The following is a 57,671-nucleotide window of genomic DNA, read 5'->3' as shown; positions in this document are numbered from 1 at the left end:
CGTACGATTAGCGATGAAGAAATGGCGTGGCATCGTTGGGTCACGCATGGAGATTCAACGTTGCTGCAGCATTTTTCCTCCCACTCCCCGTATTATCGCTTTATTCATTTTTTCATAAAAGGTTCTGTTGTCAACAAAGATAATTTTTTCGATGTCATCAGCGGGTTGTTTTCCGAACATATTATTATCGTTTGGGAACACGACTACCGAGGTGTCATTATTGAAAAAAAACAAAAACCAACCCTAGATCCTTTGCCGTTTGCTGAAATTATTGATACATTATCTACCGATTTTTATATCACCATTCATCTATTTATCGGGCACATCCATCCATATGGTGACCATCTTTATGAATTATTTTGCCACGAAAAACAATGTTTCCAGCTAGCACAAACGTATATGCCAACACAAACGGTATATCAGATGGAAGATGTGATTCCGCTATTGCTTATCCATGGTTCCTCGGAACTTGAAATGATCAAGAAGTCGCTTCCTTTTCTCGAAACATTGGATGACGAGTCACTTCATATCATCAAAACGTTTTTTCAATGCAATCTAAACGTTTCCTTAGCGGCAAAAAAGTTATATATGCACCGCAACAGTTTACAATATCGCATTGATAAATTTATTGAAAAAACAGGAATCGATATTAAACATTTTAAAGGAGCTGTCGCTGTGTATTTAGCAATATTATTACAGCAATATGCGGACAATTGAACTACAGTAAAGCCAGGATCACCATACGAGGCAAGCGCATAGTCCGTCTATTCGTCATCTTGCCTGAAATCTCCCTCTTTTTTTGTGCATGTTGTCCATTTACGAATTCTGCTATTTTCGGTACGCTTAAAGCAGTTGAAAACGTTTTCTAATAGGGGGAGTGAGAATATGGCAGAGCTTCGTTTAGAGCACATTTATAAAATTTACGATAACAACGTAATCGCTGTAAAAGATTTTAACCTACATATTAAAGATAAGGAATTTATCGTCTTTGTCGGTCCATCCGGCTGCGGCAAATCGACAACATTGCGAATGATTGCCGGTCTTGAGGAAATTTCAAAAGGCGACTTATATATTGACGGCAAGCGCATGAATGATGTCGCGCCAAAAGACCGCGATATTGCGATGGTATTCCAAAACTACGCGCTTTATCCGCATATGAGCGTTTACGATAACATGGCGTTTGGCTTAAAATTACGGAAATTCCCAAAAGCAGAAATCGAACGCCGCGTCCGCGAAGCAGCGCGCATTCTTGGCCTTGAGCAATACTTAGATCGCAAGCCAAAAGCGCTTTCTGGCGGCCAACGACAACGGGTGGCATTAGGACGCGCCATCGTCCGCGACGCAAAAGTATTTCTAATGGACGAACCGCTTTCGAACTTGGATGCAAAACTTCGTGTGCAAATGCGTTCCGAAATCGCTAAATTACATCAGCGTTTAGAAACAACAACGATTTACGTCACACATGATCAAACGGAAGCGATGACAATGGCAACACGGCTTGTTGTCATGAAAGATGGTGTCATCCAGCAAGTCGGCACACCGAGGGAAGTATATGAAAAACCAGAAAATATTTTCGTCGGTGGCTTTATCGGCTCTCCAGCGATGAACTTCTTAAAAGGAACATTGCAAGATGGCAAGTTTGTCATTGGTAATATTACTATTAGCGTTCCAGAAGGAAAAATGAAAATGCTTCATGACCAGGGCTATATTGGTAAAGAAGTCATTTTAGGCATTCGCCCAGAAGACATCCATGATGAACCACTCTTCCTTGAAGCATCGCCAAATACGAAAATTACCGCCCGCGTTGAGGTAGCCGAGCTGCTTGGTGCAGAATCGATGATTTATTCCAATATTAATGGACAAGAATTTGTCGCACGCATCGATGCCCGCACAGAAATCAAGCCAGGCCACCAATTAGACCTTGCCTTAGATATGAACAAAGCACACTTTTTCGATATCGAAACGGAAAAACGAATCCGTTCTGCGGATGAAAAATAACGATATCGTTCCCCAAAATATTGCACAGGCTCTAGCGATGATGCTAGAGCCTATTCTGTGCGACGGGCAGTCGTACTTTGTGTAGGGATTCTACACTGAATGAGTCGTTAAAGGCTGGAGCACGATACCTATGGTAAACACGGCTCTGAATAACCTGGAAGACTCATTTTTTCTCGAAGGTGAAAGTCCTTCCACTGGAGTGCTGATACAACCAGTGAAGACTAATCTAGGGCATCATCGTGAGGTGGTGTCTGAAGGAGATGCGGAAAGTCGAGAGACCCGTAGTCGGTTAGGCAGACCCAAATGCATAAGCGTGAAGCACAGCGGCAGGGTAAGTTGACGACCATGCGGAAATAATGGGAAGTCCTCTACTGAGAGTAGTGGTCTCTGTTCGATAAATCAGCTGAATAGAGATGGCTTATCAAGTGATGGTGCTGGGTATGCTTATAAGGAAGGTACGATGACCCCGTGAGGTCTCCATTCTACCTTAGGGACATCCATCTATAAGGGCAATCCGAAATGATGAATGTGAATGGAGAAGTCAGACGTTCCCATAGTACGGAAGTAGTATTTGGACCAAACCAAGTATGAACGGAAGGGGAACGACCTTGTGGCTCTACATCTGTAAAGGTGTGTAATGCGAACAGGAAACGATACTGCGGTAAAAACGAACTGAATGTACACAATGAAAGGTGTGGAATATGCAATGAACCGTGCGTTAACTTTAAAATGGCATAGTATTTATGGACAAATTCTCTTTGACAGGAAATTAAAAGCAGCCTGGGATAAGGTAGAAGCGAACGGTGGGTCTGGCGGTATCGATGGTGAAACGATAGACAGCTATCGATATAACTTAGATGAGAATCTAAACTCACTTTTACAAAAGTTAAGAAGAAAAGAATATAAACCTTCCCCAGTAAGAAGACATTACATTCCAAAGAAGAACGGCAAACTTAGACCTTTAGGAATCCCTAACATTGAAGACCGAATTGTCCAACAAGCTCTAGTAGATGTGCTACAACCGAAATTCGAAAATGGCTTTTTCCATAAATGGTCATGTGGTTATAGACCAAATCTAGGCGCGAAGCGCGTCCTACAAATAATCATGGCTAATATCGAACAAGGATATAACTACATTTATGATGCAGATATCAAAGGCTTCTTCGACAATATTCCGCATAAGAACTTAATGAGAGTGTTAAACAAATACATTGCGGATGGAACGGTATTAGACATGATTTGGAAATGGTTAAAAGCTGGATACATGGAGGAAGGAAAATACCATGCAACAGCTTCAGGAACACCCCAAGGGGGTGTCATTTCTCCACTACTTGCCAATATCTATCTAAATGAGCTTGATTGGATGTGGGCTGAGCACAATTTTCGATTTGTCAGATACGCAGACGATTTCCTGGTGTTTGCTAAAACAGAGGAAGACATCAAGAAAGCTGCAGAAGTCACGAAAGAGAAACTAGCGGAACTCGGTCTTGAACTCTCATCGGAGAAAACGAAATTTGTAGATTTCAATAATGACGATTTTGACTTCATAGGGTTTACATTTGAACATTGGCGAAAACGCAAAAAGGATGGTAAACCATACTATATCGCTAAACCAAAAGATGCAACTTGGAAAGATTTTCGTCAGAAAATAAAAGCAAAGACAAGGAAAACACTCACACTCAGCAAAGAGAAATGGCTTGGGCAGGTTAATCCAATCATTCGAGGCAAGGTAAACTATTTTCTGACGATCTATGAAGCAATTAAGGCAAATGCACAATTTGGATTTAAAAGTTCTTGCTTCTTTCAAGCATTTGGAAAAGAGTTATTAGCGATAGATGGTTACATACGAAAAAGGTTAAGAGTTGCCATGATACACAGTCATCCAAATCAAAGAAAAGGACATCTTATGAAAACAAAATGGAATAATGAATTCTTTGCGAGGATAGGTTTAATACCAGCATATTGGTATTACTATCATAAAATTTATGGATTTACTTTAGAAAATTACATTCAACGTATGAAAGAAAAACAACGAAAAGAACTCGAAAGACGTAAACAAAGAGCGAAAGAAGAGGGTCAAGAGTTTTACACTCCTGACCGTGTCCGTAAAATGCAATATGCGCAAAGGTTAGCGACGTATTAATTGTAACACATTGGTAAGCCGTATGCCTTAATAGGGCACGTACGGTTTGATGAGGGGGTAGCCTTGAAAGAGGTTACCCTACTCTATTTAATAAACCGCACTTCTTCGTGACAGCAATGCAGACAATAAAAAAGAGGCACACATTCGTGCCGAATCAATGTCTTCGGATACCCATCGACCAATTTCATCATATCAATATCCATATACGGGCTGTAATCATCAAAATAATCCGTAATTTTTCCTTGATCCACCATTTGCTTCTGACAGCGCGAACAATGCACTGCCACATTACGTAATCCGTTGCATAGCGGGCAAATGTTCATGATGTTTCCTCCTACTAAAACAATACCTTATTTTACATATTCCCTAATATCCTCAACCATAAAACGTCAAAAATTACCACAAAAAAATCCTGAATCCGTGATGAATTGAAATCGACTTTGATTTTGTTGTAATTTTGATGGATTGATAATCCATAAAACCCCTTTTATGCTTATGACCTATGTCATCTCTATTTCCGAAAATGGAACAAATCTCTTTTTTAGGTATACGAACCAAAAAAATAGACAAAAAAGCACAGGGAGTGACGTTGGACATCAGTGCCCGAACATTCGTTCGTTATCTTGCCTCTCTCCATTTCTGATAGACGTTCAGTAGGGGCTCGCTATAGCCACTCCTTCGCGTCAGTTTCATCCAGATCTGTCGTGATCGACGGACGAGTCGCCCTGCCATCGTGATCACCGTCTGAATAATCGTCTTGATGCGGCGGCGTTTCACTTTGTGGTGCAACGGATGTCTCGGATCGCTTAATAGATCTTGTCCAATCAGACGAAGAAGATTGTAAACGAAGGCTCCCATGACCAACACGAGCGCATTCGTTTTCATCTTCCCAGATGGAAGCCGCTCTAAATCTAAGTCGCTCTTCAGTTCGCTATGAAACTGTTCGCATGTCGCATGGTCATGATACAACGCGAGCACATCGCTCATTCGAACATGCTCGTATCCTTTGAGCCGCACCCAATAGCTTTCCACTTCATAATCAGGAACGAGCATCAGCTGTCCATTGCGTTCCATCGTCCGTTCCGTCACTTGGGTGACTTGAACGTACGTATACGTGTTTCCATCGATCGCTGCCTTCTGTGGAAGGCATAGCTCATAGGTTTGTACTCCTTCGCTTTGTCCATCATCGACACGTTTGCCCTTTTGCGAAGCGATCTGGAACCAAAGCGCTTTCGATTCTCGGCGTAAGTTTCGCTTGATGACAAAGTCCACGTCTTCCTTTAGGCATACGTGCACATTCGCTTCTGCATCGTTTCCTGCATCCATGCGAACAAGCAGACGAGATGAAGTCAGTTGACGAGCTCGACGGATAGCGGTGACTAAAAACGAGGGCATGTTGTCTTGCACATGTTGTTTCCCTGGACGCAACTCGGCATGAACGAGATACCCTTCCTTCCCTGCATACGCAAACAACGGTGTAAAACCGTCAAATCCTTTATACGTTCGACTGACTCCTTCTTTTTTCGTATCGGAGTTGTCAAATGGGGAACCATCTATATCAAGGGGAAGCCATGTCGTCTTTCCTTTGGTCCAACAAGGGGACAAAGTGGCATGTCGTTGAATCAACAGACGTATGGACTCCTCCCAAAGAATCGTTTCGGTCATCGGAAGACAAGCGAGCTGATCGAGTCGTTGTCGCAAGGTTGGAGAGGAAGGCACGTGCTGAATCCCCATCGATGCCGAAAAGATATCGTCCTGACGATACGCTTCGATATGATCGAAATCCGTTTTTCCTGTGGCAAGCAAGCCAATCATCGAGCGAATGACATCGCTATGGGAAATGTGCACTTCTCGACGAACCGTTGGAAGCCGAAGTGCGTTTACCCGTTTATCCAGTTTCGTTCGATGGAGTAAGTAGCCAACGAGAGCAAGCCCAGCACTTGGGGTAATCGCTTCATCTGTCAATACAAACCGAATCGGGAAATCTTTCATCACATCACCTACTTGATGAAGAATCGTCAACGTCGTTTTCCCTTATCGTATCAACGGTTTGCGACCATTGTAAAGATGTTTTGTCACGGATTCAGGTAAGATCTAAATTTTCCAAAAAATTAGGCTGGTTTGGTTCAAAAATGTTCATGCGTCGAACAGCAAACGTTAAAATTTCCGCACCTGACACTTCCACTGCTTGCTTTTGTACTTCCAAGTCTGGATATTTTCCTGTTCCTAGCAACAATCTTGATTGAAATTCATATGGCCCGATTTTTAACATATCAACCGCCTCCTACAAAATGAACGATTTCTACTTTATCGCCGTTGCATAACACCGCTGTTTCATATTGCTGTTTTGGGATAATCGTTAAATTTACTTCGACAATCGCAATTTTATTGTTTAACTGAAAATGGGCAAGCAAATCGCTAACCGTTTTCACTTCATCTGGAACATGAATCGATTCGCCGTTAATAATGAGTTCCATCACTTTCCCACCTTTGCTTGATGTCTTGTAAGTGAAAATGGAGCAAGGTCGACCTCGCTTCCTTTTCCTTCAATGAGATCGGCTAACAATACGCCGGTAATCGGACTTAACAAAATTCCGTTTCGGTAATGACCTGTCGCGATCCATACATTCGGATAGCACGGATGCTCCCCTATGTATGGCAAGCCATCGCTCGTTTGCGGGCGGATGCCGCTCCACGCTTTTTCCCATTCCGCATTTTTCATTTCTGGAAGAAGATGATGCGCACGTTCAAGCAAATTCATGATTCCATGAATCGATACTTTTCGGTCAAATGTGTGCGGTGTCGAAGTTGCCCCTATCAACAGGCGATTTCCTCGTTTTGGAACGATATAACAACCGTTTTTCGCAAATACGGTCGCTTGAATTAACGGTTTTTCTGTTTTTACAAGAAGACATTCCCCTTTGACTGGATACATCGGCAGCGATATGCCCGTTTTGGCAAGAACACGCGAAGACCATGCTCCTGCCGCAATAACCACAACATCGGCTGCGATCGTTCCATGATTGGTGTGAATCATGTATGAATAATCTGCTCGTTGTAAATCGATGACTTCCGTATACTCATGCCACTTTGCTCCATAGACAATCGAGGCATTCGCAAAAGCGATAGCGAAATCAGAAGCGCTCACTTGTCCGTCTGATGGGATGTACATCGCGCCCGCTAAATCACGGGAAACATTCGGCTCTATTTCCGCTGCCTCATCCACCGACAGCCATCGTACTGGATAATCGGTATGCTGCCAAAATTCGTAATGACGGCGAAGGGCGGCTGCTTCTTCCTCCGTTACTGCCACTTTCAACATGCCTTTCTGTACAAGCCCAATGTCGATTCCGGTGAGTTCCTTTAATTCCTCCGCAAGCTTAGGAGTCATGCCCCTGCTTTTGATCGCGAGAGGAATAAGCGGACTTTCTTCGAAAAATTCAGATTGCGCCCCAAGCATTCCTGCCGCCGCGCTTGACGATTGGCTCGCAATCCGCCCTTTTTCGAGCACACCGACGCGAAAATGACGTTTCGCCAACTGAAAAGCAATAGAAGCGCCAATAATTCCGCCGCCAACGATCACAACGTCATAATGATAACGTTCCATTTAAATCCCCTCTTCTCTTTTTCCTAACGATTTCCTCCACATTCATACCATTTTCTTCACAATTTTTGCGAGTTTCTTTGCTTCGCTAACAGGATCGTCGGCAAAAAATACCGCTGACATGACGGCAATCCCTTGCGCACCAGCTTTCAGTACTTGTTCTGCATTATTGGAATGGATGCCGCCAATCGCGATAACAGGTATATTCACGTGATTGACGACACTTCGCAATGATTCTATTCCGCGCGGCGGTACCCCTACTTTGCTTCCAGTAGCAAAAACGTGGCCGTATATACAATAATCAGCACCGCTTTCTTCCGCTTCCATCGCTTCCGCGATCGAATGAACCGAACAACCGATAGACAACGAAGGAAAATGATGTTTTACTTTCCGCACAGACAAACTATGGTGCGCAAGCTGGACTCCTTTTACTCCAAAAACCACCGCCACATCAGATAAGCTGCGCTCCATATTGCTTTGCAATATGTCTAGCGACGATTCCCGTTAAGAATCGTATGAAGCCACTTATGCATAATGGTGGAGCATTATTTACATTATTTTATCGATCATTTTGGATATATCGGCATTATTGTAGTCGTTCATAATGATTTGCCGCATTTGTGCTTCATTGGTTGCAGGTGCTGGTTGGTGTTCCAAACTACGAGAAATATGTAGAACATATGAAAACACATCATCCAGGAGAGCCGATAAAATCAAGAAAAGAGTTTTTCTGCGAAGTGCAGGAAGCGCGCTATAACGGCAAAGGCGGAAAAGTATCACGCTGTTGCTGACATAAAAAGGGGAAACTATTCCCCTTTTTTCCTTTTTCGTATTTATTTCAAGTTAAATGAGGACGAGCTTTTTCGTTTGTGTTTTCCTGTTCATTCACTGTTTTGTCATAAGAAAAATAACTTTCTTTTTGTTTTATAAGGGGGAATAAATATATGCGTATACTTGTAGTCGGTGCAGGCGCGGTTGGCGGTTATTTCGGCGGAAGATTGCTCGAAAAAGGAGTGGACGTGACATTTCTTGTTCGCAAGCGAAGAAAAAAGCAGCTGCAAGAGAAGGGACTAGTGATTCATAGCGTTCACGGCGATGCGGTGCTGTCTCCGAAGCTGCTTGTAACGGGTGAGCAAGCCGAGCCGTTTGATGTCGTCATTTTTTCCAACAAAGCATACCATTTGCCGGAAGCGATTCGCGATGTGAAACCGTATGTTGGAGAAAAAACGATAATTTTACCGCTGTTAAACGGCATGGCGCATATGGAAATACTTTGGAATGAGTTTGGAAAGGAAAACGTGTTAGGAGGGCTTTGTTTTATTGAAACAACGCTGAATGAGCATGGAGAAATCGCGCAAACAAGCGCTTCCCATGATGTTCGATTTGGGGAATGGTCCGGGGAGCGGACGGAGCGCGTTCTTGCGTTGGAACAATTATTTTCCGGCTGCAACGCCCGTTTTCGTTTAAGCGAGCATATTGCGACAGATATGTGGAATAAATATTTATTTATCGCGACAATGTCAGGGGTGACGACGCTGTTTCGAGCGCCGATTGGACCAATTCGTTCTGGAAAGTACGGACAAGAAATTATTTTCGGATTGCTAAAAGAGATTGCGGCCGTGATGCGGGCTCATGGAGCACCAATTGCCGCGATGATATCGAAGAAAAACAACTGGCGCAATTAAACCGAATAGAAGCGACGATGAAATCATCGATGCAGCGGGATATGGAAAAAGGACAACTCATTGAAGCGGATCATTTGCAAGGATATTTGCTTTCATTGGCGGAACAATACGAAATCGAAACGCCACTGTTAAAATTGGCGTACCATAATTTAAAAATTTACGAGGCGAATCGCTCCAAAACAGAGTAAGAATAGAAAAAGCGCAGCTTTCTATGTATACAAAAGAAGGCTGCCTTCTTTTTTGCAAAAAAGATTGTATATTGGCATCATGTAGTGTACAGTTAATAGTGAAAACCTATGCACAAAAAGAGGAGGATACAGCCGTGAAGAAAGCTTGGTGGAAAGAAGGAGTCGCGTATCAAATTTATCCGAGAAGCTTCATGGATTCAAATGGCAATGGAATTGGAGATCTTCGCGGAATTATCGAGAAGCTTGACTATTTAAAAGACCTTGGAATCGATATCATATGGATTTGTCCAATTTACAAGTCGCCAAATGCCGATAACGGATATGATATTAGCGATTATCATGCGATTATGGAAGAATTCGGGACAATGGAAGACTTTGATTTATTGCTCGAGGAAATTCACCGGCGCGGCATGAAAGTGATTTTAGATTTAGTCATTAACCATACAAGCGATGAACACCCATGGTTTATTGAATCGCGTTCATCAAGGGATAATCCGAAACGGGATTGGTACATTTGGCGTGATGGAAAAAATGGCAAAGAGCCGAACAACTGGGAAAGCATCTTTGGTGGATCGGCGTGGGAGTACGATCCGAAAACTGATCAATATTACTTGCACGTATTTGATGTAAAGCAGCCGGATTTAAACTGGGAAAACGAAGAAGTGCGCCAAGCGTTGTATAAAATGATTAATTGGTGGCTGGATAAAAGAATTGATGGATTTCGAGTGGATGCCATTTCACATATTAAGAAAAAGCCGGGATTGCCGGATTTGCCGAATCCGAAAGGGCTAGATTATGTTCCGTCTTTTGCTGGCCATATGAACCAAGAGGGAATTATGGATTATTTAAGAGAGCTCAAAATGCAAACGTTTGCACGCTATGATATTATGACGGTTGGAGAAGCGAATGGCGTTACCGTCGAGGACGCGGAAGAATGGGTCGGTGAGGAAAACGGTATTTTCAATATGATCTTCCAGTTTGAACATTTAGGGTTATGGCAAAAAGGAAGGAATGGCGGAGTGGATGTGCGCCAATTAAAGCGTACGTTGACAAAATGGCAAAAAGGGCTGGAAAACCGCGGCTGGAACGCATTGTTTTTAGAAAACCACGATCAGCCTCGTTCTGTCTCGACATGGGGAAATGATAAGGAGTACCTTACCGAAAGTGCGAAGGCGCTTGGTGCGATGTACTTTTTGATGCAAGGAACACCGTTTATTTATCAAGGACAGGAGATTGGGATGACGAACGTCCAATTTTCGAATATTGAAGACTACAATGATGTTGCTATTAAAAGAATGTATCAAATCGAACGGGAAAAGGGTCGCTCCCATGAAGAAATTATGAAAGTGATTTGGAAAACAGGGCGCGACAATTCGCGAACCCCAATGCAATGGTCCGACGCGCCAAACGCGGGGTTTACGACGGGAACGCCATGGATGAAAGTGAACGAAAACTATAAGACCATTAACGTCGAGGCGCAATTGCGCGACCCGAACTCCGTCCTTCAGTTTTACAAAAAAATGATTCGGCTTCGCAAGGAGAACGAAGTGTTTATTTATGGAACGTACGATTTGATTTTAGAAAAGCATCCGACGATTTATGCGTACACAAGAACGCTTGGAAACGAAAAAGCGGTGGTTATTGTCAATTTAAGCGATAAACCAGCGCTGTATCGATATGATGGCATTCGATTAAGCTCAGAAAATTTGGTGCTGCAAAACTATGATGTAAAACCGCATAAAAACGCAACACGCTTTAAGCTGAAACCGTATGAAGCACGCGTATATTTGCTGAAATAGACAAAAGCTGCCGTTCATTTCTCGGCAGCTTTATTTTGCTTCGGTGAGGAGAGATGGCTTTAGGCTGCCCGTCAGCGTCAAATCCCTCAAGAACCTTAATCTCGGCAATCTCAGAAACATACTTTTTGACTGGATCGTCGAGACTGACTTTTCCTTCCTCGACCAATTGCATCAATACTGTGCCGGTGATGGCTTTAGTGGTCGAGAAAAGAGCAAACACTGTGTCGGTGGTCATCGGCGTTTCCTTTCCGAGTTCGCGCACCCCGGCTGCACCTTCGTAGATGTTGCCCTCGCGATCAGTTATCATTGCAACCACTCCTGGTACGCCTCCAGCCCTGCCTACAGCTTTATCCAAAACTTTGTCAAGAACATCCTTGAGAGCATTCTTGATTGCTTGCCTCGTCATATTTTCGTCATCCCCCTCATAAGCTCTATTAACTTCCGTTCACTACAACGATATGCGTGGCATTTCTCTCCTTTTTTCCTTGTTTTTCTGATTATAGTGTAATCAAAGGAATGGCTTCTTTCACCGGCAAATCGGGGGAGCTGTACATACGAAAGTAGCCGAATCCTCAAAATACAACTAAAGTCTGAGATGTTTTACAGCATAAAGAGCCGCTTGGGTGCGATCCGCAAGATTTAACTTAGCCAGTATATTGGATACATGCGTTTTGACCGTTTTTTCTGTAATCATTAATGCTGCGGCAATCTCTTTATTGCTTTTTCCTTTCGCAATTTCCGCAAGCACTTCTTTTTCCCTCTTCGTCAATACTTCAATAAGTTGTTCCTTACGATCCCCTCCCTTTGACACATGAGTCATTAAATGCGTGGTGACTTTCGGGTGAAGCTGATTTTCGCCTCGGTACACAGATATAATCACTTGTACTAACTGATCTGGTTCTACATCCTTCAATTGATACCCCGACGCGCCGGCACGAATGGCGGGAATAACATGATCCACATCAGAAAAGCTTGTTAAAATGAGAATTTTCGTATGAGGAGACAGCTCCTTTATTTTTTTCGTGGCTTCCACGCCATCCATAACCGGCATGACCAAATTCATTAACACGACATCTGGTTGCAGTTCTTTCACCCGTTCCACCGCTTCTTTTCCATTGGACGCTTCACCGACTACGTTAATTTCTTTTTGCGTGTTGAGGAAAAATGCTAATCCTCGCCGAACAACATGATGATCATCCACAATAAGTACATTGATCCCCATTATCCTCTCCCCTTTTTCAACGGAATGATGACATCAATCGCCGTTCCTTCTCCTGCGGCACTTTTAATATGAATTTCTCCATTTAACGATGCGACCCTCTCTTTCATACTATTTAAGCCGAGAGAAAAAGGATGTCCATCCGTCTTGGAAAATCCGCATCCCTCATCATGTATTTTCATATGGACATAGTGCTTTTGGACGTGGATCGCCATATCAACCTCAGACACTCCCGCGTGTTTTTTGCAGTTATTCAATGCTTCTTGTCCCACGCACCATAAACACTCTTCGACTTCATTAGATAAATCGATCAGTCCGTTAATATCCACGGTTACTTTTAACCCGAGCATATCTCCGTAATGCTAAAAGGCGTTGGCTAGCCCATGTTCTAACCCGTGCTGACGAAGCTGCCAAATAAGCGCCCGCATTTCCTGAAGGGCTTCTTGCGCTAATTGCTGAATGTAGGCGAACGTATCTTTTATTGTTTCGCCTTGAGTCATTTCTTTTGCGCCGCGGGCCGTCAACTGCAGCGAAAATAATAATTGGCTCACCGAATCGTGCAAATCTCGCGCTAAGCGGTTGCGTTCTGCTATTAACGCGAGATTTTGTTCATTTTCGGCGAGCTTGATTCGCTTTATTGCTGTCCCGATTTGATAAGCAACCGCTTCTAATAATGCCAGTTCCTCATTTGTAAAGCTCGTTTTATGCGGAGCAGCTACATTGAGCACTCCAAATTTCTCATCCCCTGCACGAAGAGGAATGCTCGCGTGGTGGGTAACGCCATTGGTATCTCCCCATTGCTCTTCGATTGCCTTTTCAAGCCGCTTGCATTCAATGACATTCGCTGCCCGCTGCAGCCGCCCATCTCTGTACCGTTCCAAACACCAACAGCCTCCTTCGCACATCGGCTTCTTATTTTCCCATGTCAGTGCAGGAGGTAATTGATAGTCAGCAATAAGAGAGTATCCTTCTTTTGGATGAACAAAAAAAATCCAGCCGCATTGCAGTTTCATCACTTGTATTAATTCCTTTAATACCGTCTGCAGCATTTCCTTTAAATCATTGCACTCATTCAATGTTTCGGCAATGGATTTTAATGTAAGCAATTCTTGAATATCCTGCTTGTCCTTGCTCATTTTTCTTCCCCCTTCGCTCCAATCGTATAGAATAGAGTAGGGTAACCTCTTTCAAGGCTACCCCCTCATCAAACCGTACGTGCCCTATTAAGGCATACGGCTTACCAATGTGTTACAATTAATACGTCGCTAACCTTTGCGCATATTGCATTTTACGGACACGGTCAGGAGTGTAAAACTCTTGACCCTCTTCTTTCGCTCTTTGTTTACGTCTTTCGAGTTCTTTTCGTTGTTTTTCTTTCATACGTTGAATGTAATTTTCTAAAGTAAATCCATAAATTTTATGATAGTAATACCAATATGCTGGTATTAAACCTATCCTCGCAAAGAATTCATTATTCCATTTTGTTTTCATAAGATGTCCTTTTCTTTGATTTGGATGACTGTGTATCATGGCAACTCTTAACCTTTTTCGTATGTAACCATCTATCGCTAATAACTCTTTTCCAAATGCTTGAAAGAAGCAAGAACTTTTAAATCCAAATTGTGCATTTGCCTTAATTGCTTCATAGATCGTCAGAAAATAGTTTACCTTGCCTCGAATGATTGGATTAACCTGCCCAAGCCATTTCTCTTTGCTGAGTGTGAGTGTTTTCCTTGTCTTTGCTTTTATTTTCTGACGAAAATCTTTCCAAGTTGCATCTTTTGGTTTAGCGATATAGTATGGTTTACCATCCTTTTTGCGTTTTCGCCAATGTTCAAATGTAAACCCTATGAAGTCAAAATCGTCATTATTGAAATCTACAAATTTCGTTTTCTCCGATGAGAGTTCAAGACCGAGTTCCGCTAGTTTCTCTTTCGTGACTTCTGCAGCTTTCTTGATGTCTTCCTCTGTTTTAGCAAACACCAGGAAATCGTCTGCGTATCTGACAAATCGAAAATTGTGCTCAGCCCACATCCAATCAAGCTCATTTAGATAGATATTGGCAAGTAGTGGAGAAATGACACCCCCTTGGGGTGTTCCTGAAGCTGTTGCATGGTATTTTCCTTCCTCCATGTATCCAGCTTTTAACCATTTCCAAATCATGTCTAATACCGTTCCATCCGCAATGTATTTGTTTAACACTCTCATTAAGTTCTTATGCGGAATATTGTCGAAGAAGCCTTTGATATCTGCATCATAAATGTAGTTATATCCTTGTTCGATATTAGCCATGATTATTTGTAGGACGCGCTTCGCGCCTAGATTTGGTCTATAACCACATGACCATTTATGGAAAAAGCCATTTTCGAATTTCGGTTGTAGCACATCTACTAGAGCTTGTTGGACAATTCGGTCTTCAATGTTAGGGATTCCTAAAGGTCTAAGTTTGCCGTTCTTCTTTGGAATGTAATGTCTTCTTACTGGGGAAGGTTTATATTCTTTTCTTCTTAACTTTTGTAAAAGTGAGTTTAGATTCTCATCTAAGTTATATCGATAGCTGTCTATCGTTTCACCATCGATACCGCCAGACCCACCGTTCGCTTCTACCTTATCCCAGGCTGCTTTTAATTTCCTGTCAAAGAGAATTTGTCCATAAATACTATGCCATTTTAAAGTTAACGCACGGTTCATTGCATATTCCACACCTTTCATTGTGTACATTCAGTTCGTTTTTACCGCAGTATCGTTTCCTGTTCGCATTACACACCTTTACAGATGTAGAGCCACAAGGTCGTTCCCCTTCCGTTCATACTTGGTTTGGTCCAAATACTACTTCCGTACTATGGGAACGTCTGACTTCTCCATTCACATTCATCATTTCGGATTGCCCTTATAGATGGATGTCCCTAAGGTAGAATGGAGACCTCACGGGGTCATCGTACCTTCCTTATAAGCATACCCAGCACCATCACTTGATAAGCCATCTCTATTCAGCTGATTTATCGAACAGAGACCACTACTCTCAGTAGAGGACTTCCCATTATTTCCGCATGGTCGTCAACTTACCCTGCCGCTGTGCTTCACGCTTATGCATTTGGGTCTGCCTAACCGACTACGGGTCTCTCGACTTTCCGCATCTCCTTCAGACACCACCTCACGATGATGCCCTAGATTAGTCTTCACTGGTTGTATCAGCACTCCAGTGGAAGGACTTTCACCTTCGAGAAAAAATGAGTCTTCCAGGTTATTCAGAGCCGTGTTTACCATAGGTATCGTGCTCCAGCCTTTAACGACTCATTCAGTGTAGAATCCCTACACAAAGTACGACTGCCCGTCGCACAGAAAAAGGATGTCTCATAAGTCAGAGACATCCTTCATTTTTTTATCCTTGTGGTTGCGACGGCTCAGAAATGTTTGTCAATGCTTGTCCCGCCGCTTGATCGGACGCGCTGTTTGTCGCGATATCGCCTAAAGCGACAATTCCTTGAATTTGGTTATTTTCGACAATTGGCAAACGACGAATTTGATGTTGCGCCATCACACTTGCCGCCTCTTGAACGCTCATATTAGGCGTACCAGTGACCACGCGATTCGTCATTATTTCCGATACAGGAGTGGAAGCTGGATCTTTTCCTTGCGCCGATGTACGAAGTGTAATATCACGGTCCGTGATCATTCCTTTTACTTGACCGTTTTCCACTACTGGAAGAGCCCCAATATTTTTTTGGCTCATGATTTGCGCAGCTTCTTGAACTGTTTGGTTAGGAGAAACTGTCGCTACATTTTTCGTCATAACGTCTTGAACTTTGTTGTTATTATTCATGTGATCCTCCCCTTTCACCGATTATTATGGGCGGATTGGCGGGAGGATATAGGTAGAAAATAATGTTTGTATCGCTTAGTATTGGCACCGGAAAAAGCAAATGTTTCATGACAAACGGATTTTATATACGCGCGCCTCCCATGGACGCAAGCGAATTTCTTTCAGTTCTTCCGTTTCATCAACATCGTAATTGCTGATAAGCAGTTCTTTTGTTTTGTAGGTGATATCATCCGGAAGCCGGAAAACAGGAGTTTTTTCAGAAAAATTAGTAATAACAATCAGCTTTTCATTTCCCAATGTGCGTGTGTATGCGTAAATATACGGATCGTCTTCCAAAATTAAGTCATATGTTCCATAGACAATAATGTCATGCTGCTTGCGAAGTTGAATTAATTTTTTATAATAATGAAACACCGAATTTGGATCCGCTAAAGCCTCTTTTACGTTGATTTCCTTATAATTTGGATTTACTGGAATCCATGGCGTCCCCGTTGTAAATCCTGCGTTTTCGCTGTCATCCCACTGCATCGGTGTGCGCGCGTTGTCACGCCCTTTATAATAAATTTTCTCCATCACTTTTTGCGGATCTTCACCATATTCTTCCACACGTTCTTTATACATGTTCAATGTTTCAATATCGCGGTAGTATTCAATCGACGGGAAGCGCACATTGGTCATTCCGATCTCTTCACCTTGGTAAATATACGGTGTTCCTTGCATCATATGGAGAAATGTTGCAAGCATTTTCGCCGATTCCACACGATACTTTCCATCATCGCCAAAGCGAGAAACAGCGCGTGGCTGATCATGATTGTTTAAGTAAAGACTGTTCCATCCTTTTCCTTCTAGCTCTTTTTGCCATTTTGTCATCGTTTTTTTCAAATCGGCCAACGACCATGGACGAATATCCCATTTTCCTCCAGGTCCAGAATCTAAACCAACATGCTCGAATTGAAACACCATGTTCAACTCATGACGCGATGGGTCGGTATATAAAATTCCCTCTTTTGGTGTGACTCCCGGCGTTTCTCCGACCGTCATAATGTCGTATTTTGACAATACTTCGCGGTTCATCTCTTGCAAAAACTCATGAACGCGCGGACCGTTCATAAAATATTTGCTTCCTGAAACATATTTTTTTCCTTCCTGCGGTTCACCATCCGGTAATCCTGGTGTTTTCGAAATCATATTAATGACATCCATCCGAAAGCCGTCGACGCCTTTGTCAAGCCAAAACTTCATTATGTCATACACTTCGCGGCGCACTTTTGGATTTTCCCAGTTTAAATCTGGTTGTTTTTTTGAAAAAAGATGCAAATAATATTCTTCCGTCGTTTCGTCATATTCCCACGCTGAACCGCTAAAAATTGACTCCCAATTGTTCGGTTCCTTTCCATCTTTTCCAGGCCGCCATATATAGTAGTCGCGATACGGATTGTCCTTTGACTTTCTTGATTCGATAAACCACGGATGCTCATCTGATGTATGATTGACGACTAAATCCATCACTAGCTTAATCCCGCGTTTGTGCATTTCCTCAAGCATTTCTTCCCAATCTTCCATCGTACCAAATTCATCCATAATCTCCCGATAATCGCTTATATCATATCCGTTGTCATCATTTGGCGATTTATATACCGGAGATAGCCATACCACATCCACACCAAGTTCTTTTAAATAATCAAGTTTCGCGATAATGCCGCGGATATCGCCAATGCCATCCCCGTTGGAATCGTAAAAACTGCGCGGATAAATTTGATACACAACCGCTTCTTTCCACCATGCTCGTTCCAAATTTCTCACCTCTATGTACATATATGAAAACGATTGCACATGAGTATTATACTATAAAACAAAAAGGAGCGGCTATATATATTCAAAATTTTACATTCTCCTTTTCGTCCAATATAATGAAAATGGCAATAAACATGAGAAATAAGGGGACTACAGTATGAATAACAATGCCAAAACATTGGAAAACGCGCTTATCGGCGCTTGGGGAATTTCATTGATCGCGACGCTTGGTAGCCTTTACTTTTCCGAAGTTTTAAAATTTACTCCTTGTGATCTTTGCTGGTTCCAACGAATTTTTATGTATCCACAGGTGATTTTATTAGGGCTTGCGGTCATTCGGAAAGAATATGACATCGCGCGCTATAGCCTTTCATTATCCATCATCGGAGGAACGATCTCACTTTACCATTATTCTCTGCAAAAAATTCCGTTCTTCCAAAACTACGCAATTTCATGCGGCCGCGTCCCTTGCACGGGACAGTACATTAATTGGCTTGGCTTTATTACGATTCCATTTTTAGCGTTAGTTGCATTTTTTCTCATTAGACTCCCATGCCGCAAAAGCGGCACCAGCAGATGATGAAAATAGTTCGTCCATGTATACTTAATCTTAGGCTGGCCAGCGAGGTCGTCTTACCTTGGTGCCATGAGCCCGTTAATTAGACAGACCCCGACGACCTGGTGCACCACAGACTGTTGCTCCCTGGGGAAGCACGCGGGATAGAATGACGTGTATGGTCGTTGCACCGCCAGCCTGTGTTTATTACATGTTAGGCATGGGGGAACGAACATGGACATTATCCATACTCATGTTTGTGGATTAGACGTTCATAAGAAGAACGTCGTCGCTTGTATTATTACTCCGGATCATCAAGAGATCCGCACGTTTTCTACCATGACTGAAGACTTGCTTATGCTTGTAGACTGGATCAAGGCGCATGGCGTCACTCACGTGGCCATGGAAAGTACAGGTTCCTACTGGAAGCCAATTTATAACCTGTTGGAGATGGAAGACATCAAGATTTTAGTGGTCAATGCCAAACATATCAAAAATGTGCCTGGTCGCAAAACAGATGTAAAGGATGCCGAGTGGATCGCTGGACTCTTACGCCATGGATTGCTACAAGGTAGTTACATCCCTGACCGCCAGCAACGGGAGTTGAGGGAACTCATCCGTTATCGTCGCAGCCTGATTGAAGAGCGGGCTCGCGAAATCAACCGCATCCAGAAGGTACTGGAAGGGGCTAACATCAAACTCTCCTCGGTGGCGACCAATGTGCTGGGCAAATCGGGTCGAGCCATGATCGAGGCTTTAATTAATGGTGAAACTGACCCCGATGTGCTATCCGAACTGGCTCAGCACCGTCTCAAACGGAAGAAAGAGGAGTTGAAAAAGGCCCTGAAGGGCCTCATCGGCCCTCATCAACGCCTGATGCTTAAAACCCAGCTTGAGCATATTGATCACTTAGATGCCTTGATTGAAGAACTGGATGCTGAAATCAAGGAGCGGATGCGCCCTTTTGAAGATGACCTGGAGCGGTTAGATACGATCCCCGGCGTTGGTCGGCGCACAGCGGAGCATATTTTGGCTGAGATTGGCCCTGACATGACACAGTTTCCTTCGGCAGCTCACTTGTGTTCATGGGCAGGAGTCGCCCCAGGGAATAACGAAAGTGCCGGAAAACGAAAGTCAGGGAAAACCCGCAAGGGAAACCAGAAGCTTCGTAGCACCCTGGTGGAAGCCGCCCGTGCCGCTGCTAGGTCCAAACACACCTATCTATCCAGCCAGTACCACCGTATTGCTGCACGCCGGGGGGCCAATCGTGCAGCGGTTGCGGTCGCTCATAGCATCCTGACTATTGTCTACCATCTCCTCAAAAAGAAGCAGACTTACATCGAACTTGGTCCACATTACTACGAAGAACGCAAGCGCCATCAAGTCGCCAGACAAGCGATTCGGAAGTTGGAAACACTAGGGTTTAAGGTCATGGTAGAGCCGTCAAATCAAACAGCGTAGTTAACCGAAACAGTAACCATCAGGTGCATAAACATGACTTATTCCAGCAAATACCAATCTGCTGGTGTTAACACCCCCTGGATTTTTTGTGCTTTTTTCATGGACTTAAATTTTCGGGATAGTGTATTAAGCATCTTCATTATTCGTAAAGGGAAAGAAGGGAAAATAAGTTGAAAAAGCTCCTTATCTTCGGATCGATTATTGTAGCGCTGTTTGCGGCGATCTCCTTTATCACATCGTATCAGCAAAAACAAGCTGCCAAAAATAATCCTTATCATAAAGAAGAACTTGACCCTGCAACTGTTGCGCAGCTTGATGATCCAAATTATCAAAACATCATTTTGCCGAACGAATTAGAACAGAAGTTAAAAAACAAAGAAACGGTCACCGTCTATTTTTACAGCCCGACTTGTCCGCACTGTAAAAAAATAACTCCGATCGTCGTCCCTTTGGCAAAACAAATGGGCATTGACTTAAAAATGTTTAATTTGCTTGAATTTGAAGATGGATGGGATAAGTACCATATTGATGGAACACCAACCCTTGTTCATTATGAAAAAGGGAAAGAAGTAAAACGAATCGATGGCTATCATGAAAAAGCAGTTTTCCGTGACTGGTTTTCTTCGATTCAACATAGCAATCGAGTAGGAGGGAGCGATTAACTCCCGTCCTCTCACACCACCGTACGTACGGTTCCGTATACGGCGGTTCAATTAAGATCATTGACGCAAGTCTTTATAACTTCCGTGAATAGCTGTTCTCTTTATGCCAGTGGTCACTCCACCCTCCAAGAGATCTCCCACGGGATTCACCGCTTCCTCCCTCAAGTGAGGTACTACGTTTTCTGTGTTCATCATGACTCACTGAATGCCAAGGGCTATTCTCTCTTAATTGTTCGGTCCTTCTTAGTTGTTCTAGACCAACTAATACTATGACCTCTGCTGACTTCTGACGGTTCAGCTACTTATCACTAAGTAGGTTATGAAGCGTACTTCACATATCCGCCAGACCTCCCCGGGTAAGTACATGCACTTTCACACCATCTATCCGCCTCATTTACTCGATATGACCTTCGACAGAAAGAGCTTTGTTTTGTTATGCAAACTCACTCAATCATACCTAGCCTTATATGAGGTTCGTGTTCCTCGGACCGGTGTTTTGCCTCCAGCTTCCTTCAGATTCCGCGTCACCACGGACACCCTTTCGTTGAGCTAACCTCTACTTCTGTCTTCGGGGTTCGGGACTTACACCCTATAGTTCATGTACATGCCGGGCGCACATAAATAAGGAGCTCGCCCTGTGATGGACGAGCTCCATCTTACATTAACCAATCGCTTTGTGAAGGCAAATACATACTGCATGGGTAATGACGCTTGCTCATAAACTGCTCGATCATAAACGGAAACGTAATACCGTACCGCCTAAGTAATTTGACGTTCCGCTCAAATAGATCACGATACCGTTCGCAATCTCCGCTTTCTCCTACATATTCGATCACAGTAATTAACGATTGAAGTGATGAAATAATTTGAAACGCTTCTTTCATCGTTCCATTGTATGTAACGTATTCCCTTGGTAATGAAAGGATTTTCGAATTTTCAAACTTATTAATTTGTTCATCATCAAAATAATACGGAAAAATGTTTGTGTAAAAATAATTGACTAAATAATTCATATATTCCTCTTGTTCTTTCGTGGCTGCATAAACCATTTTCATGTTCTTACCACCTTTTCGCACTTGCATAACATACTATAAAACGCTACTATGAGTGTATCATATCTGATACATATATTGAGGTAGAAAGTGTTTCCACTGTTTTGAAATTTTGGAGTGAAATAATGATGTGGTCCAAAAAAGGAGACTGGCTTGAATGTGTCATTCCTTCTTTTTGGGAAGGACGTACGATTGAATCGTTGCTAAAAGAAGTATGGTGCGCCTCTAAAAAGTTAGCTCATCAACTGCGAATGGAAAAAGGAATCAAGCTCAACGGAAAAGAAGTATCATGGCAAACGCCATTAAAAGAAAAAGACCGCCTGCAGTTGTATCTTTATAAACCTGAACCTTCCATCATTATTCCTGAATATCGAGAGCTTTCCGTTTTATGGGAGGACGAGCATCTCCTTATTATTAATAAAGGCGCTGGAATCGATATCCATCCTTCTGAACCTTCTCAAATAGGGACTTTAGCGAACGCGGTCGCTTTTTATTTACAATCACAAGGGATTTTGACGAAAGTACGGCATATTCACCGGCTTGATCGTGACACATCGGGAACGATTTTGTTTGCCAAACATACGCTTGCAGGAGCCACGCTTGATCGGATGTTGGAAAGACGGCTCATCAAACGGACGTATGTAGCGCTCGTCCATGGCATCCTAAAAAATAAATCAGGAACGATTTCTGCACCGATTGGACGCGATCGCCATCATCCGACGAGACGCAGAGTTTCGAAAACGGGTGCAAAAGCGGTAACACACTACCGCGTCTTACATACGTTTCCCGATGAACAAACATCGCTCGTAGAGCTTTCCCTCGATACCGGGCGCACGCATCAAATCCGCGTCCATATGAGTTACATCGGTCATCCGTTAGTCGGAGATGTTCTTTATGGCGGAAAAGACACATTTCATCGACAAGCACTTCACGCCGTTAAACTATCATTTTTGCATCCTTTTACGAACGAAATGATTTCATGCATCGCTCACGTTGATGATTTTCCTGTTGATATCGCTCGGTTTTACATGGATCCACCATAAAAGGCAGACGTCCTATAAACGTCTGCCTCATAAATGCAATTCCTCTTTTTCACCGAGTTCATTATCTGCTTCTCTCTCTTCTTTTTCCTGCTTCACGACTTCTAGCGTCTTCACGTGGTGACCATCCATCTCCTTCACCGTAAACAAGTAATTGTCGATTTCGACGCTATCGCCTACTTTAATATCATAATGCTTCGTTAAAATCCATCCTCCAATCGTATCGACATCCTCATCATCAATGGAAAGGCCAAACAAATCGTTCACTTCGCTAATCAGCACTTTCCCGTCGATAATCGTACGTGTTTCATCAATTTTTTGGATCAACGGAATTTCATCTACATCAAATTCATCTTGAATTTCTCCAACAATTTCTTCTAAAATATCCTCGACAGTAACAAGTCCCGACGTACCGCCATATTCATCGACTAAAATGGCCATGTGGATGCGTTCTTTCTGCATTTTCACAAGCAAATCATGGATCGCGATTGATTCAATCACTTGAATGATTGAGCGGATATAATCTTTCATTTGTTTTTCTTCGGATGGATTTGTCACAAGATCCGTAAACACTTCTTTCACATTAATAAGTCCAAGAACGTGATCTTTATCGCCATCAATAACTGGATAACGAGTATATTTTTCCTTTGGCACAGACCACATAAATTTCGTTTTCTTTCTCTTTAGGCAATTGCTCAAGAAATGGATCCACACCGTCAAGAACTTCAAAATAAGGAATATTTACAACTTGTACGTTCTTTCCTTCAATTCTCCAATCAACATACTCCTCTTGATTGCGTACATCGACTATAAACAAGTCTTCCCCGCGAATGATTTTGTTTGCAATTTCTTTTACCGTGATAGTTTTTACCGTCATATTCCCTTCTTCCTCCTATCGAATGTTGTAAATTTGGTTTAAACTAATCATTTTACATATACATGTATGGGTATTTATGGTCTCAATATTACAAAACATTGCTCTAAAAGTCAACGCTTTTTATTTTTAGATGCAATTACTTCCTCCAGTTCGCCGTATTGTTCTATTATAAACGATAAAGGGACTGAAGATGTTTGCTTAAAATAAACGTATGATTCGAACGAGATTAGGAAGGTCGATAAATTGAAACGATCAATGAAGAAGACACTGGATTTTACATATTCGTAATAGAATTCAAGCTTATCCCTTTTTATAAATAGGAGAATTAGGTTTGTCGCTATGATAGGGATTATCTCGTTTCCACCGCCATCGATGCAGCATCGTTTTGCCATAATGGCGAACGGACGAGTTGCTGCAATCATCAATGCAACTTTTTTAACAAGCATTTCCAGCTCGGGACTCTATACTAATATTTCAACCATTTTGGATAACTTAAAAGACACCCTCACGCTTGCACCTTATTTGTGGGCATGGGGCATTGGGGGCGTTATCGGGAGCTTTTCCGTTGGATATTTCATTGACCGGACGGCACGACCGAAAATGCTTATGGCCGGAATTATAGCCATAATGGCTTTAGCTATGTCTGCATACCATTTGCACTCTCTTTCCCGATGCGATCCTTTTTACCTTTTATTCTATAGGGGCGATGGGCTGGGCTTCGCAAGCCCGCAACAACATGAACGGCTTCGTTACCAGCCTGAGCATGACGCTGCTGTTGTAGCTTTAAACAGTTCCGCTAATTATTTAGGAAGTGCAGCAGGTTCTTCTCTTGAAGGGATTGTATTGCTTGCAGGATTGGTGCCTTCCTCCCTTCCGTTTGCTTCCAGTTGTCTAGTGTTGGCGGCTTTACTAGTACAATGTTTGATTATGTTCAGTAAAAAAAGTAAGCGCATATCAGAACTTAAGAAATAAACTTATCTATGAAAAACAATTCTTTCTATAATTCGTATACCGAGAAGCATGACGCACTCAGGCTCTCACAAAGCGATTGTTTGGCTCGCGATGCTTGAAAACTCATAAATGGTATAACAAGAATCATATAATAATTATTTTCTCTAGAAAAATATAAATTCAAACAAACAGGGTGCCGTTATCGGCTTAACCAGAATAAAATTTGATACGTGAATTTATTGGCAGGCGGAACCTGAATCTCATCGTTCCACGAAATATATTGAGGAACTTATCGTGTTTTTGGGAAAGGTATTAATAACTGTTCATTTTGTTCGCCTGCAAGATTTCGGTTCTGTCTCTTATGATGTTTTGATTTAGTTGCGAAAAAACAATTTTTCTTATGTCTATTTAAACCATCCCCTTTCTTTAGATTGTTTAATCGCTTCGATCCGGTTCGTTACCTCAAGCTTATCCAAAATCGTTGAAATATAGTTTCGGACCGTTCCGGTTTTTAGTTTCAGTTCGTCCGCGATTTTTTTTGTGTTTTTTCCATCGGCAATGAGTTCTAATATTTCCTTCTCCCTTTCCGTGAGAGGATTTTCTTCACTGTAAACATCATCCATCAGCTCGGGAGCATAGATTCGCCGGCCTGCCATGATGCTGCGGATCGAGCTTGCCAGCTCCTCGCTGGGGCTGTCTTTCAATAAATAGCCGCTGACACGAGCTTTTAAAGCCCGTTGGAAATAACCAGTACGGGCAAACGTTGTTAAAATGATCACTTTACATTCCAGGTCTTTCAGCTCTTCAGCTGCCTCGAGGCCACTTTTTTTGGGCATTTCGATATCCATGATGCAAACATCAGGCTGATATTGCTTCACAAGTGAAACAGCTTCTTCTCCGTTGCTCGCCTTCCCCACCACTTCCATATCCTCTTCCAAATTAAGCAAAGTCCCTAAAGCGCCCAGCATCATACGCTGGTCTTCAGCTATGACGATTCGAATCATGATTTGAGTCCCTCCTTAACGGCCTGTTTTACTACATTAGGTATTTTCATGTTTAATATAGTCCCTTTATCCGAACAAATTTCCAGACTGCCGTTCACAAACTCCAGACGTTCTTTAATTCCGATCAGTCCGTTTCCTTTTGCAAGATCCCGTTCCTCCTCCATGCCGATTCCGTCATCTTGCACCGTAATACATATTTCGTTCCAAGATTGCTGAATGGCAATCCGACAAGTAAACGCCTTACTATGTTTTACGACATTTGTTACTGCTTCCTTCAAACACATACTTAAAATGTTCTCAATAAACGGGGATACGTTTGATAGTGTGAATTCTTCTTCATTACTTACCAACTTGATTTCAGCAGCTTGGAGTAGTTGTTTTATATGTATGATTTCCTCTTTCAATCGAACCCCGCGCATTTGTGAAACTATTTTCCTTACTTCATTCAATGCAGTTCTGGCCGTTTGCTGAACATCTTTTAATTCGCTGCGGGCTTGTTCAGGGTCTTTGTAAATTAATTTTCTAGCCAAATCGCTTTTTAGACCGATAAGGGACAGCTTCTGGCCTAACGCATCATGAAGATCGCGGGCAATTCGCTGGCGCTCCTCCTGTTTCACGAGCTCGGAAATTCTTTTGTTGGCATCTTGGAGCTGTTCTTCGAGCTGCCCTTGCTTTTTTCGATTATAAATGTTGAATGGAAGAAGGATGACGCTAATCCAAATGATGATGACAAATGGCAATTGCTTTAAGAATAACTTTTCCTGTAGAACCACGTTATAGTTGATCGAGATGGTCGTTGCAGCTAAGTGAATGATGTACAATATTAAAAAAGCAATGCGGTTTTTGATATGACCGTTATAGTAAGCAATATAAAAAGCAAAATAGATAAATTGGAAAAGGATCGTCATCGTGATAGAAATCCCAATTAAAATTGATGTCCACAAGTAGACAGGCCACTTTTTTGAAATAAAAGCTAAACGATATACAAAGAAAAATATAAGTGTCAGCACGATCCCTGCAATGATTTCCTTAGTGGAGGAAGATTGAAAAATAAAATAAAACGGCAATATGATAAAAACGCTCCATATATAAGGAGTAATTCCCGAGAATTTCTCTAAGATCATATACTTTTTTTGCATGGTCAAATCCTCTAAAAATTCAATTTGTTTTACATGTTATCTTATCATAAAAAGTACACTGCGTCTTAAAAACTTTGCCCAATTTTCTAAAGATTTTACAATTCAGATTCAATATAGACTTTCGAGTTTTTTTCCTTCTTTTTCGATAAGTCTTTAAACCCGACAAACTTTTTCGCTTGCTCATCCCATAAGCGGAATTGGAGAGATTTTAAGCTTGTCGCTAGAGTGATGGTTGGTACATTCTGTAAAAGATACGTTTGATTGTGTGCCTCTTCCAGCTTATAATTAGGTATCCTTGGGCTCAAATGATGGACGTGGTGAAAACCGATATTTCCAGTAAGCCATTGCAGCGGTTTTGGAAGCTTATAGTATGAACTCCCTTCAACAGCTGCTTTCACATACTCCCAGTTTTCATCTTCTTCAAAATAAGAATCTTCAAATGTGTGCTGTACGTAAAAAAGCCAAATGCCTAAAGAGCCTGAAATGAAAAAGATTGTGCCTTGAATGATAAGAAACGGCTCCCATCCGATCGTCCAACCAAGCAGTCCAACTAAGGCAACGATTGATATGTTTGTTATATATGTGTTGATGCGTTCCTTGAACCTCGCATTTTTTCTGTTAAACCGATTTTTAATAAGGAAAACGTAAATCGGTCCTAGCCCAAACATCACGAACGGATTTCGATACACCCTATAGGCGAATTTAGTTAAAGGCGGTGCTGACAAATATTCATCAACTGTCAAAACCCATATATCCCCTGTTCCGCGCTTATCTAAATTTGAGCTGGTTGCATGGTGGACTGAATGGTTGTGCTGCCATTTGCTGTACGGAAACAACGTTAAAATACCAGCTATTGTTCCAAAAATTTTATTGGCAAGGCGGTTTTTAAAAAAGGAATAGTGACAACAATCATGGAAAATGATGAAAAGTCGAACTAAAAATCCACCTGCGATCATGCAAATAGCGAAAGTAAGAACATAAGAAATGGATAAGCTTTGATAAGCTAAAAACCATAACAGAAAAAACGGCACAGTCGTATTGACCAACTGCCAAACACTATTCATCGTGTTAGGTTTTTCATAAGGAGCCATTTGCTTTCTTAATTTTTTTTGCATTTGTTTCATCATGTTTCGATTCCCTTCTTTATTTGATATTTCTAATCATAAATGAGGGAAATCGATCTGTGTAGTCATATATGTCATATTCAAAATATGATAAATGTCATATATCGTTTTCTATCATATTCGCTTTTGCTGACGGACATGCACACTTGGAAATGAATATTCCTTAACAAAATGCATATTTTCTCAAAGCTTAATGCAGTGAGGGAGCCAACGTGCAAAAGATGAATAGAAAAAGATAACGGCATTTGCGGAATTTTGTGGATATTTTCTGAAGAGACTTTTGCAACGAGGAAAAGGCCGGACATTGAGTTTGAATGAAAACTTGAAGTATTCTCCATTTCATGTCTACTCGACATAATGCCGTTAGTTAACGGGTTCTTTTTAAAAGCTCCTTAAAAAATATGAAACCACAGAACTCTTCAATGAATTTCTGTGGTTTTTTACAGTAATAGGAGCATTTCCCTTCCATCTTTAGGAAGTTGTGAGCCTTGCCGTTTTAGATAAAACACAATATCGCTTTTTCCAGAATCTTAGCGAAAAACGGCTGAAGCACCGATGCCTTTAATATAACTGAACACTCCTTCTGCCTAGACTTTGAGTTTGTTCCCTTTTGTCTCACATAAGGCCCTTTTTATTTCTTTATAAAAGGGATTATAGCGTAAATGGGGTTGTCCATTGCATTTGTAATAGCCAGCCCAAACAATTGAACAATTTTCAAATTCATGAAGTCACTCGTATTTACGTGTGAATAAGTGCATATTAGGCATTTTTCACGATCCATCTCCTGTCATTCGATCAAAACGTACATAACTATTTACTAAATGAACAGTACCACCATTTCTTGGCTTTTAGTCATATGCTTTATGTAATTTCATTTATTAGAATAATACGTTCTGTATTATCATCTTGTTGAAAGTAGTGATTTAAATTGACAGTTAAAAATATTCATGGATGCATACTCTAGTTTATTTTAATTATTTTGTAGATATATCTTTTTTCATCCAATATTTATAAAATTCACTGTTATGTAAAAAATGAAGAATTTCATCAGCTGTTAATCCGAGTTTTTTAGCTTCTAATATAAGCTCAACCCATTCTATATCCAATATTTGTTGTTCTTCCAATTCTTTATTGTTCATGTTTATACCCATTCCTTTCGCTTCGCTCAAGGCACAAAACGTAATGAAACAATTGTGCCACCGGCGTTATTTTTATTATTCTAAAGTCATAGGGATAACAGTCAACTACAAATCACGCGGAGGTGAGTGGGCCACTCTGGTTGCAGGGTGACCGCATGTTTATATGTGTAGATTGCCTTTCCAAGCACAAATAAGTGTGACTTCGAGCACGCAGACTTATCTTTGTATAAACAACTACTCGTTTATTGCTGGGCAATCAGTCAATGCTGTCTATCCCTTTAATAACGTGAAAGGAGTTATCCCTATGGGATTAAAGATTGTTTATCCAATATGCTGTGGGATTGATGTCCACAAAACCTTTGTTGTTGCCTGTATTGCTTCTACCAACAAAGGTGTCACTACTTACAAACGCCATCGCTTTTCTACCTATACAAAAGGATTGAAAGAGCTGTCACAATGGCTTTGTGAAAATAACTGTAAGGATGTTTGTATGGAATCTACCGGGAAATACTGGATTCCCGTGTTTAATGTTCTAGAGGATTCCTGTAACATTACTCTTGCACATCCAAAATATGTTAAGGCTATCCGTGGTAAAAAAACTGATAAAAAAGATGCCAAATGGATTGCCGATTTATTTAAGCATGATCTAGTAGCTGGAAGCTTTATGCCACCGCTGGCTATCAGACAGCTTCGTGACCTTATGCGTTATCGTTTTAAATTGACTAATTTTATGTCGAGTGAGAAGAATCGTCTTCAGAACTGTTTAACTGTATCTAATATTCAACTTGGAAATGTTGTTTCGGATACCTTCGGTAAAAGCTCCATGAACATTATTGACAAGATTTTAGGGAATCCCTTGGATACCACTTTTGACATAGAACCTTTAATTCACGGTTCCATGAAGAAGAAACTTTCTGATTTGGAACTCGCCATAGACGGATATATTACACCGGAACAGGCTGATAAATTAAAGGTCATTAAACAGCACTATGAAGATCTTCAATCTCGTAAAGCAGATCTTGAAAAAATTATCCTTTCTCTTGCCGAGTCCTACACAGAAGAAATCAACTTAATCTTAACTGTTCCGTCCTTTAAGAACATTTTTTCCGCCATTGCCGTGGTTTCGGAAATAGGTGTTAATATGGACGTGTTTCCGACAGCTAAGCATTTATGTTCCTGGGCAGGACTAACACCCACGAATAACGAGAGTGCCGGCAAGAAAAAGTCAGTAAGAATTTCGAGAGCTGGCTGCTACATCAAGCCTCTTTTGGTACAGTGTGCAACTGCTGTGGTCAAAAGTGAAAAGCATCCCGAAATTCGAAACCGCTACTTAAAACTTAAAAAACGTCGTGGTCACAAACGAGCAATTATTGCCATTGCACGTATGCTGTTAACAGCTATATACAACATTCTCAAAAAGAAAGAGCCGTATAATCCAGAATTATATAAAAAATCAGACGTTCTTCCAGTAAACCGTGAGATCACGGTAGAACAAGCGATTTTATTAGCTAAAAGTCAAGGTTTTCGAGTGACGGCAGTTACAACTTGATGATCAATCAACCAAATATTTCCAATAAAGTCATCGATGGATGGCTTGTTTTGCTATGCCTATTTTTATTACTTGGAACCCAAAGTATTTATTTCAGACTTCCATCCTCCTTTCCATCTGTCACTGAAAACACAATACATTGATTTCTTGAAATTGTCATATATCAAAAGTTATAGATGGGCAAATTTCGCAAAAAAAAATGAGCCACTTTTGCTCATTTCTTACAACAAGTTTAACTCCTTTGCTTGGACCACTGCTTTTGTTCTGCGATTTACTTGCAATTTGCTGAAAATATTGTTTAAGTGGACTTTTACCGTTCCGACAGCCAAACCAAGTCTTTCTGCAATTTCTTTATTCGTTAAGCCGATTGAAACAAGGTTTAACACTTCCAATTCGCGTTCTGTCAACGGATCAACCAACTCATTCTTGATCGTCTCTGCTTTTTTCTCGACTGCGATTTTTGTTTCTTTTCCAAATGAATACAGCAGTTCAAGTACATAGACAGCCTGTGATGCGATGGTTGTCAACACTTCCATATTCTCGGATTCAAAGGCGTTTTTTAACTGATTATTTTCTAAATAAAAGATCCCCTTGACCGTTTTTTGTTGGACGACAGGAAAACATAACACTGACCTGACTTTGTTTTTTTGAATATAGTGATCTTTTGAAAAAGTAAAATCATTTACTGCATCCTGGAGCTTTATCGTTTCTTTTATACGGTGCACATACTGGATAACAGAAATCGGAATGTTTTCGCCAACGTTTTGATCCATTTCGTTTGTTTCGCCATGTGTGGAAATGACTTTTTCAATCGAAAAAACGGTTTCTTTTCCATTTGGCCTGATGAAGCATACCTTTTCAGCCCCTTTAAATCTGGCAATGAGCATTAATAATTTCCCGAGCAATTGCTCTAAGTTCATGTCCTCAGACAAAGAGGCTGCTGCTTGAATGATGGCGGACAAGCCCCGTTCCTCACCTTTTGTTCGTTTGGTCCCTTCCCACGTTATCATGCTTTTATGATCGTTTTTTGTTTGATTTGTTTCCTCAATCAAAGTAAATTCAGGATAATCGTGCTGCAGCAGTTCCGCTTTGTTGTGCGCCCCCCACAGCCGATAACATCGATGCGCTTCACGTAAGTATGTTTGCGCAATGCGATGCATGCCTTTTTTGGCATAGAAGTCCCCTGCCAATTCATTAGCGAGTGCTTCAATCTGAATGTCAGAAGAAGTTTTTGCGGAATGAATTGCCTCATCATACCATTTCATGGCTTCTGTCTCTTTTTTTTGCAATCTGTCCCATTCCGCCAAAAGTAATTGCTGTTTATGTCGAAAATTGTCAGGGCAATGCTCAGACCATTTTTTAAATTGATTCAAAGCCCGTTTCAGCTGTTTTTTAACTATTTTCATGTTTTTCCTGTCTTTCTGTTCGCAACGCCTGATTAACAATAAACTATGATAAAAGTAAAATTCAGGCGAAATGATCAATACGAGAGATTTTGTGACCAATTTTTCAAGACGGACCGCCAGTTGATATGCCAGCTCGTCTTCTTTTAACAAAAATGCGATTTTCAATTGAATGGTATCATAAACGATAATCGATGATTCATCTAGATTTTCTCTTTCTTCATACATAGTAAATTTCGCATGAGGATGAACGAGACATTGCAGCCAAGTTTTCACCGCTTTTAAAAACATAATGGAATGTTCCATTTTAATTTGCAAAACAAACTCTAGCTGCTTCTCAATTTCTACTAACAACTGATTGAGCGGTTCCCCCTTAATCAACATTGTAATGACCAGAAATGAGCTCGATTCCCCGGCCAAATGAAGGTTGCCGGATTCAACGCAATGTTTTTGTGAACGTTTTATATAAAAAAGATTGTCCTCAATCGTTTTTTTCCAGTGGTTCACAAATGTGCCAAAAACGAAATCGACCCGCCCCATTAGGTGTTTTGATTGAAATCGAGAAGCTGTGTGTAAAGCAAGCTGTCCAAATTGAAAGCTTCCCTCATAATCTTGAAAACCGGCGCTTAAAAATAGTGCATAATTGTTGTAAACAAGTGCGGACACATCAGTCGTTCCATGTCGTAATGTAAGCCGGAGCGCCCGGAGTATGAGAATGCTGACAAGATTTTGATCATACTGGTAGCTGGCTCTGTTCAAATTAATTAAAATCTCCATTAGTAAACGTTTGTTCCTGTCTGTCATCGTCGGCAAAGTTGTGAGTTCATTTGCGGAACGAGTTCCGACCGCTTTTTTCGTTCGGATCATCTCGAGAATCACTTTAAACTTACTCGGATGACGCGGCAGCTTCCATCCGAATAATCGAAGGCCTTTTAACCCTGCCTCAACCGCTTTTTCAAACTGCTGTTGATGAGAAAACAACAAAGTTTTCATATTGTAGACTTTTAATTGGTCTTCCCTTGTTTTGGCATAGATTAATATTTCATTAAATGTCCTTTCCGAATCAAGAAAAAGTCCATTTAAATATTCGCTTTCCCCTTTTCCTAGAAAAAGCTTGTAACTTAATTCATAACTGACTTCCCAATAATTTTCGGGAAGCAATTCAATCCCCGTTTTAAAATAATTCAATGCTTGATCAAATAATGCTGCGTTTTTCGCTTTTTCACCCGCCGACCAATTGAGCTCAGCCAAATCTGCTTTTCTTTCGGGATGTTGAATGAACCTCCGGCCCAAGTTAAGATGGTTGATCATTTCAAAAAACTTTTCATGTTCTTCTTTACTTGTTCTTTTGAAAAGAAATTGACCTGCTTTATAATGAATTTCTTGTTTTTTCCTGTGATCAAGCAATGAATAGGCAGCTTGCTGGACACGGTCATGAATGAACTGATACCTTCCTTGATCTGAAACCTGGATTATCATCCCTTCCTGGACTGCTTCGGACAATGCGTCGGTCATTTTCTCCGTATTGATTCCATCATGAAGAAAAGACAAAAACTGAAAATCGAAGCGATGTCCAAGACAGGAAGCTGTCAAGATAAGTTTTCGGGTTAACGGCGACAGTTTTTCAATTTTGCTGACAATGAATCCGATCATTTCATCGTATTCGGGCTGCTCCTTCACTTTGTTGAGATTCCATTCCCATTTTCCTCTTTTTAAGTTGCACCATAGAAACTTTTCATCGTATATTGTTTGGAAAAGCTGTTTAAAAAATAATGGGTTTCCCGCTGTTTTCTCATATAGTACAATGGCAAGCTCGCGAACATCGTCCGGGCTGCATCCCAACGTTTCCGCAATGATTTGGTTAATATGATCAACATTCAGCATGCCGAGTGGAAATTCCCTAATATTTTCTTTGCTTCTTTTCATTTCTTTTAATTTCGTTAAGAAAGGATGTCCTTCTTTCATTTCATCATCGCGATAAGCCCCAATGATGAGCAAACTTTCAAACTCTGGATCGTTCAGTATGGATTGCAGCAATTCTAGCGATGCTGTATCACACCATTGAAGATCATCTAAAAAGAATAACAATGGATGGCTTTTTTTCGCAAATGTTTGCATAAAACGCCTGAATGCCCAATGAAAACGAAGCTTCGATTGGGAAGAAGGCAATAAAGGTACAGCGTCTTGTTTGCCGATCAACAGTTCCAGTTCAGGAATGACCTCCGTGATAACCGCCGCTCCTGAACCTAAATGTTCAAGAAGCTCTCTTTTCCAACGTTGAAGTTCTTCTCTGCTTTCCGCCAATAATTGATTAATCAGCTGACGAAATCCGCGAATAAACGGTTCATATGGAATATCCCGCTGAAATTGATCAAATTTTGCGGAAACAAAATAACCATTTTCTTTTGCGCATAACTTTTCAATTTCATTCACAAGCGCTGTTTTTCCTGTTCCGGCGCTTCCTGAAATAAGCACCATTTTCGTCAAACCAAATCGAACCATTTTCAGTTCTTCCATTAAGCTTTGTATTTCTTTCTCCCTTCCGTATAACTTGCTTGTAATTTGAAATTGTGAAGAAAAGTCGTATCGGGCAATCTGAAATGATTGGACTGTTCCGTTTTGTTCCAGCATCTTTAAGCAATGGAAAATATCTTCTTTCAGTCCGAAAACCGACTGATAACGATCTTCAGGTGCTTTTGCAAGCATTTTCAAAACGATGTCGGAAACCACATTCGGCACATCTTGACGTCTTTCAGACGGATGAATGACCTTTTTTGTCATATGAGCATGCATCCATTCAAAATCAGAGTCAACGTCAAAAGGCAGACGGCCAGTTAATAGTTCATAGAAAATGATACCAAGCGAATAAATATCGCTGAGATGGCTGGAGGATGGATTGATTTGTGCGCTCTGTTCCGGCGAATGATAAATATCGTAAATTTCATCATCCTCTTCGGCTCCTCCAATATCAAAAAATTGCACATCTAGTTTTTCAGGATGAATGAAAATGTGAGCTGGACTTAGTATAGTGATGGAAATGTTTTGTTCGTGAAGGACGATTAATTTTTCTGCAAGTTGTAAAGAAATTTGAAGAAATTCGCTAATTCGTGGACGATGAATTTTGATATATTCTTTTAATAACATTCCCCCAGGATCTCGGTAAACAAGTGCATACGTGTTCCCCAATTGCTCAACTTCTATAGGCGTCACAATTTCCTTCATCTTCAGCTGCGAGTAGAAGTCATATTGGTGCAAAAAAGATGCATGATCAATTATCGATGGGGATTGTGATGTTAAAACTTTCAGCAAAACGCATTGATGATCACGATCGCGTATCCCCCGATAAACAGAAGCTTTTTTTCCTTTTCTCAGCAATGATATATAACTGTAGCCTGAAATATCTGACATTGACTTTTTCCCTCTTGGCAAATGCCGTAATATTTCGTTTTCCTTCTCCATACAGACAGGCACATCCTTTCATAAAAAAATTTCTCTTCCAGTATTCGCAAAATTTTCCGAAAACCCTTCTTTTTTCATTGAAAGAAGCGGTATTTCGTCTATAACTGCAACTTTTCCCTTCAATATTCTCGTATATAAGATGACATATGAAAAGAGGAATGATTCTGCTTGAATACAAATGGAGTTCGGTGTTTTTCAGGAAAACTGAAGAAAAATTATGAGGAAATAATCAGGATTTACTAAATAATGGGTGGCGGTTACAGACATTTGCACCGTTCTCTTCCGACGCCTTTGTGCAGCCGCAATCCATTCAGATTATTTTTAAAAAAGTTCTGAAGAAATCATACACGTATGACAAAGAAGCAAAGCTTTTATCTTTTGGAATTTTCTTTGTAACGATGATGGGAGAAGCTGTTTCTTTTCCAAATACAACTCATCCCCCGCTTATTTGTGGAGCTGCTAAAAAAAGGGTCTTATTGTCTTTACAATATCGCTTCCGTTTAGTTTTACAAATGTTCGTTAATTCATATAAAACGCTTGGCGCCGTTTCGAAATCTTCATTACTTCTGAGATGACGGTGTTTAAAATGATGTAAAAAGTCTTGTAGAAAAAAATTACAGGACACTTACTCGGTCTAAAAGTACATTCGAGCCATTTTTCCGATTTTCAAATTCATTTCCTCAACTTTCTAATTCATTCCAAATGATAAATAATTTAATAGACTAAAACCATTCCTTACACATGCGGTTCAAAAACTTTTTGTGATAGGATAACCGGAACTTGCTCGATCATTGAATCGGTGCCGTAAAAAGGGCAAATGGCAGTCTTTTCATCATCGCACCATTTTAGAAGGATGAAATATTTTTAAACAATAAAAACAACCGCAAATTTCATCGTTTTTCAATTCTTTTCGATTAAAACTGATGAATCGGTGTGCTGTTCTGCACAGACTTCCCTTCAATTTATCGCCTTCCTAATTTTTGCAAAAAAATTCTCTTGCTATAATATCTGAACGGCCATACCAAGGGGTAAAATCTTCTATTGTATACAAATGCATCATACATGCTATTATTGAACAAAATTCTCATCAGCTCCACTTCATTCACAAGAACAACCTGTACCTTCTTTTCGTTATTTTTTTCACGTCATAAATTGCCTTTCTTATAATGTATTTTTTTAAAAGTGGTTATCCAGAAAGTCAAATCCCTATCGAAAACAAAAAATCATAAACGTCGATATATCAACGTCTCTAAAACATTAAGGGGCGTCTATAAGCCGGAAAATCGACTTATTAGACAGCCCCTGTCCATCACTTTTTATTGTGCTATTTTTTTAGGATGATCTGGCAATTCATTGACTGAAACAACTTGGTCTGTTTTCTTTTTTGGTTTTTTCCAATACTTTTCGTTGCCAGGCAGATCATCAAACCATGTTGCATCATCAGGGCAATCAAGCACCATAAATTGTCCATAATTGCCATCTCTAGATTGGTGATATTTCAAATACGCTTTTCCGTTTTCGATAGCTAAAATCTCGATTTTCCCAGAGGTATGGCTCATTGACAGGCGGACGCGCTTGCCTAGACCTGACGTTCTTGCTTTTGCTTGTTCAACGATATCGTAAACTTCTTTCAATGTTAATACAAAGTCACTGTTGCCAGCAACAGGTCGATTCACAAAGAAATAATAAGGTGTTACTCCCGCCCATGATAACTTATCTAATAATTCGCCTAAAACAACAGGATCGTCATTAATTCCTTTTAATACTGGAGTTTGGTTGACCACTATTGCTCCGGCGTCATGGAGCGCTTCAAAAGCTTTTTTTGCTTCTTTCGTAATTTCTCTCGGATGGTTGACGTGAGCCATAATGTAGATTCGTTTTTCAGGAGAGGAAAACTCTCTAATGAGTTGGAGTAAAGATTCATCTTCATAAATTCTCATAGGGTTAAAGACAGGCATTTTGGAGCCGATGCGGATAATTTTTACATGCTCGATTTCTCGTAAGCTTTCAATGATCATGCGCAATTTTTTCGTAGCAAGGATTAAAGGATCCCCTCCAGTTAGAAGAACATTGTTGATTTCAGGAGTTTTGCGAATATAGTCAATACCAGGCTGTACGTCTGCCATCGCTTCTTTTACATCACTTCTAAATAATCTTTTTCGAAAGCAATAGCGGCAATATGCTCCGCAAACCTCAGAAACTAGCAGCAATGCTGTTGTTTTGTACTTATGCTGGCAGCCAGGAACGACATAGTTTGTATCTTCATCTGATGCGTCCCACCTCCCATACTCTCGCATTTCTCCTTCATTTGGAATAACTAATTTTCTGATAGGGTCGTTCGGATCATTCCAGTCGATCAGGCTTAAATAATAATCATTGACCCGAAACACATATTTTTCTGTGATCGGCTTCAGCTTTTCCCGTTCCTCTTTTGGGATTTGTTCAATTTTGTCGATGTTTGTTATATATTTTGGCATCGCCACATGTATCACTCCCCCATCATTTGTTAACAGTTCTATGATAACATATAGTAACAAATTATTTAGCAATATGTCCAAAACGTTCATTATTTTTTTGCAAATTTCGATAATATTTTTTCAAACAAATTTGCCTTCCAGCAAGGAAAACTATTAAGCTAGTTTTCCAATGCGGACTTTTCTCTAATACAAGTCAAAATAGAAGGCAGATTCCACTACATTTGCTAAAACAAGGAATAAATATCTGGCATATCTTGATAAGCTTTCACTAAATTTAGAATCCTTTTTTGCGAGTCTTTTTCCCCGCTCAAACAATATATTGACTTAAGCCAAAAATGAAAAAAATCGTTTTGTAAAATAAGCGGCTTCCTGCTTTACATGAATTCTTTCGGGCAGCATGAAGCATTGCTTAAACTGATACAGCCTTCAACAGTTCTTTTACCGCATAGGCAAAGCCGTTCTCATCGTTCGTTTTCGTGACAAAATCGGCCTTTTCTTTCACTTCCTTTGGAGCATTTCCCATTGCAACCGATGTGGTCGCGATCTCGAATTGGGCAATGTCGTTGCCTCCGTCGCCAAACGCATAAATTTCTTCAAATGTCAGTTTCTTCATTTTTTGATAGCGTAAAATCGCTTTTCCTTTATGCGCTTCGCTGGAGGTAATTTCAATATTATTCGGAAATGATGAGGCGATGGAGAGGTCGCTTCTCCCGCTTAATGCTCTCTTCACTTGATCGATTTTTTCCGTTTCATTATGATTCACTAATCCAATCAGCTTATAGATTTTTACATTTTCCAGCTTGAAAATAGAGTCATAATCAAATTGGCGAAACATCTCTTCGATCTCATCCCACCTCAGCTTATGCAAAGGCGGCAAAGTGGATGGAAAGCCACCCTGATTGGTGTAAACGAGAATTCCGACATCCAGAGCTTTTACTGCTGCAAAAATTTCTTTAAACGTTTTTTCATCTATTGTTGCTTCATACATCAGCTCTCTTTTATCGGAATATAATACAGCCCCATTAACACAAAAAATCGGCACTTGGAGCTCTTCAACCGCTTTAATCTTGATGACGTCCGGAAATGCACGTCCCGTATTTAAAATGACTTCATGTCCTTGCTTTTTCAATTCATGTAAAACTGATAAATTTTCATGTGAAATTTCATGCTGCGAATTTAATAGTGTGCCATCTAAATCAATTGAAAAACATTTCATATCCTCATCCCAATTCCTTTCTTTTTTTAAAATAATAAAGAAACTTCTTATTTTTCTCTTACCTATTTTATCAAAATCGTCCTGATCGCTGTAAAGATTTCCTGTTTACAAGAAAATCACTGCATAATGGCCAAAAAGCTTGCTTTGCCAGAAAGTCAATTTCCGCTCGGTTGATGGCTGCCCAAAAGATTGAAGAGGTTTAGAAAAATAAAAAGAAAGCTTCAGTACAAAATGGACAGTTACATCTATGAAAAATAGCTGGATTCGAAGCATCGGCTGGGCATACAACAAATGACAAGAAGATGGCAAATAGATACACGCACAACTAGGCTATAGATACAAATTGTCTGGCTTTTTTACCTTCAACTGGAAAAATTTTTTCATAGTTATTCACTCTTCCTTGTTATAAGTTTTTATTAGGGAGTGAATACAGTATGATCTATCGAAGTGTCAAACAACTAGAAAAAGAATATAAACTAAAAGAAGCCCTTCGTTCGGTAAGAGATTTATGGTACAAACTAACGGAAGGGTATGTAACGATCCCTGAATCGACTGAAAAGCTTCAATCTTTCATTGAATATTTTGAAGGAGAATTGCCTGCAGGATGGATCCTCACAATGGATGAACAAGGAACGATACAAGCACGTACAAATTATTCTAATAGATTTAGTCAGATGCTAGTATGTAAAAGCTTTTCTGGAAAAGAGCGTGTAAAAATAATTTCTTAAAAGTTTTCCCTCAGTATCGCAGACTGAGGGGTTTTTTGTATAAAATGAAAAATTTCAAACATAATACTAACTGTTAAAAAATTACTTAGGAGGGATTGAAGGTATGAATCCATTAGGTGCTCATGAATTAATGGAAGTACATGAAGTTTTAACAAACACAATTGATGGAATTAACCAATTTCAACTTTATCAGCCCCATTGCAAAGATCCAGAGCTGCAAAACATTTTGCAAAATCAAATCATTTTTATGACAAATGAATACAATTCAATCGTTCAAATAGTAAGAAACAAGAGCAGTCAGCAAAATTTCAGCACTTACCGCCCATTGAAAAATGCAAGCCCTTCCTTTGGCGCGTCAGGCGGAACACCGGAAGCTCCCAACAGCTCAATAAACGAGATGAACGACCATGATGTTGCGTCAGGAATGTTAGGATGTTTAAAAGCGTCAGCAGCATTAAGGATGCATGCTGCATTGGAATGCTCAGATCCGGAATTAAGAAATGTCGTGCTCCAAGGGGCGAAAAATTGCGCAGAGCAAGCTTATGAAGTTTGGCAATATATGAACCAAAAAGGTTATTATCAAGTGCCGGTCTTTCAGCAAAATACTGCTCAAGCGATCATCAATCATTATCAACCGGCTGGCAATCAAATGAACAATCAGCAGACATAAAACGATAAAGCAGCAGGGCTTACCCTGCTTCTGCTTTATTTTTTAGCTATTGCCAAGAAAAAAATTAGCTTTCGCTCACAATTTGCTTGTTTTCTTTTTCCTTTAGACTTTCGTCTTTTGCTGCTTGCGAATTTTTCATAAAAAACGATAAGATGAGAGCGATCGCAGAGAATATACCTGCCACTACAAAAGATATATTTACTCCATGTATCATTCCTTCAATACCTTTTTCAGGCAACGCTGTATTTGTCATGACTGTCACAAGCAAAGCTGTTCCAACTGCACCAGCTACTTGCCGCATTGTGTTGTTCATCGCAGTTCCGTGTGAAATTAAATATGTAGGCAGTTGATTTAAACCAGCGGTTGTCACCGGCATCATGACCATCGCAACACCGACCATCCTGAAAGCATTTACTGCCGCTAAATATGTAAACGTTGTATGTAAGGTGAGATGTGATAGCATAAACGTCGTGATCGTTAAGGTAAAAAATCCAATAATCACAAGCCATTTGGCACCGAATTTATCAAATAATCTGCCTGTTATCGGGTTGGCCACACCTTGGACAAGTGCGCCTGGCAAGAGCACCAGTCCGGACTCAAATGCTGAAAATCCCAGCATATTTTGCATAAACATCGGCAAAATAACTGCTCCGCCAATCATAGACATAAACACAATCATGCCTAAAACAGTTGTGATCGAAAATGTCTTGCTTTTAAATACTTTGAATTCCAGGATCGGCTCATCCAATTGCAGTTGTCTAATTATAAACCAAGTAAGAGTGATCAAACCGATGAAGAGCGATAAAATAACTTGACCGCTCCCCCAGCCGCTGCTTCCAGCTGCGCTGAATCCATACAATAAACCACCGAACCCTAACGTTGAAAGGATGATGGATAAAATATCGATTTTTGGGTAAGTTTGCCGCGTAACGTTTTTCAGGATGAAAAAAGCTAAGATAAGATCAATGACTACAATAGGTAAGAGCACATAAAACAAGCTTCTCCATGCAAAATGCTCTACAAGGTAACCGGATAAAGTCGGACCAATTGCCGGCGCAAATGCAATAACGAGTCCAAACATCCCCATTGCCGTTCCTCTTTTTTCAACGGGAAAAATTAAAAACAAGATTGTCTGCATCAGCGGCATGATAATTCCGGCACCAGCAGCCTGCGCCACTCTCCCTGCCATTAAAACAGAAAAATTAGGAGCAATTGCACAAATTGCAGTTCCAACAGCAAAAATTCCGATGGCTGTAAGAAACAGTCCTCTTGTCGTAAAACGACCAATCAAAAACGCGGTGATCGGTATCATAATCCCATTAACAAGCATAAAAATCGATTGCAGCCATTGAACTGTATTGGCATCAACTTTGAAATCCATCATTAAATGCGGCAAAGCAGTTCCAAGCAACGTTTGGTTTAAAATGGCAACAAAAGCGCCGGACATTAACACAATCATGAGCGGCACTTTATTGAAGGTTTCCTGTGCCAGGTCTCGTTCTTCTCCCATACAAATCCTTCTTTCTAACAATTTTTCTATATTATTTAGCGATACAAATAGACTGCTTAATACATGTTATTGTTATATTTTTTCTTTGTAAATAGGAAGAATATACACTTGATGGGGATGGAACTTGAAGAGCGTTTTCCATAAATGAAGCAATTGTTGTCTTTATATTTATATTAGTGTACATTACCATAGTGAAGGAAGATGAAGAAAAAAGCAATTGTTTCGCTCACCTTTATTTTCTTTTTTGATAATAAGTAGGAAACGTTTGAAAAAATTTTTACATCATAAGTGTCAAAGAAAAAATATCACTCCTTCCAATATAAAAAAAGAACAGTCGTTTTTTCTCTTTCGGTTTGAATTGTTTCAAATGCAAAACCCCTTTTCAGCTTTACTTTTTGAAAAGGGGTGACAACAATTTGAAAACAAAAGCATCTTATTTAAATATTTTCAATCGCTCTTCTATTGGTATTATTTCTTTATCACCGGGCTCAGCTGTCGGTTTTCCGAACGGCATTTGAGCAATTAGTTTCCATTCATTTGGTATATTCCATTCTTTCTTCACTTCATCATCGATGAGCGGATTATAGTGCTGCAGCGAGGCGCCCAATCCTTCAATTTCCAACGAAGTCCAAATCACAAATTGCAGCATTCCAGAAGACTGTTGTGACCAAATCGGGAAATTGTCCGCATATAATGGGAATTGTTCCTGCAACCCTTGAACAACGCGGTCATCCTCAAAGAACAATACAGTACCGTATCCATTTCGGAATGAATTTATTTTTTCATCTGTTGAAGCAAATTGATCCGCTGGAACAATTTTTCGCAACGTTTCTTTCGTTATATCCCACAATTTGTTATGATGCTCGCCAAGCAAAAGAACGACTCGGGCGCTTTGGGAATTAAAAGCGGATGGTGTATATAGAACTGCGTGGCTGATCACTTCTTGAATACGCTCATCAGAAACAGTTGATTCTTTACTGATTCCGTAATAAGTGCGTCGATGTTTGACTGCTGAATAAAAGTCATTTGACACGTTCATCTCTCCCTTTCTGAATTTCAATCTTTTTATATCATTCCTTTTAAACGCTTTGCCTATTACACTTCTTAGTAACGTTTTGAATAAAATTTTTTCTTGTAAGAGCCGTATTTTGAGGGATATAATTTAATGAAATCAATAACTCAACTTTCGCACACAGAAATATTTAAGCATTGCTTGATATAATTAGGTATAGTGGCCAACCATTTATTCATTTGATTTTTAAAGATGTCCATGTTCAAAGAAACCTCGGCTTCCGCCAAAGTTTGGAAAAGGTCAATAAGTGATTGAAGGGCAGTAATAAAATCTATGTCTTTTACATCTTCGCAAAGGATGTAAAAAAGGTTGCCAATCGTCTTAGGATCCTCCTCTTTTCGCATTTGCCAAGCAATGAGAATATATCGTGTAAAAACAATGGTTGTATGGCTAATTAACATGTCGTAGGAACGTCCCTGGAATTCTTTCTCTAAATTTAAAAGGGATTTATTGCATTTGAAGAAGACTTCAATGTCCCAACGCATGCCGTAAATACGAATGATCTCTTCATTTTCTAATGTTGTATCTGTGCTGAGAATGGCAAGCCATTCGCTCCGTTTATTACGGTTTCGTACAAATAGAATTTTTACTGGAATTCCATTGTCTAAAGTAGCATAAACGGATCCGAGAATGTCTTTTTTACCCATGTGAGGTTTTGCCAATTTGTAAAGTTGATTCAGTGTGAAACGTTCACCATTGTAAACGTATCGCTGCTTTAATTGCTTCACCATGCCAATGACAAATAACCCTTTGTTCGTAATCTTCTCAATTAAAGGCGCTTGTGTAAACCAGGAATCCATGAGAACATAGTCAGCTATAATCCCTTTTTCAAGCGCATGATCAAGTAAAGCTGAAGCCACGTCCGGTTTTGATTTCAGAGCTTCCTGGCGACGCTTATAGCCAGATGTTCGTTTATCAATATTGGTATTGATTTCTTGCAGGCGATTTTCCTTTTTCGGTGAACTTAGAAGAGCAAAATCAACGGGAATAAAAGTAAAACTATCGGTCCAGCCAAGGGTAAGCATTTGAAACCCTTTCAAGTACTGATGGGTAGAGTGATCAAAAACCTTAGCCAACAGTTCAACCGACTTACTACGGTTTCTTGAAAAGACAGAATCATCAATCACAAAAGCTGTGACACGATCTTTTGAAGTTAATGGTTGAAGCAGACGGATCATTTCACTGCTTAATGAAAGCAGAAACTTTCTCCAATGATAGGTTGGTGTATTTAAAAAGCGATAGACTGTATCCTTTCCGGGCAGATCCTGAGATCGTTTACTCATAAAAGCACGAAACCAGTTCTTATATTGGAAGACTAAAAGAAAAATCAGTTTGAAAACAGTAAGACAAGAATACCCGGAAAGTTTCGTAATATTCGCTTTTCTTAAATGATATCCAATATTTAATTCGGAAAATCCTTGTTTAATTTCTTTTGGTAATTGCGCAAAGTAGTCTTTATTCGTTATCATAATGGTGGCACCTTTCTTTTGGATTTGTTTTCGTCACCAATATTTTACCAAAAGAATAGGTGTCTTTCTTTATGTTTTAAAAAATGTCAAATGATAATTTTGTACTTCCCAAAACCATTTACATCAAGCATTTAAACAAGATTTTGGACTGCGAAAGTTGAGTCAATAATATTAGAAAAGGCGGTAAAAACTTGAAACAGCGAAACTTATTTTTCTACATTTTGATTTTTGCCATGATGTTTCTGTTCGGATGTACATCAAAAGAATATAAATCCAACATGGAATCTGGTATTGAAGCGCTAAAAAAAGAACAATACAGCGACGCCATCTCGTTTTTTAACAAAGCTCTTCATGAAAAAAACACTGAAGAAGCTCAATTGGCGCTGGATTTGTCAAAACAAATTAAAGACAGCGTTGCTGCCCTTGATAAAGGAGAATTTGAAACCGCCATATCATTGGCAGAAAAAATCAAAAATTCAAATGAAACCTCCAAGATTCTTGATATTCTCAAACCGAAAGCTGAAAAAATAATCGAAGAGGCGGAAAAAACGAGCGCTGCTTTAAAAGAAATGGAATCTGAACTTGAGTCAGGAAAAGCATTGTTGGAAGAAAACAAGTTTGACGAAGCATTCGCCATATTTAAGAAAATTGCGGAAACAACATCAAATAACGAGAAGATCGTCAGCGTTACCAAAAATGCAGAACAATTCATGAATCAAGCGGCTGCGGCGAAAAATCAATACTTGCAGGAGCAGGAGAAAAAACTTCAAGAAGAGCGGCAAAAAGCTGAAGCAGAAGCAAAAAAGAGAAAGGAAGAGCAAAAAAAGGCTGAGGAATCAAAGAAAAGCCGTCCTATAAGCCATACTGAAGCTGAACAGCTAGTTCGGGAGTATTTAAAAATTGAAAATACTTCTAACGTTTACGTTGAATATGATCATGATAATGAAAAAGGCGAATATATTATTCACGTTTATGAAATCGTGATCAGTGATCCGGAGACAAAAGAGGGACATACATCTACATGGGGCTGGTATGCAGTCGACCCGGTCAAAAAAGTTGTGCGTGATGCGTTTGAATAACAAATTTTAAGGATTTTCCGGTGGATACATTCGGAAAATCCTTTTTCTTTAGTTATTTCATCAGAATGATATTAATTCAACTCATAAGGCTTACAAAATTGCCTTGCTCATTAAACAGCTACTAAGTATTGTTCAAGGATCGAACGCATTTCAGGAGTTAAAGGCTCAGAACGCTGCAACTTAAAATTGTAATGAACGATAACTGCTTCCCCTTTTGCGATCAATTTCCCCGTTTCTGCATTTTTTATTTCATGCTCCATCGAAAAGCTTTTCGTTCCAATCCGCGTAATTTTTGAAGTTACCGTTAATGTATCATAGGCATACGCTTGGGCAAGGTAATCGCATTTTGTGGATGCTAAAATAAATTTCCAGTCTTGGTTCCCTACTTGTTTTGACATGTGTTGTAAAAATTTAGTCCGAGCTTCCTCCATATACAAATAATAGCTTGTATTGTTAACATGGCCTGACGCATCCGTTTCGCAATACCTTACATAAATTTCTGTATCTGGAATGGTTTTCATGCTAAATCGTCCTTTCTTTTATGTCTTATTTTTCTGTTTTTATCAATCGATCGATATTTATGTATGAATGGAATTGAATCCTTCATGTGTATAGGAATTGTCCATCGGATCATCGATGTGTTTCAAGAAAAAGCAAATTGCTGTACAACGTTTGAAGAACAGGCGTTTCAACACCAATCTGCCGCCCCTTTTTCACGATAAACCCGCACAATGATTCGATTTCCATCCTTTTTCCTTTCAATCGATCTTGCAGCATGGACGGCTTATGCTTCAGAGCTGCTCCTGAATTGGCAAAAGTGCGATAAAACATTTCTTCATCTAATGGAATCCCGATTTTATTGGCTACTCTCATCACTTCTCGGCAAGCATTTTCAGCTGTTTTCCTCAATTCTTTATGCTCCATAATTTCACCGACAGTCGCTTTGGATAAAGCAGCAAGTGGATTGAAGGTTGCATTCCACAACAGCTTTTTCCACTTATCCAGCATGATATCATCTGTTGTTTTTACAAAAATTTCAGCTTGACGAAAAAGATCTGCCACTTTATCGCGGAACGAAATGAGTGATTCATCCAGAGCACCGATCACTAGTTTTGCTCTTCCGCTATGCTTTATGACCCCAGGTTCTTCCACATGTGACGACAGATAGGTTGCAGCTGACAAGAGCCTTTTTCCACCTAAAATTTGAGCGAGCTTTTCTTCATTGTCGACTCCATTTTGCAGCGTCAAAACAACTGCGCGATCATTCCGCAAAGAGGCAATCTGTTCTGCTGTACTTTCCGTGTCGGTTGATTTCACACAAAACAGTATCAGCTCACAATCAGCAAAATCCTCTATTTTATCTGTAAAAACACCGTCTATTGTGAGGAGTTGATCATTCGTTTTAACCACTAAACCTGATTTTTTCATTGCCTCTAAATGCTTGCCCCTTGCAAGGAAAACAACATTATGTCCGGCTTTCTTTAATAAAGCTCCAAAATAGCCGCCGACCGCGCCAGCTCCAGCAACAGCGATTTTCATAACATTCCCCCTTCAATTGAATCAAAAAGCTTATGAATGACAGAATAAACAGAAAATAATGAAATGCAAGTTTTGCACCTCAATTATTAACCTAATCTTTTCATTAATCAAGTGAAAGCATTCGGGACTGAAAAGTCTTGAGTGTTTAAAACCAATAGTAAAAACGAGCCTCCCAAACAGATGATAATCTTGAAATCAATATCAGGCTCTAGACTATTATGATTTATTCTATGTTCCATGAGGATTCGCAAAACGCACAGATCACTAACACTCATAACTTAAAATGACGGCAATGCTATAAAATGACTTTCATCGCTTTTTCTTTAGCCGCATTGGAAATACTTCGTATGCCTGCAAAATCTGGTCCAGCGAAAAACGATGAGTGACTAACTGTTCCGGTTTAATTTTTCCTGACTGCACCGTCTTAAGTCCTTGCGATCAAGAAATTATTCTGCTCAATAGGTATGTATGATATATATCCCCCCTCTCAAGTTAACATAAAATATCTTGCCGGAAGTTCCCTATCACAGATTGCGTGGGCTACAGGGTCAGGAAAAAGTGTTAGTGAGCGGCGGAAACCATATATACCTTTTTTATCAAATTGCCAAGCTTCCACAAATCCACCCCTTTTTACCTATATTGTAACAGATTTTAAAATATTTCGTCTTTTATTTTTGTTAATTTTCAAAATTGCCAGCTTTCTCCTTGTCTCTGCTGATTTTAAGAAACGAACATGTTCCTAAATGGAGTGTGATTGATTTCTTGAGGTAATACGAAAGAACTAAATTTGAACATGCATCCTCTGTATGTGAACAGTCAATCATCCCATAGTACAACCTTTACAAGAATTCATTGCCTTAAGAGATATAAAACTGAAACATATTATGCTTTTTCATTCAACTAATGCAAACCTCCCTCCTTTCCGTTATACTTAAAACGTTGTTGATTGAAAGAAAGGAGCATTATATGAAATCTCTCGTTTTAGCTGAAAAGCCGAGCGTTGCACGTGAGATAGCCCGTGTGCTTGGCTGCAAAAAAGAGCATAAATTTCACTTTGAAGGAAGCAAGTATATCGTAACGTGGGCGCTCGGTCATTTAATTGAATTGAAGATGCCTGAACATTACGATCCAAAATATAAAACATGGCGGCTGGAAGATTTGCCAATTATCCCGGAAAAAATGGGGTTAAAAGTAATTAGACAAACGAGCCGGCATTATAAAGGCATAGAACTGTTGGCGAAACGAACGGACATTAAAGATTGCATTATCGCAACAGACGCCGGACGTGAAGGCGAACTCGTTGCAAGATGGATTTTAAAAAAGCTGAACTGGAAAAAGCCGATTTTGCGCCTATGGATTTCATCTCAGACCGATAAAGCCATTCGTGACGGTTTCAAGCATTTAAAACCTGGGAAACAATTTGAAGCATTATATCAGTCTGCTGTTTGCCGTGCAGAGGCAGATTGGCTCATCGGCTTAAATGTGACAAGAGCTTTGACGACGAAATATAATGACCCGCTTTCGGCAGGGCGCGTACAGACCCCAACCCTTGCCATGATCATGAAAAGGGAAACAGAAATTCAAAAATTTGTACCGAAGCCGTATTGGACGATTCATGCAAAAATCGGTTCCATTCATACCATCTGGGAGCGAAACGGCGAAAAAAGAATTTTTTCCAAAGAAACGGCTGAACATCTATTGGCAAACCTGAATGGTAAAAAAAGTACAGTCATCAAAGTGGAGCGCAAGCAAAAGAAAGAACATCAGCCGCTGCCATACGACCTAACCGAGCTGCAGCGGGATGCCAACAAGCGTTTCGGCTTTTCCGCGAAGGAAACGTTAACGATACTGCAAAAGCTTTATGAGCATTATAAGCTTGTCACATACCCGCGGACAGACTCCCGTTATTTAACTGCGGATATGGAATCGACAATGTTTGATAGACTACAGGCAATGGCTCCCGGCTATAAAGACGAAATCCGTCCTCTCCTTTCCAACAAAGGAAAAATTTTATTAAAACGGGTGTTCAATAATGAAAAAGTGACTGATCATCATGCCATTATCCCGACGGAGGAACCGCTAAATATGAGCCAGCTTTCCACTGATGAAAGGAAGCTGTATGATTTGATTGCCCGACGGTTTTTGGCGCTGTTTTATCCTGCTTACGAATATGAAACCGTCCATGCGGTTTTTGATGTGAACGGAGAAACACTCACTGCAAAAGAGACAATTGTATTGAATAATGGATTTAAAACCGTTTTAGGGAAGCAGCAGGATGAGCCGGAAAACAGAAACATCCCTGCTTTAGTTAAAGGACAATCTTTTGCTGTTCATCAAGTAGAAATAGAAGAAAAATTTGAAGAACCTCCTCTTCGCTATTCAGAGGCGGACATTCTTACGCAGATGGAAAATTTCGGGCTCGGCACTCCTGCAACTAGGGCGGATATTATTGAAAGACTTATCGAAACAGAAGCGGTTGAGCGAAAAAACGGAAGGTTCTACCCAACGAAAAAAGGTAAACAACTGATTGAACTTGTCAATGATGAACTAAAATCACCTGAACTGACAGCGCGCTGGGAAAAAGAGCTTGAAGCGATCGCACGGGGAAAAGGAAATCCTGAATTTTTCCTAAACAACATTCGCAAGCAAACGAAACGGCTCGTTAATGAAATAAAAAATAGCGACCGAAGCTACAAAGCACACAATTTAACCGGCTCCATGTGCCCGGAATGCGGCTCCTTTTTAAAAATACGTTCTACAAAAGAAGGACGTTTATTAGTATGTTCGAACATGGAATGCCGCTATAGCAAACGAAAAGATCCGAAGCTGTCCAACCGGCGCTGTCCACAATGCAAAAAACGAATGGAAATCCATAACGGCAAAGCCGGTGTTTACTTCCAATGCCGCCGCTGCAATGTGGTTGAAAAAGCGGAAGAAAAGAAAACGGCAGTCAATAACCGCAAAGATCGGGCTTTAATTCAAAAATACAGCCCGAAAAACGATTCTTTTGGCACAAGTTTAGGCGATTTGTTAAAACAGGTGTTGGAAGAACAGCAATAAATAAAAAAGCTTCCGAATGCTGCGTTTACGACAAAAAGTTAGCTTGTTTCTATTTAAAAAACGGTGTCACGACGAATCTGGAATGATATGCAGTTTGTTTCAAATTTTAAAAGGGATTTGTCAAATAAGTCATTTTTACGGCTTATAGACAAACCCCTTTAATATTTAGAAACGTTCATATCGATGTTTATGATTTTAATGGGCGCCACTTTCTGGACAGCTCCTTCTCATTCATTAACTACACGCGAATTAAAACGCTATGTACTATTTGTTCCCCTGCATTTCTAAAAAGCTAAAAAACAGTCAACCACATATATTCGAAAATGGTCTCCCCTCTTTCGACCTCCCCAATATATTTAAAAATCAAGAATGTTTATACACATGCTGCTTTATCGAACAGTAATCCTCAAGTCGAGATGTTTATAAATTTCTAAAAAAAGCGGCACCTAAATAAGGCGCCACTTTGAAAGGATTAGTTTTTTTGTACGTTTGCCGCTTGAGGTCCGCGTTGGCCTTCGACAATTTCAAATTCAACAGTTTGCCCTTCTTCTAACGTTTTAAAACCATCGCCTTGAATCGCCGAAAAATGAACAAACACATCGTCTCCACCATCGACTTCAATAAATCCAAACCCTTTTTCACTGTTAAACCATTTTACCTTACCTGTGTTCATGCTTTTTCCTCCAAAAAAAAGATTTTACCATTCATTGTTTGTTTTTCATAAGAAAAAAAGCCGTACACTCATGAGAATGCAGACCATATAAGATCGCCTGCATTTCAACATGAGGTACGACTTATAATGGATCCATGATAAAACGAACTAGATGGTTAATTCATTATAACCAATCAAACATAAAGAGTCAAGAACATGTAAGTATGTTCAGCTATGAAGAGTATATTTCAAAGTTTTTCGTCAAAATAGGGATTTTCAAATTATCCACAGTTGGTAAAATTTTCCAGTTACTTTCCTTCTAAAATTTTTAAAAACTAGTCCTATTAATGCGATTTTTCTATAAAGTTGTGGATAACTTGCTTTTTTACTCCCTATTCATCACACCCTTCTGCTATAATAGAATTGTTAGGTATATGTAAACCTAACCTGTATTTTTTTACATTTTTTCAAATCCTCGACTGTTATAATGCGGGTTCGGATCGCTTCTAACAGCTTCGAGGATATTTCTTTTGCTGACTTTTTCAGCTGCTTCAAAAGTTTTGACCCATATTTATATAGTTGAACAAGGATATCAGCTATTTGAACAAGTAAGTAATGATTTTTCAGTGCATTGTAATTATGACAATTCACATGTTCAATTTCATACCAACCATTTTTCTGGTTATTAAAACCCTCATTTTCTATTTTCCAGCGTCTTCGACCTGCCTGAACAAGTATTTCTGCATTCCTTTCAGTTATTCGAAAGTTTGTAATAAACAGAAACTCCTGTTTTTTCTCATTCTCAGTTACTTTTACTTTTTCCACAAGATTTACCAAACGATCGTTATAAGCAATATCATTGACCCAGAAATATTCTGAGCTTTTACCATTCGTTTCTAAAGATTGGATTGCTCTGAATTCTTGAGAAACCGTTTTAATCCGATCTTCTTTGAACCGGAAAATATATTTCCAATTGTGTTTATCACAAATTTCAAATACTGGTTCACAAGCATAAAGGCTATCTGCGATAAGACAAATAGGAAGACGTTTAAATGTTTTCTTTAATTTATCGACTAGCCTCATAAAAGCTTTTAACTCACAATCCTGCTTTGGAACATTTTCTGACTCATTTTCTATAAATTCTGTAGCGATGCTAAGAACCATATCTCCTACCACAAGCTTGGCTTCTAGAACATGGTGCATATATGCCACTTTTGTTTCTCCGGTTTCCTTATCCTTGTATTCCCTTCTCAAACAATGTTCACAGTGTTTTTCCTTAAATGTATGGATACCTGTCCCATCGAAAACAATTGGCCAATATTTATTTAGAATCCGGAGGGATTCTAAGCATCTTTTTTCAAAAAGTTTTTTGATTAGATAAATCCTTATGGTTTCAAGCTCTTTTGGCTCCAACTTTGCTAAAAAGTCATTAATTGTATCATAATGCGGGAGCTCGTTGAGCTCTTTCAAACCCAAAACTACTCGAATATTTTCGATACATTCATCCTTATTAAACAATTCGGTCATACTTCTCATTGATTTGATTCCAAATACACTTTTAAGAAGAATGGTGTAAAGGATTGTTTCTGGACCATAGGTAATGTAGCTTTGATGCCTTTTATCTTTTACTTTTTTTAGTTGATCTACCAAGTCTTTAAAGAAATGATTTTGAATCTTAACGAAGTCGAAGAAAAAGTTTTGGTTTTTTTCTCTTTCTCTTTTTTCTTTCCTTGTTAACATTCACAAATCCCCCTTAAATCTTGATAAATCCAGATAAATTATCGCATATTTATCAAAATATGGGGGCTAGAAGCTCAATTTATCTCGAAGAATTTTTACTCCTCAGAGCTGAAGTATGTTCTTGACTCTTTAAGGGTGATACTTTATGTTATGCGCTGCTTTCCCCTAAAAACAAATCTCATTCACTGCCGCGGTAAAGAAAGAACAGAGCTGTCAGCATTAGCCCGATCCCAATCAGTCGGTTTATGTCTATTCGATTTTTCGGCATTCCCAATAATCCAAAATGATCAATGATGACGCTGATGGCCATTTGACCGATGATTCCTGCAAGGAGCGTTACGGCCACCCCAACCTTCGGAACAGAAATAATGGTAAACGTGACGAACATCGCGCCTAAAAATCCCCCAAGCAAATTCCATTTTGGAACTTGAAACAAATCGGTAATGTGGCCCTTTCCAAAAAATAAAACAAGGAACGCTAAAACCATTGTTCCAACAAAAAAAGAGACAAATGCTCCTTCAACAGCACCGATTTTTTTGCCTAGACTTCCGTTAATCGGCGACTGTATTCCTATCATCATCCCACCCAGTATCGCTAAAAAAATGTAAATCCATTTCATCCTGAACCCTCCCCAGAAATATAATTTCTCTTCTACCCGCTTGAACTCCTTTACGTAAAAACGTTCTTAAGTAAAAAAGTTGATTTTCTAAAATTTTCATTTTGTAAAAGATTTTCTAAAATTTTCATTTTGTAAAAAAAGAAGAGCCTTAAAAAAACGGCGCTTTTGTAAAAGCTCTTAAAATGATGAAAGACAACAGAATTTATCAATAAATTTCTGTTGTCTGAAAGTGCAAACCTGCCGTTCAGATGAGAATCAAACCCGTTAAATAATTTTCTATCACCCCCACAGAAAATGATGCTGTAAAGGAGGAGATGAAGACCGATCTATTTGTTTGATGAAGAGCACAACGTTTACAAGTATATTCGGTCTGATGATTCGTTCTATTATCCATTAACGACAATTTACTACACTTGTTATATGTAAAGACCTTAAAAAAATTATATTCAGCAAACTATTTTCTCTCATGTCATTTTCTAGATCAACCATTTTCAACATATATATAAACAAAAAAAGGAGGCACTTATGATCATTCATATTATACAAAGAGGAGAGACTTTATGGAACATAGCTGAACGCTGCGGTATCAGTCTTTCTGAAATTATTGCTGCAAACAGTCTGCCCGATCCTAATCGATTACTGATTGGCCAATCACTTGTGATTCCCATTGCTTTTCGTCAATATCGTCCGAGCAGGGGAAACATTATGGCAAATTGCCCAAAAATATGGAGTTGCCGTCGGGTCTATTGTTCAGGCTAACCATATTCGTGATCCTTCAAAAATTAATCCGGGAATAATTTTAAGCATTCCGCCTCGCATCCATACTGTGAAGCCTGGAGAGAATTTATCGCAAATTTCTCAAATTTACCGTATATCCGTACAGGAAATTGCCAAAGCCAATCGAATTCAAAATCCCGACCTTCTTTATCCGGGGACAAGATTAACGATTCCTTTTGTAAAACCAGTCATTGACGTAAATGCATTTACGAATCATGCAGGTGAAGAAGGAGGCAAAGAAGTTCGAGAAGCTGGCAGCTTTTTAACATACGTTTCTCCATTTGCCTACATCATCCGGGAAGACGGCGGACTCGATGCAATAAACGACACAGCGATTCTTCAAGCTGCTTTAACAGAACAAGTGATACCAATGATGAGCATAACAAATTTTACGTTCATGGACCCCAGGTCACGGCTGGCTCATGCCATCCTTTCAAATACGGAACTGCAAGATCGATTATTGACCACCATTATAAACACTATGAAAGAAAAAGGTTATCGTGGATTAAATATTGATTTTGAAAATGTATTTCCTGACGATCGTGAGTTATATAATCAATTTTTACAGCGCGCCGTTGACCGATTGCATAAAGAAGGATATTTTGTTTCGACCGCGCTCGCCCCTAAAACGAGCGCAGAACAAAAAGGAATATTATATGAGGCGCACGACTATGCCGCACACGGCAGAATTGCAGATTTTGTTATTTTAATGACATACGAATGGGGTTATAGGCTTGGACCTCCTCAGGCGATCTCTCCGCTTAATCAAATCAAACAAGTGCTAGATTATGCTGTAACCGTCATTCCAAGAAATAAAATTTTTATGGGCTTCCAAGTATATGCTCGTGACTGGCTCCTTCCCCATGTTCAAGGTCAGGAAGCAGAAACATTTGATATGCAAGAAGCGATTCGTTGAGCAGTTCAACATGGTGCTGTGATACAGTATGATCGAACATCTCAATCTCCGTTTTATCGGTATGTGGATGAACAAGGCCGTACGCATGAGGTCTGGTTTGAAGACGCGCGCAGCACCCGGGCAAAATTTGATGCGGTAAAGGATTACGGTTTACGGGGAATTAGTTATTGGGTACTTGGCTATCCGTTCCCGCAAAATTGGGTATTACTTGAAGACAATTTTCAAGTGCGGAAATTCCGTTCAATTCATTGATAGCAGAAGTCTCTCATAGCACAAATGAAAATAAGGGGGGTCTAATAAGTTGTTTTTACGGCTTATTGACGCCCCCATTAATGTGTTAGAAACGTTGATATATCGGTGTTTATGATTTTTTGTTTTCAATGGCGATTTGACTTTCTGGACAGCCCCTTCTCGCTTATTCCTCTTTCATAAACGGCCACCAGTTCGCTTTACCAAACATTTTGACCATCACCGGTACAAATAGCGGCAGTACAACAAGAGCATATAAAAATAATCCTGTTAAAACAATTGTGGCAATTTCGAGCAGCGACAGCACACCGGACGGAAGCATCGCCGCAAATGTTCCGCCTAAAATGACCGCGGCGGAAATAATGACCGTTCCCATATGACGCATAGCTGAAAGCATCGCTTCTGTGACAGGCAAATCTCTGTATTCGTTGAAGCGGTTCATAAGGAAGATGCTGTAATCTATGCCAAGCGCAATTAAAATGACAAATGAGAAAAATGGAACTGCCCAGTTCAAACCGTCGTATCCAAGAAGGCGAACGAAAATGACTTCTGACACCGCCATTGATGTGTAATACGTTAGAATAAGCGATAAAATTAAATAAATCGGCATGACAAACGAGCGCAGCAATGCAATTAATATAAGAGCAATCCCTATCAGCATCAATACAACTGTGCGGGAGTAGTCGTTTGCTGAAATCTCGTTCAAGTCGGAGTAAATGCTAGTAACTCCGTCATAGGCAATTTTCGCATTTTCAAGCTTCGTGTCTTTTACGGCAAACTCCACCGCTTGTTTGACCTCAGTAAGCTGATCCATCGCTGAAGTTGAATATGGATTTTTCTCGAAAACAACATCAATGGTTGTCACTTTGCCGTCATTCGATAAGTAAGCTTCTTTCGCATCCGCAAATTCTTTGCTTTCAAGCACTTCCTTCGGCATGTACCAGCCTGCCATTTCCTGATTTGAAGAAGAAAGACCCGATAAGTAATTTTCGGCAGAACCGAGACCGTCGGCTACTTGTTTTAGACCATCCACGCTTTTGTCAAGGCCTGAAATCAGCTGATTCATTTGTCCATCCAGCTGTGAAAAACCTTGCAGCAATTCCTCCTGTCCATTGTTGACTTGGCTTAAGCCGTTAGACAGCTCCGGCAATTTTGAAATGATGGTTTGCTGTCCAACCGCTGCTTTATTCAACCCTTTTTGCAGCTGATCAAGCCCGTTGATGAGCTCTCCCATTCCATTAACGAGCGCTTTTTGACCTGAAAGTAATTCAGAATATGAACGGTTCGCCTGCTCTATTCCATTTGTCACTCGCTGAAGCGCTCCGTTAATTTGCTGAAATCCGCTTCTCATTTGTTTTGCTTGTTCACTAAGCTGGGAAGCTGCCATTTTCACCTGTTGATACTCAGCATCCTGCTGAAGCTGCTGATGTCGTTGTTCGATGCGGTTTAAAGATTCACTCATGCCGGATAAATGTGTTGACAATTGACCGAGATGTGATTCCATCTGTTGATATTGTTTCAGCAATGAATATAGACTGCTTCCGGCTGTTTCGTATCCTTTCAAAAGCTGTTCTGCGCCGGATTGCAGCTTTTTCGCATTGTTTTGAACGGTCTCAAGCCCTTTCTTTATGTCACCGGCCCCTATTGATCCGCTCTCGATCCCCTGTTTAACTTGCGAAAGCCCTTTTTCAAGTTTACCTACGCCTTCTTTTAATTCATTTGTTCCGGAAACGAGCGCTTCAATACCGTCTGTAGCTTGTTTTAATTTCGGAGATGATGCAGAAAGCTCTTTGCTCGCTTCATTCAAACCGGAGCTGATTTGTTCAAGCCCTTCATTTCCCTGACCAATTCCGTCTTTCAGCGTTTTCGCCTGTTCTGTCACAAATAATTGGTCGATCTGTTCGCCTGTCGGTCTCGTTACTGAGCGGACCGTCTCGACACCTTCAACTTTTTCGATACTTCTGCTTATTTTTTCAATTAAAGCAAAATATTCCGTCCTATTCATGTTGTCATCATTTTTGATCACAATTTTTGTCGGCATCGCTTCGCCTGGGTTGAAGCTTTTCGAAATAATATTAAAAGCCTTGACAGAGTCGTAATCATCCCCGATTTCTTGAAGGGAATTAAACGACAGCTTGCCGTCATAGGAAAGCAGCACTGGGAGGGTAATGATTCCTACGATGATTAAAGAAACAAGCGGTCTGGTGAACGAAAAACGTCCTGCAAAGT

Annotated in this window: 42 protein-coding genes and 7 pseudogenes (2 of these 49 only partly in view); 17 read left to right on the top strand and 32 right to left on the bottom strand. The window is 40.1% G+C overall.

What is annotated here, in order from left to right; translation table 11 throughout:
* The 3 genes from NSQ44_RS08905 to ltrA (NSQ44_RS08895) all read left to right on the top strand — a co-directional run.
* Nucleotides 1-717, top strand: the 3' portion of a protein-coding gene (locus NSQ44_RS08905) for a PucR family transcriptional regulator (RefSeq protein WP_094245757.1). Its footprint begins 186 nt before the window's first position; the window shows 717 of its 903 coding nt (coding positions 187-903); the start codon falls outside the window, past its left edge; the stop codon is at nt 715-717.
* A gap of 168 nt (nt 718-885) precedes the next feature.
* Nucleotides 886-1,998, top strand: a complete 1,113-nt coding sequence (locus NSQ44_RS08900; protein ID WP_340856615.1) for an ABC transporter ATP-binding protein — start codon at nt 886-888, stop codon at nt 1,996-1,998.
* A gap of 685 nt (nt 1,999-2,683) precedes the next feature.
* Entirely contained in the window at nt 2,684-4,141 is a 1,458-nt protein-coding gene (gene ltrA, locus NSQ44_RS08895) for a group II intron reverse transcriptase/maturase (RefSeq protein WP_232515578.1), read from the top strand.
* 83 nt (nt 4,142-4,224) lie between these two features.
* Here ltrA (NSQ44_RS08895) and NSQ44_RS08890 read toward each other — a convergent pair whose 3' ends face one another.
* The 6 genes and pseudogenes from NSQ44_RS08890 to NSQ44_RS08865 form a co-directional block, all read right to left on the bottom strand.
* The gene (locus tag NSQ44_RS08890) at nt 4,225-4,464 is read right to left on the bottom strand and encodes a hypothetical protein (protein WP_340856613.1); all 240 of its coding nucleotides are present in this window, start codon (nt 4,462-4,464) and stop codon (nt 4,225-4,227) included.
* Nucleotides 4,465-4,759: 295 nt separating this feature from the next.
* Nucleotides 4,760-6,133 carry an IS1380-like element ISGsp2 family transposase gene (locus NSQ44_RS08885; protein ID WP_044899598.1) on the bottom strand — a complete coding sequence of 458 codons (1,374 nt, stop codon included), beginning with the start codon at nt 6,131-6,133 and terminating at the stop codon, nt 4,760-4,762.
* Between the two features lie 94 nt (nt 6,134-6,227).
* Nucleotides 6,228-6,413, bottom strand: a pseudogene (locus tag NSQ44_RS08880) (thiazole synthase); the annotation flags it as partial.
* 1 nt (nt 6,414) lies between these two features.
* Complete coding sequence (gene thiS / locus NSQ44_RS08875; protein WP_062753947.1) at nt 6,415-6,618, bottom strand: sulfur carrier protein ThiS; 204 nt, start codon at nt 6,616-6,618, stop codon at nt 6,415-6,417.
* On the bottom strand, nt 6,618-7,748 hold the full coding sequence (thiO, locus tag NSQ44_RS08870; RefSeq protein ID WP_309218821.1) for a glycine oxidase ThiO: 1,131 nt from the start codon (nt 7,746-7,748) through the stop codon (nt 6,618-6,620). The genes thiS and thiO overlap by 1 nt, the downstream gene beginning before the upstream one ends.
* Nucleotides 7,749-7,790: 42 nt before the next feature.
* Nucleotides 7,791-8,198: pseudogene (locus NSQ44_RS08865) on the bottom strand (DUF561 domain-containing protein); the annotation flags it as partial.
* Between the two features lie 167 nt (nt 8,199-8,365).
* Between NSQ44_RS08865 and NSQ44_RS08860 the strand changes: the two are divergent.
* The 3 genes and pseudogenes from NSQ44_RS08860 (at nt 8,366) to NSQ44_RS08850 (ending at nt 11,417) form a co-directional block, all read left to right on the top strand.
* Nucleotides 8,366-8,536 carry a YbdD/YjiX family protein gene (locus NSQ44_RS08860; protein WP_094245753.1) on the top strand — a complete coding sequence of 57 codons (171 nt, stop codon included), beginning with the start codon at nt 8,366-8,368 and terminating at the stop codon, nt 8,534-8,536.
* 153 nt (nt 8,537-8,689) lie between these two features.
* Nucleotides 8,690-9,618: pseudogene (panE, locus tag NSQ44_RS08855) on the top strand (2-dehydropantoate 2-reductase).
* Nucleotides 9,619-9,752: 134 nt separating this feature from the next.
* On the top strand, nt 9,753-11,417 hold the full coding sequence (locus NSQ44_RS08850; protein WP_340856606.1) for a glycoside hydrolase family 13 protein: 1,665 nt from the start codon (nt 9,753-9,755) through the stop codon (nt 11,415-11,417).
* Here the strand turns inward: NSQ44_RS08850 and NSQ44_RS08845 are convergent.
* The 6 genes and pseudogenes from NSQ44_RS08845 to NSQ44_RS08820 all read right to left on the bottom strand — a co-directional run bounded on the left by NSQ44_RS08845 (nt 11,374) and on the right by NSQ44_RS08820 (nt 18,253).
* Complete coding sequence (locus tag NSQ44_RS08845) at nt 11,374-11,823, bottom strand: serine hydrolase domain-containing protein (RefSeq protein WP_328268066.1); 450 nt, start codon at nt 11,821-11,823, stop codon at nt 11,374-11,376. The genes NSQ44_RS08850 and NSQ44_RS08845 overlap by 44 nt on opposite strands.
* Nucleotides 11,824-12,000: 177 nt before the next feature.
* Nucleotides 12,001-12,639 (bottom strand): response regulator transcription factor, encoded by a 639-nt coding sequence (locus NSQ44_RS08840; protein ID WP_339195602.1) that lies wholly within the window; start codon nt 12,637-12,639, stop codon nt 12,001-12,003.
* Nucleotides 12,639-13,772: pseudogene (locus NSQ44_RS08835) on the bottom strand (GAF domain-containing sensor histidine kinase). Before NSQ44_RS08835 ends, NSQ44_RS08840 begins: the two are co-directional and overlap by 1 nt.
* 118 nt (nt 13,773-13,890) lie before the next feature.
* On the bottom strand, nt 13,891-15,348 hold the full coding sequence (gene ltrA / locus NSQ44_RS08830) for a group II intron reverse transcriptase/maturase (RefSeq protein ID WP_232515578.1): 1,458 nt from the start codon (nt 15,346-15,348) through the stop codon (nt 13,891-13,893).
* Nucleotides 15,349-16,018: 670 nt separating this feature from the next.
* The gene (locus NSQ44_RS08825) at nt 16,019-16,459 is read right to left on the bottom strand and encodes a CBS domain-containing protein (protein ID WP_062756343.1); all 441 of its coding nucleotides are present in this window, start codon (nt 16,457-16,459) and stop codon (nt 16,019-16,021) included.
* Between the two features lie 105 nt (nt 16,460-16,564).
* Nucleotides 16,565-18,253, bottom strand: coding sequence for a glycoside hydrolase family 13 protein (locus NSQ44_RS08820; protein WP_340856596.1), 1,689 nt, complete (start codon nt 18,251-18,253; stop codon nt 16,565-16,567).
* Between the two features lie 157 nt (nt 18,254-18,410).
* Here NSQ44_RS08820 and NSQ44_RS08815 point away from each other — a divergent pair, with 157 nt between their 5' ends.
* From NSQ44_RS08815 to NSQ44_RS08805, 3 genes are all read left to right on the top strand, one after another.
* Nucleotides 18,411-18,833, top strand: coding sequence for a disulfide formation protein C (locus NSQ44_RS08815; protein WP_340856592.1), 423 nt, complete (start codon nt 18,411-18,413; stop codon nt 18,831-18,833).
* A gap of 210 nt (nt 18,834-19,043) precedes the next feature.
* The gene (locus NSQ44_RS08810) at nt 19,044-20,270 is read left to right on the top strand and encodes an IS110 family transposase (RefSeq protein ID WP_340856590.1); all 1,227 of its coding nucleotides are present in this window, start codon (nt 19,044-19,046) and stop codon (nt 20,268-20,270) included.
* A gap of 170 nt (nt 20,271-20,440) precedes the next feature.
* The gene (locus NSQ44_RS08805) at nt 20,441-20,932 is read left to right on the top strand and encodes a thioredoxin family protein (RefSeq protein WP_340856589.1); all 492 of its coding nucleotides are present in this window, start codon (nt 20,441-20,443) and stop codon (nt 20,930-20,932) included.
* 656 nt (nt 20,933-21,588) lie between these two features.
* On the opposite strand, the gene NSQ44_RS08800 is transcribed toward NSQ44_RS08805, so the two are convergent.
* Nucleotides 21,589-21,987: a YhcU family protein gene (locus NSQ44_RS08800; protein ID WP_081189044.1), complete on the bottom strand. Its 399-nt coding sequence runs from the start codon at nt 21,985-21,987 to the stop codon at nt 21,589-21,591.
* A 125-nt stretch (nt 21,988-22,112) separates the two neighbouring features.
* Here NSQ44_RS08800 and NSQ44_RS08795 point away from each other — a divergent pair, with 125 nt between their 5' ends.
* The gene (locus NSQ44_RS08795) at nt 22,113-23,027 is read left to right on the top strand and encodes an RluA family pseudouridine synthase (RefSeq protein WP_339195742.1); all 915 of its coding nucleotides are present in this window, start codon (nt 22,113-22,115) and stop codon (nt 23,025-23,027) included.
* A gap of 27 nt (nt 23,028-23,054) precedes the next feature.
* On the opposite strand, the pseudogene NSQ44_RS08790 reads toward NSQ44_RS08795, so the two are convergent.
* Both NSQ44_RS08790 and NSQ44_RS08785 read right to left on the bottom strand, forming a co-directional pair.
* A pseudogene (locus tag NSQ44_RS08790) lies at nt 23,055-23,678 on the bottom strand (transporter associated domain-containing protein); the annotation flags it as partial.
* On the bottom strand, nt 23,641-23,901 hold the full coding sequence (locus NSQ44_RS08785) for a rhodanese-like domain-containing protein (protein ID WP_340856584.1): 261 nt from the start codon (nt 23,899-23,901) through the stop codon (nt 23,641-23,643). The pseudogene NSQ44_RS08790 and the gene NSQ44_RS08785, both read right to left, overlap by 38 nt.
* A 339-nt stretch (nt 23,902-24,240) precedes the next feature.
* Between NSQ44_RS08785 and NSQ44_RS08780 the strand changes: the two genes are divergently transcribed.
* Entirely contained in the window at nt 24,241-24,873 is a 633-nt protein-coding gene (locus NSQ44_RS08780) for a hypothetical protein (RefSeq protein ID WP_340856580.1), read from the top strand.
* Nucleotides 24,874-25,256: 383 nt separating this feature from the next.
* Here NSQ44_RS08780 and NSQ44_RS08775 read toward each other — a convergent pair whose 3' ends face one another.
* From NSQ44_RS08775 to NSQ44_RS08760, 4 genes are all read right to left on the bottom strand, one after another.
* A complete protein-coding gene (locus tag NSQ44_RS08775; protein WP_340856578.1) occupies nt 25,257-25,856 on the bottom strand; it encodes a response regulator transcription factor in 600 nt (199 codons plus the stop codon).
* Complete coding sequence (locus NSQ44_RS08770) at nt 25,853-26,995, bottom strand: sensor histidine kinase (protein WP_340856576.1); 1,143 nt, start codon at nt 26,993-26,995, stop codon at nt 25,853-25,855. Before NSQ44_RS08770 ends, NSQ44_RS08775 begins: the two co-directional genes overlap by 4 nt.
* A gap of 95 nt (nt 26,996-27,090) precedes the next feature.
* Nucleotides 27,091-28,122 (bottom strand): fatty acid desaturase, encoded by a 1,032-nt coding sequence (locus tag NSQ44_RS08765; RefSeq protein ID WP_340856574.1) that lies wholly within the window; start codon nt 28,120-28,122, stop codon nt 27,091-27,093.
* Nucleotides 28,123-29,093: 971 nt separating this feature from the next.
* Nucleotides 29,094-29,258 (bottom strand): anti-repressor SinI family protein, encoded by a 165-nt coding sequence (locus NSQ44_RS08760; RefSeq protein ID WP_242009324.1) that lies wholly within the window; start codon nt 29,256-29,258, stop codon nt 29,094-29,096.
* A gap of 304 nt (nt 29,259-29,562) precedes the next feature.
* Between NSQ44_RS08760 and NSQ44_RS08755 the strand changes: the two genes are divergently transcribed.
* On the top strand, nt 29,563-30,807 hold the full coding sequence (locus NSQ44_RS08755) for an IS110 family transposase (RefSeq protein ID WP_044899849.1): 1,245 nt from the start codon (nt 29,563-29,565) through the stop codon (nt 30,805-30,807).
* A gap of 221 nt (nt 30,808-31,028) precedes the next feature.
* Here the strand turns inward: NSQ44_RS08755 and NSQ44_RS08750 are convergent, their stop codons facing one another.
* From NSQ44_RS08750 to NSQ44_RS08735, 3 genes are all read right to left on the bottom strand, one after another.
* Nucleotides 31,029-35,669 carry a helix-turn-helix transcriptional regulator gene (locus NSQ44_RS08750; protein ID WP_340856571.1) on the bottom strand — a complete coding sequence of 1,547 codons (4,641 nt, stop codon included), beginning with the start codon at nt 35,667-35,669 and terminating at the stop codon, nt 31,029-31,031.
* A gap of 1,316 nt (nt 35,670-36,985) precedes the next feature.
* Nucleotides 36,986-38,152 carry a KamA family radical SAM protein gene (locus tag NSQ44_RS08740; protein ID WP_144597999.1) on the bottom strand — a complete coding sequence of 389 codons (1,167 nt, stop codon included), beginning with the start codon at nt 38,150-38,152 and terminating at the stop codon, nt 36,986-36,988.
* 403 nt (nt 38,153-38,555) lie between these two features.
* The gene (locus tag NSQ44_RS08735; protein ID WP_340856570.1) at nt 38,556-39,362 is read right to left on the bottom strand and encodes an HAD family hydrolase; all 807 of its coding nucleotides are present in this window, start codon (nt 39,360-39,362) and stop codon (nt 38,556-38,558) included.
* A 434-nt stretch (nt 39,363-39,796) separates the two neighbouring features.
* On the opposite strand from NSQ44_RS08735, the gene NSQ44_RS08730 reads away from it, so the two are divergent.
* Together NSQ44_RS08730 and NSQ44_RS08725 are read left to right on the top strand one after the other, a co-directional pair.
* The gene (locus NSQ44_RS08730) at nt 39,797-40,090 is read left to right on the top strand and encodes a hypothetical protein (protein ID WP_340856568.1); all 294 of its coding nucleotides are present in this window, start codon (nt 39,797-39,799) and stop codon (nt 40,088-40,090) included.
* Nucleotides 40,091-40,193: 103 nt separating this feature from the next.
* A complete protein-coding gene (locus NSQ44_RS08725) occupies nt 40,194-40,760 on the top strand; it encodes a spore coat protein (RefSeq protein WP_340856565.1) in 567 nt (188 codons plus the stop codon).
* A gap of 64 nt (nt 40,761-40,824) precedes the next feature.
* On the opposite strand, the gene NSQ44_RS08720 is transcribed toward NSQ44_RS08725, so the two are convergent.
* From NSQ44_RS08720 to NSQ44_RS08710, 3 genes are all read right to left on the bottom strand, one after another.
* Nucleotides 40,825-42,270: a DHA2 family efflux MFS transporter permease subunit gene (locus tag NSQ44_RS08720; protein ID WP_340856563.1), complete on the bottom strand. Its 1,446-nt coding sequence runs from the start codon at nt 42,268-42,270 to the stop codon at nt 40,825-40,827.
* Between the two features lie 433 nt (nt 42,271-42,703).
* Nucleotides 42,704-43,303: a nitroreductase family protein gene (locus NSQ44_RS08715; RefSeq protein ID WP_340856561.1), complete on the bottom strand. Its 600-nt coding sequence runs from the start codon at nt 43,301-43,303 to the stop codon at nt 42,704-42,706.
* 146 nt (nt 43,304-43,449) lie between these two features.
* A complete protein-coding gene (locus tag NSQ44_RS08710; protein ID WP_328101957.1) occupies nt 43,450-44,811 on the bottom strand; it encodes an IS4 family transposase in 1,362 nt (453 codons plus the stop codon).
* A 191-nt stretch (nt 44,812-45,002) separates the two neighbouring features.
* On the opposite strand from NSQ44_RS08710, the gene NSQ44_RS08705 reads away from it, so the two are divergent.
* Entirely contained in the window at nt 45,003-45,890 is an 888-nt protein-coding gene (locus tag NSQ44_RS08705; protein ID WP_340856560.1) for a hypothetical protein, read from the top strand.
* A gap of 110 nt (nt 45,891-46,000) precedes the next feature.
* Here the strand turns inward: NSQ44_RS08705 and NSQ44_RS08700 are convergent, their stop codons facing one another.
* The 3 genes and pseudogenes from NSQ44_RS08700 to NSQ44_RS19015 all read right to left on the bottom strand — a co-directional run.
* Nucleotides 46,001-46,411, bottom strand: coding sequence for an acyl-CoA thioesterase (locus tag NSQ44_RS08700; protein WP_340856557.1), 411 nt, complete (start codon nt 46,409-46,411; stop codon nt 46,001-46,003).
* Between the two features lie 109 nt (nt 46,412-46,520).
* Nucleotides 46,521-47,429 carry a ketopantoate reductase family protein gene (locus NSQ44_RS08695; RefSeq protein WP_340856555.1) on the bottom strand — a complete coding sequence of 303 codons (909 nt, stop codon included), beginning with the start codon at nt 47,427-47,429 and terminating at the stop codon, nt 46,521-46,523.
* A gap of 295 nt (nt 47,430-47,724) precedes the next feature.
* Nucleotides 47,725-47,858 (bottom strand): annotated as a pseudogene (locus NSQ44_RS19015) (alcohol dehydrogenase); the annotation flags it as partial.
* 537 nt (nt 47,859-48,395) lie between these two features.
* On the opposite strand from NSQ44_RS19015, the gene NSQ44_RS08690 reads away from it, so the two are divergent.
* Entirely contained in the window at nt 48,396-50,489 is a 2,094-nt protein-coding gene (locus tag NSQ44_RS08690; RefSeq protein ID WP_340856554.1) for a DNA topoisomerase III, read from the top strand.
* Between the two features lie 472 nt (nt 50,490-50,961).
* Here NSQ44_RS08690 and cspD read toward each other — a convergent pair whose 3' ends face one another.
* The 3 genes from cspD to NSQ44_RS08675 all read right to left on the bottom strand — a co-directional run bounded on the left by cspD (nt 50,962) and on the right by NSQ44_RS08675 (nt 53,500).
* Nucleotides 50,962-51,162: a cold-shock protein CspD gene (gene cspD, locus NSQ44_RS08685; protein ID WP_340856553.1), complete on the bottom strand. Its 201-nt coding sequence runs from the start codon at nt 51,160-51,162 to the stop codon at nt 50,962-50,964.
* Between the two features lie 405 nt (nt 51,163-51,567).
* Nucleotides 51,568-52,881: a transposase family protein gene (locus NSQ44_RS08680; RefSeq protein WP_044897475.1), complete on the bottom strand. Its 1,314-nt coding sequence runs from the start codon at nt 52,879-52,881 to the stop codon at nt 51,568-51,570.
* A 178-nt stretch (nt 52,882-53,059) separates the two neighbouring features.
* Complete coding sequence (locus NSQ44_RS08675; RefSeq protein WP_340856550.1) at nt 53,060-53,500, bottom strand: DMT family transporter; 441 nt, start codon at nt 53,498-53,500, stop codon at nt 53,060-53,062.
* Between the two features lie 525 nt (nt 53,501-54,025).
* On the opposite strand from NSQ44_RS08675, the pseudogene NSQ44_RS08670 reads away from it, so the two are divergent.
* Nucleotides 54,026-55,445 (top strand): annotated as a pseudogene (locus NSQ44_RS08670) (LysM peptidoglycan-binding domain-containing protein).
* A 163-nt stretch (nt 55,446-55,608) separates the two neighbouring features.
* Here NSQ44_RS08670 and NSQ44_RS08665 read toward each other — a convergent pair.
* Nucleotides 55,609-57,671, bottom strand: partial view of an MMPL family transporter gene (locus NSQ44_RS08665; protein ID WP_340856547.1) — the 3' portion only. It continues 1,063 nt past the right edge of the window; only the last 2,063 of its 3,126 coding nucleotides appear in the window; its start codon lies beyond the right edge, outside the window; the stop codon is at nt 55,609-55,611.

Source organism: Aeribacillus sp. FSL M8-0254, from assembly GCF_038008845.1.
GTDB classification, from domain to species: domain Bacteria; phylum Bacillota; class Bacilli; order Bacillales; family Aeribacillaceae; genus Aeribacillus; species Aeribacillus composti.
This window is presented reverse-complemented; position numbering and strand designations above follow the sequence as displayed.

Coding starts and splice junctions, on each gene's coding strand:
- NSQ44_RS08900 (WP_340856615.1), top strand. CDS start 886: ATGGCAGAGCTTCGTTTAGAGCACATTTATAAAATTTACGATAACAAC.
- ltrA (WP_232515578.1), top strand. CDS start 2,684: ATGAAAGGTGTGGAATATGCAATGAACCGTGCGTTAACTTTAAAATGG.
- NSQ44_RS08890 (WP_340856613.1), bottom strand. CDS start 4,464: ATGAACATTTGCCCGCTATGCAACGGATTACGTAATGTGGCAGTGCAT.
- NSQ44_RS08885 (WP_044899598.1), bottom strand. CDS start 6,133: ATGAAAGATTTCCCGATTCGGTTTGTATTGACAGATGAAGCGATTACC.
- thiS (WP_062753947.1), bottom strand. CDS start 6,618: ATGGAACTCATTATTAACGGCGAATCGATTCATGTTCCAGATGAAGTG.
- thiO (WP_309218821.1), bottom strand. CDS start 7,748: ATGGAACGTTATCATTATGACGTTGTGATCGTTGGCGGCGGAATTATT.
- NSQ44_RS08845 (WP_328268066.1), bottom strand. CDS start 11,823: ATGACGAGGCAAGCAATCAAGAATGCTCTCAAGGATGTTCTTGACAAA.
- NSQ44_RS08840 (WP_339195602.1), bottom strand. CDS start 12,639: ATGGGGATCAATGTACTTATTGTGGATGATCATCATGTTGTTCGGCGA.
- ltrA (WP_232515578.1), bottom strand. CDS start 15,348: ATGAAAGGTGTGGAATATGCAATGAACCGTGCGTTAACTTTAAAATGG.
- NSQ44_RS08825 (WP_062756343.1), bottom strand. CDS start 16,459: ATGAATAATAACAACAAAGTTCAAGACGTTATGACGAAAAATGTAGCG.
- NSQ44_RS08815 (WP_340856592.1), top strand. CDS start 18,411: ATGAATAACAATGCCAAAACATTGGAAAACGCGCTTATCGGCGCTTGG.
- NSQ44_RS08810 (WP_340856590.1), top strand. CDS start 19,044: ATGGACATTATCCATACTCATGTTTGTGGATTAGACGTTCATAAGAAG.
- NSQ44_RS08800 (WP_081189044.1), bottom strand. CDS start 21,987: ATGAAAATGGTTTATGCAGCCACGAAAGAACAAGAGGAATATATGAAT.
- NSQ44_RS08795 (WP_339195742.1), top strand. CDS start 22,113: ATGTGGTCCAAAAAAGGAGACTGGCTTGAATGTGTCATTCCTTCTTTT.
- NSQ44_RS08785 (WP_340856584.1), bottom strand. CDS start 23,901: ATGACGGTAAAAACTATCACGGTAAAAGAAATTGCAAACAAAATCATT.
- NSQ44_RS08780 (WP_340856580.1), top strand. CDS start 24,241: ATGATAGGGATTATCTCGTTTCCACCGCCATCGATGCAGCATCGTTTT.
- NSQ44_RS08775 (WP_340856578.1), bottom strand. CDS start 25,856: ATGATTCGAATCGTCATAGCTGAAGACCAGCGTATGATGCTGGGCGCT.
- NSQ44_RS08770 (WP_340856576.1), bottom strand. CDS start 26,995: ATGCAAAAAAAGTATATGATCTTAGAGAAATTCTCGGGAATTACTCCT.
- NSQ44_RS08765 (WP_340856574.1), bottom strand. CDS start 28,122: ATGATGAAACAAATGCAAAAAAAATTAAGAAAGCAAATGGCTCCTTAT.
- NSQ44_RS08760 (WP_242009324.1), bottom strand. CDS start 29,258: ATGAACAATAAAGAATTGGAAGAACAACAAATATTGGATATAGAATGG.
- NSQ44_RS08755 (WP_044899849.1), top strand. CDS start 29,563: ATGGGATTAAAGATTGTTTATCCAATATGCTGTGGGATTGATGTCCAC.
- NSQ44_RS08750 (WP_340856571.1), bottom strand. CDS start 35,669: ATGGAGAAGGAAAACGAAATATTACGGCATTTGCCAAGAGGGAAAAAG.
- NSQ44_RS08735 (WP_340856570.1), bottom strand. CDS start 39,362: ATGAAATGTTTTTCAATTGATTTAGATGGCACACTATTAAATTCGCAG.
- NSQ44_RS08730 (WP_340856568.1), top strand. CDS start 39,797: ATGATCTATCGAAGTGTCAAACAACTAGAAAAAGAATATAAACTAAAA.
- NSQ44_RS08725 (WP_340856565.1), top strand. CDS start 40,194: ATGAATCCATTAGGTGCTCATGAATTAATGGAAGTACATGAAGTTTTA.
- NSQ44_RS08720 (WP_340856563.1), bottom strand. CDS start 42,270: ATGGGAGAAGAACGAGACCTGGCACAGGAAACCTTCAATAAAGTGCCG.
- NSQ44_RS08710 (WP_328101957.1), bottom strand. CDS start 44,811: ATGATAACGAATAAAGACTACTTTGCGCAATTACCAAAAGAAATTAAA.
- NSQ44_RS08700 (WP_340856557.1), bottom strand. CDS start 46,411: ATGAAAACCATTCCAGATACAGAAATTTATGTAAGGTATTGCGAAACG.
- NSQ44_RS08695 (WP_340856555.1), bottom strand. CDS start 47,429: ATGAAAATCGCTGTTGCTGGAGCTGGCGCGGTCGGCGGCTATTTTGGA.
- NSQ44_RS08690 (WP_340856554.1), top strand. CDS start 48,396: ATGAAATCTCTCGTTTTAGCTGAAAAGCCGAGCGTTGCACGTGAGATA.
- cspD (WP_340856553.1), bottom strand. CDS start 51,162: ATGAACACAGGTAAGGTAAAATGGTTTAACAGTGAAAAAGGGTTTGGA.
- NSQ44_RS08680 (WP_044897475.1), bottom strand. CDS start 52,881: ATGTTAACAAGGAAAGAAAAAAGAGAAAGAGAAAAAAACCAAAACTTT.
- NSQ44_RS08675 (WP_340856550.1), bottom strand. CDS start 53,500: ATGAAATGGATTTACATTTTTTTAGCGATACTGGGTGGGATGATGATA.